50 protein-coding genes and 1 tRNA gene (1 of these 51 running past the window's edge) are annotated in these 57,671 nt (G+C 52.9%); 31 read left to right on the top strand and 20 right to left on the bottom strand.

What is annotated here, in order from left to right; translation table 11 throughout:
• Together rcsB and rcsD are read right to left on the bottom strand one after the other, a co-directional pair.
• On the bottom strand, window positions 1-613 hold the 5' portion of the coding sequence (gene rcsB / locus OGV94_RS01905) for a response regulator transcription factor RcsB (RefSeq protein ID WP_003027592.1). The gene continues 38 nt to the left of window position 1, outside the view; only the first 613 of its 651 coding nucleotides appear in the window; it begins with the start codon at window positions 611-613; its stop codon lies beyond the left edge, outside the window.
• A gap of 16 nt (window positions 614-629) precedes the next feature.
• Window positions 630-3,299: a phosphotransferase RcsD gene (gene rcsD / locus OGV94_RS01900; RefSeq protein WP_043017014.1), complete on the bottom strand. Its 2,670-nt coding sequence runs from the start codon at window positions 3,297-3,299 to the stop codon at window positions 630-632.
• 739 nt (window positions 3,300-4,038) lie between these two features.
• On the opposite strand from rcsD, the gene OGV94_RS01895 reads away from it, so the two are divergent.
• The 6 genes from OGV94_RS01895 to mgtE all read left to right on the top strand — a co-directional run bounded on the left by OGV94_RS01895 (window position 4,039) and on the right by mgtE (window position 11,386).
• A complete protein-coding gene (locus OGV94_RS01895) occupies window positions 4,039-5,163 on the top strand; it encodes a porin OmpC (RefSeq protein WP_043017013.1) in 1,125 nt (374 codons plus the stop codon).
• A gap of 115 nt (window positions 5,164-5,278) precedes the next feature.
• Complete coding sequence (gene apbE / locus OGV94_RS01890) at window positions 5,279-6,331, top strand: FAD:protein FMN transferase ApbE (RefSeq protein ID WP_043017012.1); 1,053 nt, start codon at window positions 5,279-5,281, stop codon at window positions 6,329-6,331.
• A 79-nt stretch (window positions 6,332-6,410) separates the two neighbouring features.
• On the top strand, window positions 6,411-7,475 hold the full coding sequence (gene ada / locus OGV94_RS01885; RefSeq protein WP_075145896.1) for a bifunctional DNA-binding transcriptional regulator/O6-methylguanine-DNA methyltransferase Ada: 1,065 nt from the start codon (window positions 6,411-6,413) through the stop codon (window positions 7,473-7,475).
• Window positions 7,475-8,125 carry a DNA oxidative demethylase AlkB gene (gene alkB, locus OGV94_RS01880; RefSeq protein ID WP_502874118.1) on the top strand — a complete coding sequence of 217 codons (651 nt, stop codon included), beginning with the start codon at window positions 7,475-7,477 and terminating at the stop codon, window positions 8,123-8,125. Before ada ends, alkB begins: the two co-directional genes overlap by 1 nt.
• Window positions 8,126-8,200: 75 nt before the next feature.
• Complete coding sequence (locus tag OGV94_RS01875) at window positions 8,201-9,844, top strand: multidrug ABC transporter permease/ATP-binding protein (protein WP_047409874.1); 1,644 nt, start codon at window positions 8,201-8,203, stop codon at window positions 9,842-9,844.
• A 105-nt stretch (window positions 9,845-9,949) separates the two neighbouring features.
• Entirely contained in the window at window positions 9,950-11,386 is a 1,437-nt protein-coding gene (gene mgtE / locus OGV94_RS01870) for a magnesium transporter (protein ID WP_043017008.1), read from the top strand.
• On the opposite strand, the gene OGV94_RS01865 is transcribed toward mgtE, so the two are convergent.
• Window positions 11,349-12,596 carry a SulP family inorganic anion transporter gene (locus OGV94_RS01865; protein WP_286522484.1) on the bottom strand — a complete coding sequence of 416 codons (1,248 nt, stop codon included), beginning with the start codon at window positions 12,594-12,596 and terminating at the stop codon, window positions 11,349-11,351. The two genes, mgtE and OGV94_RS01865, sit on opposite strands and share 38 nt — an antisense overlap.
• A gap of 278 nt (window positions 12,597-12,874) precedes the next feature.
• Between OGV94_RS01865 and mqo the strand changes: the two genes are divergently transcribed.
• Window positions 12,875-14,536, top strand: a complete 1,662-nt coding sequence (mqo, locus tag OGV94_RS01860; RefSeq protein ID WP_043017007.1) for a malate dehydrogenase (quinone) — start codon at window positions 12,875-12,877, stop codon at window positions 14,534-14,536.
• Between the two features lie 95 nt (window positions 14,537-14,631).
• Here mqo and eco read toward each other — a convergent pair whose 3' ends face one another.
• Window positions 14,632-15,129, bottom strand: a complete 498-nt coding sequence (gene eco, locus OGV94_RS01855) for a serine protease inhibitor ecotin (protein ID WP_286522591.1) — start codon at window positions 15,127-15,129, stop codon at window positions 14,632-14,634.
• 413 nt (window positions 15,130-15,542) lie between these two features.
• Between eco and napF the strand changes: the two genes are divergently transcribed.
• The 15 genes from napF to OGV94_RS01780 all read left to right on the top strand — a co-directional run bounded on the left by napF (window position 15,543) and on the right by OGV94_RS01780 (window position 27,727).
• A complete protein-coding gene (napF, locus tag OGV94_RS01850; RefSeq protein ID WP_181231238.1) occupies window positions 15,543-16,034 on the top strand; it encodes a ferredoxin-type protein NapF in 492 nt (163 codons plus the stop codon).
• The gene (gene napD, locus OGV94_RS01845; RefSeq protein WP_080626296.1) at window positions 16,024-16,287 is read left to right on the top strand and encodes a chaperone NapD; all 264 of its coding nucleotides are present in this window, start codon (window positions 16,024-16,026) and stop codon (window positions 16,285-16,287) included. The genes napF and napD overlap by 11 nt, the downstream gene beginning before the upstream one ends.
• A complete protein-coding gene (gene napA / locus OGV94_RS01840) occupies window positions 16,284-18,770 on the top strand; it encodes a nitrate reductase catalytic subunit NapA (RefSeq protein ID WP_043017005.1) in 2,487 nt (828 codons plus the stop codon). The genes napD and napA overlap by 4 nt, the downstream gene beginning before the upstream one ends.
• A 6-nt stretch (window positions 18,771-18,776) precedes the next feature.
• On the top strand, window positions 18,777-19,472 hold the full coding sequence (napG, locus tag OGV94_RS01835; RefSeq protein WP_043017004.1) for a ferredoxin-type protein NapG: 696 nt from the start codon (window positions 18,777-18,779) through the stop codon (window positions 19,470-19,472).
• Complete coding sequence (napH, locus tag OGV94_RS01830; RefSeq protein ID WP_043017003.1) at window positions 19,459-20,322, top strand: quinol dehydrogenase ferredoxin subunit NapH; 864 nt, start codon at window positions 19,459-19,461, stop codon at window positions 20,320-20,322. The genes napG and napH overlap by 14 nt, the downstream gene beginning before the upstream one ends.
• A complete protein-coding gene (gene napB / locus OGV94_RS01825; protein WP_016153772.1) occupies window positions 20,319-20,768 on the top strand; it encodes a nitrate reductase cytochrome c-type subunit in 450 nt (149 codons plus the stop codon). The genes napH and napB overlap by 4 nt, the downstream gene beginning before the upstream one ends.
• A gap of 9 nt (window positions 20,769-20,777) precedes the next feature.
• Window positions 20,778-21,380 (top strand): cytochrome c-type protein NapC, encoded by a 603-nt coding sequence (gene napC, locus OGV94_RS01820; protein WP_006683729.1) that lies wholly within the window; start codon window positions 20,778-20,780, stop codon window positions 21,378-21,380.
• 20 nt (window positions 21,381-21,400) lie between these two features.
• Window positions 21,401-22,021, top strand: coding sequence for a cytochrome c biogenesis heme-transporting ATPase CcmA (ccmA, locus tag OGV94_RS01815; RefSeq protein ID WP_043017002.1), 621 nt, complete (start codon window positions 21,401-21,403; stop codon window positions 22,019-22,021).
• Entirely contained in the window at window positions 22,018-22,677 is a 660-nt protein-coding gene (gene ccmB, locus OGV94_RS01810; RefSeq protein WP_003027542.1) for a heme exporter protein CcmB, read from the top strand. The genes ccmA and ccmB overlap by 4 nt, the downstream gene beginning before the upstream one ends.
• Before the next feature lie 75 nt (window positions 22,678-22,752).
• Window positions 22,753-23,490 carry a heme ABC transporter permease gene (locus OGV94_RS01805; protein WP_043017001.1) on the top strand — a complete coding sequence of 246 codons (738 nt, stop codon included), beginning with the start codon at window positions 22,753-22,755 and terminating at the stop codon, window positions 23,488-23,490.
• Window positions 23,487-23,699, top strand: coding sequence for a heme exporter protein CcmD (gene ccmD / locus OGV94_RS01800; RefSeq protein WP_016157004.1), 213 nt, complete (start codon window positions 23,487-23,489; stop codon window positions 23,697-23,699). Before OGV94_RS01805 ends, ccmD begins: the two co-directional genes overlap by 4 nt.
• Window positions 23,696-24,175: a cytochrome c maturation protein CcmE gene (ccmE, locus tag OGV94_RS01795; protein ID WP_080626297.1), complete on the top strand. Its 480-nt coding sequence runs from the start codon at window positions 23,696-23,698 to the stop codon at window positions 24,173-24,175. The genes ccmD and ccmE overlap by 4 nt, the downstream gene beginning before the upstream one ends.
• Window positions 24,172-26,127 (top strand): heme lyase CcmF/NrfE family subunit, encoded by a 1,956-nt coding sequence (locus OGV94_RS01790; protein WP_047409894.1) that lies wholly within the window; start codon window positions 24,172-24,174, stop codon window positions 26,125-26,127. Before ccmE ends, OGV94_RS01790 begins: the two co-directional genes overlap by 4 nt.
• Complete coding sequence (gene dsbE / locus OGV94_RS01785) at window positions 26,124-26,681, top strand: thiol:disulfide interchange protein DsbE (RefSeq protein ID WP_080626298.1); 558 nt, start codon at window positions 26,124-26,126, stop codon at window positions 26,679-26,681. The genes OGV94_RS01790 and dsbE overlap by 4 nt, the downstream gene beginning before the upstream one ends.
• On the top strand, window positions 26,678-27,727 hold the full coding sequence (locus tag OGV94_RS01780) for a cytochrome c-type biogenesis protein CcmH (RefSeq protein ID WP_043016997.1): 1,050 nt from the start codon (window positions 26,678-26,680) through the stop codon (window positions 27,725-27,727). Before dsbE ends, OGV94_RS01780 begins: the two co-directional genes overlap by 4 nt.
• A 96-nt stretch (window positions 27,728-27,823) precedes the next feature.
• Here the strand turns inward: OGV94_RS01780 and narP are convergent, their stop codons facing one another.
• The 4 genes from narP to OGV94_RS01760 all read right to left on the bottom strand — a co-directional run bounded on the left by narP (window position 27,824) and on the right by OGV94_RS01760 (window position 30,849).
• On the bottom strand, window positions 27,824-28,471 hold the full coding sequence (gene narP, locus OGV94_RS01775) for a nitrate/nitrite response regulator protein NarP (RefSeq protein ID WP_016153764.1): 648 nt from the start codon (window positions 28,469-28,471) through the stop codon (window positions 27,824-27,826).
• A gap of 207 nt (window positions 28,472-28,678) precedes the next feature.
• Window positions 28,679-28,755, bottom strand: a tRNA-Pro gene (locus tag OGV94_RS01770).
• Window positions 28,756-28,829: 74 nt separating this feature from the next.
• Window positions 28,830-30,590: an LPS biosynthesis-modulating metalloenzyme YejM gene (gene yejM / locus OGV94_RS01765; protein WP_043016996.1), complete on the bottom strand. Its 1,761-nt coding sequence runs from the start codon at window positions 30,588-30,590 to the stop codon at window positions 28,830-28,832.
• A gap of 31 nt (window positions 30,591-30,621) precedes the next feature.
• Window positions 30,622-30,849, bottom strand: coding sequence for a YejL family protein (locus OGV94_RS01760; RefSeq protein WP_003027506.1), 228 nt, complete (start codon window positions 30,847-30,849; stop codon window positions 30,622-30,624).
• Window positions 30,850-30,983: 134 nt separating this feature from the next.
• Here OGV94_RS01760 and yejK point away from each other — a divergent pair, with 134 nt between their 5' ends.
• Window positions 30,984-31,991 (top strand): nucleoid-associated protein YejK, encoded by a 1,008-nt coding sequence (yejK, locus tag OGV94_RS01755; RefSeq protein WP_042307249.1) that lies wholly within the window; start codon window positions 30,984-30,986, stop codon window positions 31,989-31,991.
• A gap of 119 nt (window positions 31,992-32,110) precedes the next feature.
• Here the strand turns inward: yejK and rplY are convergent, their stop codons facing one another.
• Window positions 32,111-32,395 carry a 50S ribosomal protein L25 gene (gene rplY, locus OGV94_RS01750; RefSeq protein ID WP_043016994.1) on the bottom strand — a complete coding sequence of 95 codons (285 nt, stop codon included), beginning with the start codon at window positions 32,393-32,395 and terminating at the stop codon, window positions 32,111-32,113.
• A 124-nt stretch (window positions 32,396-32,519) separates the two neighbouring features.
• Complete coding sequence (radD, locus tag OGV94_RS01745; protein WP_043017953.1) at window positions 32,520-34,280, bottom strand: DNA repair helicase RadD; 1,761 nt, start codon at window positions 34,278-34,280, stop codon at window positions 32,520-32,522.
• Between the two features lie 151 nt (window positions 34,281-34,431).
• On the opposite strand from radD, the gene rsuA reads away from it, so the two are divergent.
• From rsuA to OGV94_RS01730, 3 genes are all read left to right on the top strand, one after another.
• Window positions 34,432-35,139 carry a 16S rRNA pseudouridine(516) synthase RsuA gene (gene rsuA / locus OGV94_RS01740; RefSeq protein ID WP_286522480.1) on the top strand — a complete coding sequence of 236 codons (708 nt, stop codon included), beginning with the start codon at window positions 34,432-34,434 and terminating at the stop codon, window positions 35,137-35,139.
• 15 nt (window positions 35,140-35,154) lie between these two features.
• Window positions 35,155-36,345, top strand: a complete 1,191-nt coding sequence (locus tag OGV94_RS01735; protein ID WP_043016992.1) for a Bcr/CflA family multidrug efflux MFS transporter — start codon at window positions 35,155-35,157, stop codon at window positions 36,343-36,345.
• 333 nt (window positions 36,346-36,678) lie between these two features.
• Window positions 36,679-37,023, top strand: coding sequence for a YejG family protein (locus OGV94_RS01730; RefSeq protein ID WP_029139605.1), 345 nt, complete (start codon window positions 36,679-36,681; stop codon window positions 37,021-37,023).
• Window positions 37,024-37,026: 3 nt separating this feature from the next.
• Here OGV94_RS01730 and yejF read toward each other — a convergent pair whose 3' ends face one another.
• The 9 genes from yejF to OGV94_RS01685 form a co-directional block, all read right to left on the bottom strand.
• Window positions 37,027-38,616, bottom strand: coding sequence for a microcin C ABC transporter ATP-binding protein YejF (gene yejF, locus OGV94_RS01725; RefSeq protein WP_286522478.1), 1,590 nt, complete (start codon window positions 38,614-38,616; stop codon window positions 37,027-37,029).
• A 1-nt stretch (window position 38,617) separates the two neighbouring features.
• On the bottom strand, window positions 38,618-39,643 hold the full coding sequence (locus tag OGV94_RS01720; RefSeq protein ID WP_043016990.1) for an ABC transporter permease: 1,026 nt from the start codon (window positions 39,641-39,643) through the stop codon (window positions 38,618-38,620).
• Window positions 39,643-40,737, bottom strand: coding sequence for a microcin C ABC transporter permease YejB (locus OGV94_RS01715; protein ID WP_043016989.1), 1,095 nt, complete (start codon window positions 40,735-40,737; stop codon window positions 39,643-39,645). The genes OGV94_RS01720 and OGV94_RS01715 overlap by 1 nt, the downstream gene beginning before the upstream one ends.
• Complete coding sequence (locus OGV94_RS01710; protein ID WP_087052511.1) at window positions 40,738-42,552, bottom strand: extracellular solute-binding protein; 1,815 nt, start codon at window positions 42,550-42,552, stop codon at window positions 40,738-40,740.
• 99 nt (window positions 42,553-42,651) lie between these two features.
• Complete coding sequence (locus OGV94_RS01705; RefSeq protein ID WP_043016987.1) at window positions 42,652-44,211, bottom strand: cyclic di-GMP phosphodiesterase; 1,560 nt, start codon at window positions 44,209-44,211, stop codon at window positions 42,652-42,654.
• A gap of 172 nt (window positions 44,212-44,383) precedes the next feature.
• Entirely contained in the window at window positions 44,384-44,953 is a 570-nt protein-coding gene (gene mepS / locus OGV94_RS01700; protein ID WP_003027474.1) for a bifunctional murein DD-endopeptidase/murein LD-carboxypeptidase, read from the bottom strand.
• 413 nt (window positions 44,954-45,366) lie between these two features.
• Window positions 45,367-46,086 (bottom strand): phosphatase PAP2 family protein, encoded by a 720-nt coding sequence (locus tag OGV94_RS01695; RefSeq protein WP_087052512.1) that lies wholly within the window; start codon window positions 46,084-46,086, stop codon window positions 45,367-45,369.
• Window positions 46,087-46,114: 28 nt separating this feature from the next.
• Window positions 46,115-47,101, bottom strand: a complete 987-nt coding sequence (locus tag OGV94_RS01690) for a CobW family GTP-binding protein (RefSeq protein ID WP_043016985.1) — start codon at window positions 47,099-47,101, stop codon at window positions 46,115-46,117.
• Between the two features lie 119 nt (window positions 47,102-47,220).
• A complete protein-coding gene (locus OGV94_RS01685) occupies window positions 47,221-48,687 on the bottom strand; it encodes a mannitol dehydrogenase family protein (RefSeq protein WP_286522474.1) in 1,467 nt (488 codons plus the stop codon).
• A 202-nt stretch (window positions 48,688-48,889) separates the two neighbouring features.
• On the opposite strand from OGV94_RS01685, the gene uxuA reads away from it, so the two are divergent.
• Window positions 48,890-50,080 carry a mannonate dehydratase gene (uxuA, locus tag OGV94_RS01680; RefSeq protein WP_043016983.1) on the top strand — a complete coding sequence of 397 codons (1,191 nt, stop codon included), beginning with the start codon at window positions 48,890-48,892 and terminating at the stop codon, window positions 50,078-50,080.
• 42 nt (window positions 50,081-50,122) lie between these two features.
• Here the strand turns inward: uxuA and pdxR are convergent, their stop codons facing one another.
• A complete protein-coding gene (gene pdxR / locus OGV94_RS01675) occupies window positions 50,123-51,598 on the bottom strand; it encodes a MocR-like pyridoxine biosynthesis transcription factor PdxR (RefSeq protein ID WP_286522472.1) in 1,476 nt (491 codons plus the stop codon).
• A 165-nt stretch (window positions 51,599-51,763) separates the two neighbouring features.
• Here pdxR and torC point away from each other — a divergent pair, with 165 nt between their 5' ends.
• The 4 genes from torC (at window position 51,764) to OGV94_RS01655 (ending at window position 57,379) form a co-directional block, all read left to right on the top strand.
• A complete protein-coding gene (gene torC, locus OGV94_RS01670) occupies window positions 51,764-52,897 on the top strand; it encodes a pentaheme c-type cytochrome TorC (RefSeq protein WP_080624911.1) in 1,134 nt (377 codons plus the stop codon).
• Between the two features lie 9 nt (window positions 52,898-52,906).
• The gene (torA, locus tag OGV94_RS01665) at window positions 52,907-55,405 is read left to right on the top strand and encodes a trimethylamine-N-oxide reductase TorA (protein ID WP_286522470.1); all 2,499 of its coding nucleotides are present in this window, start codon (window positions 52,907-52,909) and stop codon (window positions 55,403-55,405) included.
• Complete coding sequence (gene torD / locus OGV94_RS01660) at window positions 55,395-56,027, top strand: molecular chaperone TorD (RefSeq protein ID WP_286522468.1); 633 nt, start codon at window positions 55,395-55,397, stop codon at window positions 56,025-56,027. The genes torA and torD overlap by 11 nt, the downstream gene beginning before the upstream one ends.
• A 326-nt stretch (window positions 56,028-56,353) precedes the next feature.
• Window positions 56,354-57,379: an IS110 family RNA-guided transposase gene (locus tag OGV94_RS01655; protein WP_286522466.1), complete on the top strand. Its 1,026-nt coding sequence runs from the start codon at window positions 56,354-56,356 to the stop codon at window positions 57,377-57,379.
• Window positions 57,380-57,671 lie beyond the last annotated feature (292 nt).

Below are 57,671 nucleotides of genomic sequence, written 5' to 3'. Positions count from 1 at the left end.
GGTAATTCAACAGGGCGATATCGTTTTCCACACCGAGTTTCATCATTGCCGACTTTTTCTGGCTGCTGATGGTTTTAATACTGCGGTTGAGTTTTTTCGCGATTTCAGTAACCAGGAAACCTTCAGCAAACAGACGCAGAACTTCACTCTCTTTCGGAGACAGACGTTTGTCACCGTAGCCGCTGGCGCTGATTTTTTCCAGCAGACGAGAAACGCTTTCCGGGGTGAATTTCTTACCTTTCTGCAGAGCGGCAAGCGCTTTCGGCAGATCGGTTGGCGCACCTTGCTTCAGGACAATCCCTTCAATATCAAGATCCAGTACCGCGCTCAGGATTGCCGGGTTATTGTTCATAGTCAGAACGATAATCGACAGGCTCGGGAAATGGCGCTTGATATACTTAATTAACGTGATCCCGTCACCGTATTTATCTCCCGGCATTGAGAGGTCGGTAATCAACACATGAGCATCTAACTTAGGCAAATTGTTGATCAGTGCAGTGGAGTCTTCAAATTCGCCGACAACGTTTACCCACTCGATTTGCTCAAGTGATTTACGAATACCGAACAGTACAATCGGGTGGTCATCGGCAATAATTACGTTCATAGTGTTCATGTATTGGGCTACCTTGCTACAGCAAGCTCTTGACGTAATCGTCAATGTCGCTGATGTATTTTTCTATACCTGGAGCATCTTTCTCTTGAATAAGATGTTCCAGCGCTTCACATAACTGCTTGCCGGGTACCAGATTAAGCATGGCAAACACGCCTTTCAGGCGATGGGCCGTTTGGGCTAACGCAGCGAAATCGCTGGTTGCTGCCTCAGTATACAACCTCTTAACATCATCCGGTACTGTGTCTACAAAGAGTGCATAGTAACCACTGGCATGAAGTTCGGCGTTTTCATCTCCGCCGAGGGGGAGTTCCTGGATCTCTTCTTGTGCCAGCTGCTCTTCTATCAGCTCGAGGACAGCTTCCTGCATAGCATTGCTCATATTAAAGTTGACGCGCAGCTGGCCAGGGCCAATTTTCCGCACGCCAGACTCATCATCGCTTAAAAGAAGGCCTGAGGCAGTAAGATTAGACGGATTATCTGTTAAAAAGAGATCATATTCTTGACTATTCAACCGTTCATCTGGCGTGATGCAGGTTGCGCCCCAGTTCTCCAGCTGACGTAATACAATGCTGCGTACGTCATTAGAGGTGACATCAACCATTATGCAGACGTCATCTAACAAACGTTCTTCACTTTCAGCATGTTGATCGTGCAGCGGCATTTTAACATGGACTATATAACGTGTTCCAAGTTCTTCCCGCGCTTTAATGTTCAGGTGTCCACCCAGCTTGCGGGCGAGCTGATCGCATAACCAGAACGCCAGCGGGTTGGCCTTGCCATATCGATCGCCCTGCGTGTCATTGATGAACGGGAAATGCAGGTTATCGACTTCATTCAACGTGACGCCTTCTCCGGTATCCAGAATGCGGAAGGTCAGGCGTTCAGCCTCCGACTCATCCTGGTCGACTTCCAGCGTGATTTTGCCGATTTGCGTGGTGGTTACCGCATATTGGATTAACAGCAGCAAAATACGGCGCAGGGCATCACGGTCGCCGCGGCGTTCATCATGGGCGCTCAGGTGATTTTTAATCAGCAGTTGCAGCCCTTTACGTTTGATAGCGGGCAGAACCTCAGGAACCACGTCATCAATTAACGCCTGCACGGAAAATAGCGTCGATTCCCCTTTCCAGGCGTCGCTTTCCAGCAGGTTGGCCAACTGGATTTCATCTACCATACGCACCAGAACGTCTGCCTGATTTGCCAGTTTCTGGCTGTCAGGGCTATTAAGGGCGGCGGCATTAGCGGCCAGGGTTTTAGCCGGGTCTTTCAGTGCGCTGCCGATATTCTGCATAAAGGCGGCGCGGGCCTGCTGGTTTTTCTCATACAGTCGCTGCGCTTGCTTCAGCTTTTTATTCACCAGCACTTCTCGATCCTGGTCACGAATAATAAAGATCTGCGTTCTTGATGAGATCTGACTGCGAAATAGCCTGATTTCATACAGTTCATTATTGATGGTGGCCTGAATCACCCCCTGATGCTGCTCCGCCATGCTGGTAATGTTTTGCAGATTTAAATGCGGCAGCAGGTGGTCGGCAATTTTATTGCTGATAACCGTGCGGTTTGCTTCTTGATCGTGCACCAGCAAGCCCAGCGGCAGCAGAGAGACAATCTCTTCGTTGATCGCGCGCAGAACGCGCAATTCATTATTGGCCGCAAGGTTTGGCGCCACTTCGGTGGAACGGGCAGGGAGGTGGCGAAAGGTGGTATAGCCAAACAGCGCCAGGGCCAGCAACGCAATGTTAAGCAACAGCGGTAGCAAAATGCTTTGCAATGTATCGAGCAGCAATGAACCAAACGGAACCTGCCACACCAGGCGCATATCCGTTGAATTTAGTGCCGAAGAGATCTCAATTTTACTGTTGTTGAAATTAATGCTGACGCTGTCAGGCGACTCTTTTTCATTCAGGTGCTCGGTCGTGGACGTGGCGTCAGGTTCGAGATGGAAGCTATCCAGCGGCATGCCGGGCGGGATCAAGTCATTAATCGGCAGGTCAAAGGCGACAACCGTTGCCAGATGTCCTGGTTGATTAAAGGTCGTGCGTAGCGTGAAGTAATGCCCGTTCTGCCAGGCCAGCCGGCGCAGTGAAGAGAAGCTTTCGCGTTCATCCAGCGCATTGGCCTGCTGTAGCATTTCCGCGCGCCGTGAATCGACAATATTACCAATCGTCGATTCTTTAAATCCAGAAGTCAGATCTTTTAGCGGCAACGTTGAGATAAGGATCAGGCTATTGTCCTGGCCATTCAGGTAATACATAGACCACGGAACATTTTCCGCGCCCCATAGCGTATCCAGATAGCTTGAGATGCGTTGGGTCATCTCCAGCGTCGAACTATCATGCGAGCCGAAAATCAGCGCCTCGGTCTTTCTACGCGGCTTCTCAAGATAGTAGACGTCTTGTTTCAGACGCGTTTCCTGTAGTCCTTCAGCACCCGACGAACTGGCTGAGGCGGCAATATTGTCATAGATTTGCCAGGTCACGTATCGCCAGGTATCGACCCTTTTATGAATGGCGTGGGTGATATCAACAATCTGATAGCTCTTATCCTTTAACCAGGTGTTGACGGCGCTTTGGACCATAACGCCCATCATCACCAACAGCACAACGATCAGTAATAAGAAGAAACGGGTAATACTTCCCGGTAGCAGGGAGAATCGGGTAGAAGCCGTTGTGTCAGACTGACTCATTCGTGTTTATGACCTGTTAAACGACGCCAAAGATGAAGGGGCAGTATAAAGGGTAATGTATGAATTGCCACACTTACACCACGCCGCATGGCCCGCATTTTTCCGCCCCTCATTTTGTTGCAGCCATCATGATGCAAAGGTGTACAGTGGATAAAAGCGAGTACAAATATTTGTACGGAATGTATACATTTAGCATTAAATAACAAGAAATTATTAATCAGATTTATATCTGGATACGACTCTATGAGATAGTTAATAGTCGTTATGGTTTTTCATCGGTAGCACAGAACGGTAAGTTTTGTGTAAAGAAGAGTAAAAAAAAACCGAACGCGAAGCATTCGGTTGAAATAGGGGTAAACAGACATTCATGAATGAATGACGGTAATAAATAAAGTTAATGATGATAGCGAGTCTATTTTAGTTGCGAGTGAAGATTTTGTTTTGTCATTCAGTGCTATAACTAATTGCATTGCAACTTTCTGATTTTTAATTAAATTTCAATAATTCTTGATTATTTGTGCTTATTTTTCCTGTTTTTTGAATTTTAAAAAGTTCCCTCTTATTAACATTTAGAAACACCTATGTGGATAAATGAAACACCTTAAAAGTTTTAGTATCATATTCGTGTTGGATTATTCTGTGTTTTTGCGGAGAATGAAGTTGCCGACTGGTTAATGACCTTAATCAGTATGCAGTGGCATAAAAAAGCAATAAAGGCATATAACAGAGGGTTAATAACATGAAAGTTAAAGTACTGTCCCTCCTGGTACCAGCACTGCTGGTAGCAGGCGCAGCAAATGCGGCTGAAATTTATAACAAAGACGGCAACAAATTAGACCTGTACGGCAAAGTCGACGGTCTGCACTATTTCTCCGACAACAAAGGTGATGATGGTGACAAGACTTACATGCGTATCGGCTTCAAAGGCGAAACCCAGGTTAACGACCAACTGACCGGTTACGGCCAGTGGGAATACCAGATTCAAGGCAATCAGAGTGAATCCAGCAACGACGCCTGGACGCGTGTGGCATTCGCAGGTCTGAAATTCGCTGATGCAGGTTCTTTCGACTACGGTCGTAACTACGGTGTAACTTATGATGTAACGTCCTGGACCGACGTCCTGCCAGAATTCGGCGGTGATACCTACGGTGCGGACAACTTCATGCAGCAGCGTGGTAACGGTTATGCGACCTACCGTAACACAGATTTCTTTGGCCTGGTTGATGGTCTGAACTTTGCCCTGCAGTACCAGGGTAAAAATGGCAGCGTAAGCGGTGAAAACGAAGCTGGTCGTAGCCTGCTGACCCAGAATGGCGATGGTTACGGCGGCTCCCTGACTTACGATCTCGGCTCTGGCTTTGGTATTGGTGGTGCGATCACTACCTCTAAACGTACCGCTGATCAGAATGCTCTTGGCGTGTACGGTAACGGTGACCGTGCAACGGTTTATACCGGTGGTCTGAAATACGACGCTAACAACGTTTACCTGGCCGCACAGTACTCCCAGTCCTATAACGCAACCCGTTTCGGTACCTCTAACGGTAGCAACCGCACTGCTGCATATGGCTTCGCAGATAAAGCTCAGAACTTTGAAGTTGTGGCACAGTACCAGTTCGATTTCGGTCTGCGTCCTTCCGTGGCTTACCTGCAGTCAAAAGGCAAAGACATCAGCAATGGCTTCACCAACTACGGTGACCAGGATATCGTGAAATACGTTGATGTTGGCGCGACTTACTACTTCAACAAAAACATGTCTACCTATGTTGATTACAAAATCAACCTGCTGGATGACAATGCGTTTACCCAGGCAGCAGGTATTGCTACCGATGATATCGTAGCACTGGGTCTGGTTTACCAGTTCTAATCTGCGCTCATGTCGTTAAAAGGCCCTGCGGGGCCTTTTTTAATGCCGTTTTTTCGTCGTACAAACAACGATTTTTGGTGTACTCTTGCGCCCGTTCGCATGAGGATAATTACGTATGGAAGTGAATTTTTATCGCGCAGCGTTACTGGCTGTGACGATCTTTTTAGTCGGGTGCGATGAGGCCCCGAAACCCGCTCAGACCACGACACCTGCCACCGTTCTGGAAGGTAAAACGATGGGCACTTTCTGGCGGGTCAGTGCGGTGGGCGTAGATGCCAAACGCGTCGGGGAACTGCAGGCGAAGATCCAGACTCAGTTGGATGCCGACGATCAACTTCTCTCTACCTATAAAAATGATTCTGCGTTGATGCGCTTTAACCTGTCGACAAGCCTGTCGCCATGGCCGGTTAATGATGCCATGGCAGATATCGTGACTTCGGCGCTGCGCATTGGCGCAAAAACCGATGGGGCCATGGATATTACCGTGGGACCGTTGGTCAATCTGTGGGGATTTGGCCCGGATAAGCAACCGGTGCATATTCCCACTCAGGCGCAAATTGACGCAGCCAAAGCGCAAACCGGGCTTTCACATCTGAAGGTTGTTAATGAGGCTCATCGGAACTATCTGCAAAAAGATTTGCCCGAGTTGTATGTGGATCTCTCGACCGTTGGTGAAGGTTATGCCGCCGATCATCTGGCACGATTAATGGAGCAGGAAGGGATCGCCCGTTATCTGGTTTCCGTTGGCGGCGCGCTGAACAGCCGCGGTATGAATGCAGAAGGGAATCCGTGGCGAGTCGCGATTCAGAAGCCTACCGATCGTGAAAACGCGGTGCAGGCGATTGTCGACATTAACGGGCATGGCATTAGTACCTCCGGCAGCTACCGTAACTATTATGAGCTGGATGGTAAGCGCCTTTCCCATGTTATCGATCCTCAAACCGGTCGTCCGATTGAACACAACCTGGTGTCCGTGACGGTGATTGCCCCAACGGCGCTGGAGGCTGACGGCTGGGATACCGGATTGATGGTCCTCGGCCCGCAAAAGGCCAAAGAGGTGGTACGTCGTGAAGGTCTGGCGGTCTATATGATTATGAAAGAGGGTGAGGGGTTTAAAACCTGGATGTCGCCGCAGTTCAAAAGCTTTCTGGTCAGCGAGAAAAATTAAAAAGCAAGATTGCGGGTTTTTGTATCCGCCTATGGGGACACACTGAGGCTAAGCGCTATGCTTAACAAAGGAGTCCATAATGAAAAATCGTTTACGCGTAACTGATGATGACCGCTGGCAGTCCGTTTTGGCTCGTGACGCCGACGCTGACGGCCAGTTTGTTTTCGCCGTCCAGACTACCGGCATTTTCTGCCGTCCGTCCTGTCGGGCGAAACATGCGCTACGCAAAAATGTCAGTTTCTTTGCCGATGCCAGGCAGGCGCTGGCCGCCGGTTTTCGTCCCTGTAAACGTTGCCAGCCAGATAAAGACAGCGCACAGCAGCATCGGCTGGAGAAAATAGCCCGCGCCTGCCAGTTGCTGGAGCAGGAACCCCCCCTTACGCTGGACGAACTGGCGCGGCAGGTGGCAATGAGCCCCTATCACTTACATCGCTTGTTCAAAGCTACGACAGGCATGACCCCGAAAGCGTGGCAGCAGTCCTGGCGTGCCCGCCGTCTGCGCGATGCCCTGGCAAAAGGCGATCCGGTAACGCAGGCGATTCTCAACGCCGGATTCCCCGACAGCAGCAGCTACTACCGACAAGCGGATCAGGCGCTAGGCATGACCGCAAAACAATTTCGTAAAGGCGGCGACAACGTTTCTGTACGCTATACCCTTGCAAATTGCTCCCTGGGTCGTTGTCTGGTGGCGGAAAGCGAGCGGGGTATCTGTGCGATCTTACTTGGTGATGATGATACGGCGTTGGTTGCGGATCTGCATGAGCTGTTTCCCGCTGCGCAGGATGTTCCTGCAGATGCCGATTTTCAGCAGCGCGTGCGCGAAGTGATCGCCGCGATCAATTCGCGTGACGCGTCGCTATCGCTGCCCCTGGATATCCGGGGCACCGCATTTCAGCAGCAGGTGTGGCAGGCGCTGCGCACAATTCCATGCGGCGAAACGATGGGCTACCAGCAACTGGCCAGCGCTATCGGTAAACCGAAGGCAGTACGCGCGGTGGCCAGTGCCTGTGGGGCCAACAAACTGGCGATTGTTATCCCGTGTCACCGGGTTATTCGCGGCGACGGGGCGCTTTCGGGCTACCGGTGGGGCATTGCGCGCAAAGCGCAGTTACTGCAACGTGAAACTACTGGCGAGGAAACATAATGCTCGATCTCTTTGCGGATGCTAAACCCTGGCAGGAGCCGCTGGCTTCAGGTGCGGTTATTCTGCGACGTTTCGCTTTTGATTCCGCGCCCCCTTTGCTGCAGGCGATAGCGGCTGTCGCCAGACAGTCGCCTTTTCGCCAGATGGTGACGCCCGGCGGTTACACGATGTCGGTGGCGATGACCAACTGTGGTCGTCTGGGGTGGACGACGGATCAGCATGGCTATCTTTATTCTCCGTTTGATCCACTCACCGGCGCGCACTGGCCGCCGCTGCCGGACGCATTTGCTGACCTGTGCCAACAGGCGGCGACGGCGGCGGGCTATGCTGATTTTCAACCCGATGCCTGCCTGATTAACCGCTACACGCCGGGGGCAAAATTGTCTTTACATCAGGATAAAGACGAGCCTGACCTGCGGGCGCCGATTGTCTCGGTGTCGCAGGGGCTGCCGGCCATCTTTCAATTTGGCGGATTGCGCCGTAATGATCCCTTAAAGCGTTTGCTGCTGGAACATGGCGATGTCGTGGTGTGGGGCGGTAATTCGCGGTTGTTTTATCATGGGATCCAGCCGCTTAAAACGGGGTATCATCCGTTGACCGGAGACTGTCGCTACAATCTGACGTTTCGCCAGGCGGGTAAAAAAGAATAAAAATAAGAATTATTATTGCTGTCAGCGAAGAGATGTTTAAACTGCGGGCTGTTATTACTTGTCCGGGTTGTGTGCATGGAACTTTTACTTCTTGTCTGGCGGCAGTATCGCTGGCCATTTATCAGCGTTATGGCGCTCAGCCTCGCCAGCGCCGCGTTGGGAATTGGGCTGATTGCGTTTATCAACCAGCGCCTGATTGAAACGGTCGACACCACGCTGATGGTGCTGCCGGAGTTTCTTGGCCTGCTGCTGCTATTGATGGTTGTCACTCTCGGCTCTCAGCTGGCGTTGACCACGCTTGGCCACCACTTTGTCTACCGACTGCGTAGCGAATTTATCAAACGTATTCTGGATACCCACGTCGAGCGTATAGAACAGCTTGGTAGTGCCTCGTTACTGGCCGGTTTAACCAGCGATATTCGCAATATCACCATCGCCTTTGTTCGTCTGCCTGAACTGGTGCAGGGAATTATCCTGACCGTCGGGTCGGCGGCGTATCTGGCGATGCTGTCGACCAAAATGCTGCTGGTGACGGCAATCTGGATGGCAATCACTATCTGGGGCGGATTTGTACTGGTGGCGCGAGTGTATAAACACATGGCCACCCTGCGTGAAACAGAAGACAAGTTGTACAACGATTATCAGACGGTGCTGGAAGGGCGCAAAGAGCTGACGCTCAACCGCGAGCGCGCCGAGCATATCTTTAATCAGATGTACGTCCCGGATGCCAAAGAGTACCGTCATCATATTATCCGTGCCGATACTTTCCACCTGAGCGCGGTTAACTGGTCGAACATCATGATGCTGGGCGCCATTGGCCTGGTGTTCTGGATGGCCAACAGTCTGGGCTGGGCGGATACCGCCGTGGCGGCGACCTATTCTCTGACACTGTTATTCCTGCGTACGCCGCTGCTCTCTGCCGTTGGCGCACTGCCGACGCTGCTCACCGCGCAGGTGGCGTTCAACAAGCTGAATAAATTCGCACTGGCACCTTTTAAAGCAGAGTTCCCGCGTCCAACCGCATTTCCTAATTGGCAAACGCTGGAGCTGCGTAACGTGGTTTTCCATTATCAGGACAACGCATTTTCCGTAGGGCCGGTGAATCTGACTATTCATCGTGGTGAACTGATCTTTCTGATTGGCGGTAACGGTAGTGGGAAATCTACGCTGGCGATGTTACTGACCGGACTATACCAGCCGCAGTCAGGTAAGATTTTGCTTGATGGTAAGGCCGTTGCCGTTGAAAAGCCGGAGGATTATCGCAAGCTGTTCTCCGCCGTGTTTACCGACGTCTGGCTGTTCGACAAACTGCTGGGGCCGGAAGGTAAAGAGGCTAATCCGCAGCTGGTTGCGAAGTGGCTGGAACATCTGAAGATGGGTCACAAGCTGGAGCTGAGCGATGGCCGTATCCTCAATCTGAAGTTGTCGAAAGGGCAGAAGAAACGCGTGGCGCTGCTGCTGGCCCTGGCGGAGGAGCGCGACATCATTCTGCTGGACGAATGGGCTGCCGATCAGGATCCTCATTTCCGCCGGGAGTTTTATCAGGTCCTGTTACCGCTGATGCAGGAAATGGGTAAAACCATCTTCGCCATTAGTCATGACGATCACTACTTTATTCATGCCGATCGCCTGCTGGAAATGCGCAACGGACAGTTGAGTGAACTGCTGGGCGATGAGCGTGATGCTGCCTCTCGTGACGCGGTGGCGCGCACGGCATGATCCCACATGCCGCTGGTTTTTTATCCACCCGGCGGCACTGTTTATTGTTATTTACATAAATCGGCATCATGATTAATGATATTTCATATCATGGATTTATGATTAATGTCCGTTACAAACAAAAACAGCGCCAGGCTGCGTGATGAAGAGCGTGCGCGTCTAATCTGGCTGCTGACCACAGATAAAGCCATTATTTCAACCCTGTTGGGCAAGCTTACCCTGGCTGAGCAATATGACGTCGGTACGTTAGCCGACGATATTGCTGAGGTAGGAGCGCTGGTAGCTCACCTGCCGCCGCCCGATTTGGCCGATACCCTGGAAGCCTTACCCTCTGAAGAGCGCCACGCCCTGTGGCGACTGGTCGAAAGTGAAAAGCGCGGTAACGTACTGCTTGAGGCGTCAGAGAACGTCTGGGACGATCTGATCGATGAGATGAGCGACCGCGAGCTGCTGGATGCGTTGCAATATCTTGATATCGACGAGCAGATTTATCTGGTCCAGCATCTCCCTCGTAACCTTACGGGACGACTGCTGGCAACGTTACCGGCCGAGGAGCGGGCGCGCGTCCGTCAGGTGCTGCACTACGAGAAGAACCGCGTCGGTGCGATCATGGAGTTCGAGGTCATCACCGTGCGTCCGGACGTGACGCTGGAAGTGGTGCAACGCTACCTGCGACGGCTGGGGAAAATGCCGGAGAACACCGATAAACTCTTCGTGACCGATCGTAATAAAGTGCTGGTCGGTGAACTGACGCTAACCTGTATTCTGCTCAATGATGTGCAGCGAAAAGTCAGCGAGGTGATGGAAGATGACCCGCTCACCTTTTCTCCGGAGGATATCGCCGAAAACGCTGCGCGTACCTTCGAACGTGACAACCTTGTCAGTGCCGCGGTAGTTGACCCTTCAGGTAAACTGATGGGGCGCTTAACCATTGATGAGATCGTTGATGTGGTTTATGAAGAAACCGATACCGATCTGCGTCGAATGGGGGGCTTAAGCGCCGAAGAAGATGTGTTTGCTCCCGTTACCAAAGCGGTAAAAACCCGCTGGGCATGGTTGGCCGTTAACCTCTGTACTGCCTTTATCGCTTCGCGAGTGATCGACGGCTTTGAACATACTATTTCGCAATTGGTGGCGCTGGCCTCGCTGATGCCGATTGTGGCGGGGATCGGCGGCAACACCGGGAATCAAACCATCACCATGATCGTTCGCGCGCTGGCGCTACAAAATATTCAGCCGGGAAACCTGACGTTTTTGATCCTGCGCGAAATGGGCGTAGCGTTGATTAATGGCCTCGTGTGGGGCGGAATCATGGGCGGCATTACCTGGTGGCTGTACGATGACATGGCGCTCGGCGCCGTGATGACTTTGGCGATGATGCTCAATCTGCTGATGGCGGCGTTGATGGGCGTTATTATTCCGATGACGATGGTGAAGCTCGGGCGCGACCCGGCGGTCGGCTCGAGCGTCATGATTACGGCAATCACCGATACCGGCGGTTTCTTTATTTTTCTCGGTCTGGCGACGCTGTTTCTGATGTAGCCGCACGTTGGCGTCTGACGATACGCGGCAAAATGAGCATCGTCATTACCCCGGCAACCACCCCAATCGCCAGGTTGCCGGTCGACACCGTGGCCGCGACGGTCACCAGCATCACCAGGGTTTCAGTGACGGGGAGTTTCGTCAGCGTGGTGGGCTGGATGCTGTGCCAACTGAAGGTTTTCACCGCCACAATCACCATAATCCCCGCCAGCACCGACATGGGGATTTTCGCCATCACTTCGCTTAAGGCGGTGACCAGCAGTAACAATACCAGCCCTGCGGCAAACGTTGAGACGCGGCTGCGTCCTTTACCCATCTCAACGTTAACGATGGTTTGACCAATCATCGCGCACCCGGCAATACCGCCATAAAATCCGGCCAGAATATTGGCTATCCCCAGCCCGGCGCTCTCGCGATTCTTATTCGACGGCGTAACCGTCAGATCATCCACCAGACGGGCGGTTAACAATGACTCCATCAAACCAACAAAAGCGATGCTCAACGCGCAGGGCCAGATAATCGCCAGCGTGTGCAGGTTGAGTGGGACGAGTAGCTGCGTTAATCCCGGCAGGCCGCCGCTCATTGAACCTTCGTCACCGACGGTCGGTAACAGTTGCCCGCTGGTGACAGTGAACAGGGTCAGCAGCACGATGGCGATAAGCGGTGCGGGGATTGCTTTAATAAAACGCGGAACCCAAAGCACAATCAACAGCGTCAGGACAAACAGCCCCCAGATTAGCGGGCTTTTACTCCAGAAATGCGGGACCTGGGCAAAGAAAATTAAAATACCCAGCGCGTTCACAAAGCCGGTCATGACGGCCGTAGGGATGAATCGCATCAGACGCGCCATTCCTAATACGCCAAACAGGATCTGAATCATCCCGGCCAGCACCACCGCAGGCAGAATATATTGCACACCGAATTGATGCACCATCGGGCCTATTACCAACGCAACCGATCCTGCAGCGGCGGTTACCATTGCCGGACGTCCGCCTAAAAATGACATCGCCAGGCACAGTACGACCGAGGCTATCAGGCTGACTTTAGGATCGACGCCGGCGATAACGGAAAAAGAGATCACTTCCGGGATCAGCGCCAGGGCGGTTACCACACCGGCCAGCGTTTCGCGAACCAGCAGACGGGGTTGGCGCAGGACGGCGCGGGTCGCGTGATCCGCGACAGCGACAGAGGAAGGATGATTTGCAGACATAGTTACACTCAGGTCAAAAATGGCCTGATACAGCAGACCGACAGGCATCCGTGCGGTGAATAGCAAAGCGCAGCATAGTACCTGTCTGACGGACTGGTTTCCAGAAATGATTGTCAATAACCGTATAAACTATCAACGTATTAATAACATTTTTAAAAATTAAATATAATTTATAAACAATATTTAATTATTTTTACTTAAGTGTTACCGTTGATGCCGCTCGATTTTCACCTGCATTAAAAGCAAAAAAGCGATACTAAAAGTAAGGCATTAACATTATGAAAAAAGTGACTGCCATGCTCTTCACCATGGCTGTAGGGCTGAACGTTGTCTCGATGGCAGCAAAAGCGAAAGCGGCGCAAGAGCAGGAAACGGATGTACTGTTGATTGGCGGCGGCATCATGAGCGCCACGCTGGGAACCTATTTACAGGAGCTGGAGCCGCAATGGTCAATGACCATGGTAGAGCGACTGGATGGTGTAGCGCAGGAAAGCTCAAACGGCTGGAATAACGCCGGAACCGGCCACTCCGCACTGATGGAGCTGAACTACACGCCTAAAAAGGCCGACGGTAGCATCAGCATTGAAAAGGCAGTCGAAATCAACGAAGCCTTCCAGATTTCCCGCCAGTTCTGGGCCTATCAGGTCAATAATGGCGTGATGCATGAACCACACTCATTTATCACCACGGTCCCACACATGAGTTTTGTCTGGGGTGACGAGAACGTGAACTTCCTGCGCGCACGTTACGCCGCACTGCAGCAGAGCACGTTATTCCGCGGTATGCGTTATTCCGAAGATCATGCGCAGATTAAAGAGTGGGCGCCGCTGGTCATGGAAGGCCGCGATCCGCAGCAGAAAGTCGCGGCAACGCGTACCGAGATTGGTACTGACGTAAACTACGGCGAAATCACGCGCCAGCTGATTGCTTCGTTGCAGAAAAAGCCCAACTTTGCGCTGCAACTGAGTACCGAAGTGCGTGGCTTTAAGCGTAATGCCGATAATAGCTGGACGGTTACGGTCGCCGATCTGAAAAATAACGAAACGGAACACGATATCAAGGCGAAGTTTGTCTTTATCGGTGCCGGTGGCGCTGCGCTGAAGCTGTTGCAGGAAACCGACATTCCGGAAGCGAAAGGCTATGCCGGATTCCCGGTGGGCGGGCAGTTCCTGGTTGCGGACAATCCGGACGTGGTCAATCGCCACCTGGCGAAAGTGTACGGTCAGGCCTCCGTTGGCGCGCCCCCGATGTCCGTACCGCACATCGATACGCGTATCCTTGATGGCAAACGCGTCGTGCTGTTTGGGCCATTTGCAACTTTCTCCACCAAATTCCTGAAAAACGGTTCATTGTGGGACCTGCTCAGCTCGACCACCACCTCGAACTTTATGCCGATGGTCAACGTGGGTCTGGATAACTTCGATCTGGTCAAATATCTGGTAAGCCAGGTGATGCTCAGCGATGACGACCGTTTCGCCGCGCTGCAAGAGTACTATCCGCAGGCGAAAAAAGAAGACTGGCGTTTATGGCAAGCGGGTCAGCGTGTGCAGATCATCAAAAGTGATGCGGAGAAGGGCGGTGTGCTGCGTCTGGGAACCGAAGTTGTTAGCGATAAAGAGGGCACGATTGCTGCGCTGCTGGGGGCTTCTCCGGGTGCGTCAACCGCGGCACCGATTATGCTGCATCTGATGGAAAAAGTGTTTAAAGATAAAGTGGCTAGCCCCGAGTGGCAGGCGAAACTGAAAACCATTATTCCGTCTTATGGTACCAGGCTGAACGGTAACGTTGCGGCTACGGAACAAGAACTGCAATACACCAGTGAAGTACTGGGGCTGAAATATGACAAGCCGCAGGTTGCTGATGAAGCGCCGAAACCACAGCTGAAACCTCAGGCACAGCCGCAGCCTGAGCAGAAAGCCGTCGCGGATATTGCACTGTAAATAAAATGCCGGATGGCGCTGTTGCGCTTATCCGGCATGGTTTATGCGTCTGTAGGCCGGATAAGGCGGTACGCCGCCATCCGGCACATTCACACTTAGCGCGCCACAGCGTCCTGAATCTTCTCTTCCGTTTTCCAGATACGGTATTTAACTTCCACGTTTTCCGGGGTGTAGACCACAATCGGCAACTTGCTGTTGTAACGCAGCATGCCGTCATCACCCAGATGCGCAGTAATGAATTTCTTCTCTTTCTTACCGTCCGGGCAGGCCATCATGGTTGAAACCGGAGAGGTAACTTTGTCAAAAACATAGTAATCATATCCCCAACCTTCCAGCGTTTTGCTATCCAGTTCACCGCCCAGACGGTGTTGATTACAGTCAACTTCCAGCGTTTGTCCGATCAGCAGTTCTACTTTCAGAGTAGATTCATCTTTCTCAGGGGTAAGCTGGATAACCTGGCGCTTCATACCCTTTTCCGCCTTGGGATAAGGGGCGACTTTTTCCAGCGGCTGAGCGGCGGTATCGTTACTGGCAGCCCATGCAGAGGTGCTGGCAAAGGCGGCGAAAAGTACGGCAGGGACAATTGTCTTCATCTTATTGTTCACAGTGTTTCCTTTCTTCTGTCTTATGAACGAGTCTGTAGCAGGTTAACATATTTGTATAATCTATTAATCTGGATTTACTTATATTTAAAGTGTATTGGGTAGTGGTTTACTATCAAAGTAGCGATATATTCCAGGAATTATCCTAATATTGAGATCTTTATCTTTTTGAGTTAACCGTTATATAAGTTGTTATATAACTCATTGAAATGTGAGCAAAAGCGCATTTTTTTCCGCCAACTCAACACTCCTTTGATCCGGCAACAGCATTTACCCCGATTGGGGTATGCACCTCTAACACATCCTGAAATATCTTACGGCTAAAAATAACTACTCATAAATAGTGCAGTTTTTTATGTCGTTCAACCCGCCGAGGGAGGGCGTCATTATGGAAGGACAATGTCATGGTTGATTTATCCCGTCGAGGCATGTTGACAGGTAGCTGGCGAAACGCCAGCGCGGGGATCCGTCCGCCGTGGAGCAAGGAAGACTCTTACTTTCTCGCCCATTGCCTCCGTTGTGACGCCTGCATCCAGGCGTGTGAAACCGACATCCTGCAGCGAGGCCAGGGTGGTTACCCGAGCGTAAATTTCAAACACGGCGAGTGCAGCTTTTGCTATGCCTGCGCAGAAACCTGTCCCGAATCACTTTTTCTTCCGCGCCACACCAGGGCATGGGATCTGAATTTTACGATTGGGGAAAACTGTCTCGCACATCAGTCCGTTGAATGTCATCGCTGTCAGGATAGCTGTGAACCCATGGCCATAACCTTTCGTCCCACGCTGTCCGGCATTTATCAGCCGCAGCTCGACAATCAGGCCTGTAACGGATGTGGCGCATGTGTCGCTATCTGCCCGGTATCAGCCATTAACGCGGAGTACAACCATGGACAATAACTGGCAGGTCTGCAGCCTGGTCGTTCAGGCCAAAAGTCAGCATATCAATGATATCGCCACCCAGTTGCGTTTGTTTCCGGGTTGCGAAGTTGCACTCAGCGATGTCGAAAGCGGTCAGTTGATCGTGGTGGTGGAAGCTGAGCACAGCGAAACGTTAATGAAAACTATTGAGTCAGTACGCAACGTTGCGGGCGTACTGGCGGTGTCGCTGGTTTATCACCAGCAGGATGAGCAAGGTGAGGAAACACCATGAAACTCAGTCGTCGTAGCTTTATGAAAGCTAACGCCGTTGCGGCCGCTGCGGCGGCTGCCGGGTTAAGCGTGCCGGGCGTAGCCCGCGCGGTAGTCGGTCAGCAAGAAGCCATCAAATGGGACAAAGCCCCGTGCCGTTTTTGCGGGACGGGCTGTGGCGTATTGGTCGGGACGCAGCAAGGGCGTGTTGTGGCATGCCAGGGCGATCCGGATGCGCCGGTTAACCGTGGGCTTAACTGCATCAAAGGTTACTTCCTGCCGAAAATCATGTACGGAAAAGACCGTTTAACGCAGCCGATGCTGCGCATGAAGGACGGTAAGTATCACAAAGAAGGCGAGTTTACCCCGATTAGCTGGGACCAGGCCTTTGACGTGATGGAAGAGAAATTCAAAACGTCGATGAAAGAGAAAGGCCCAGAGTCTATCGGTATGTTCGGCTCTGGCCAGTGGACGATTTGGGAAGGTTATGCCGCTGCCAAATTGTTTAAAGCGGGTTTCCGTTCCAATAACATCGATCCGAACGCGCGTCACTGCATGGCCTCAGCGGTAGTCGGCTTTATGCGTACCTTTGGTATGGATGAGCCGATGGGCTGTTACGACGATATCGAGCATGCAGACGCTTTTGTCCTGTGGGGCGCGAATATGGCGGAGATGCACCCGATCCTGTGGTCGCGCATCACCAACCGTCGTCTGTCCGATCCTAACGTGAACGTCGCGGTTCTCTCCACCTTCCAGCACCGCAGCTTTGAGCTGGCGGATAACGGTATGGTGTTCACGCCGCAAACCGATCTGGTGATCCTCAACTACATCGCTAACTACATCATTCAAAACAATGCGATAAACCAGGATTTCTTTAGCAAGCACGTTAACCTGCGTAAAGGCGTGACGGACATCGGCTACGGTCTGCGTCCAACCCATCCGCTGGAAAAAGCGGCGAAGAACCCGGGATCTGATGCCTCTGAACCGATGAGCTTTGAGGATTACAAAGCCTTCGTTGCTGAGTACACGCTGGATAAAACCGCCGAAATGACCGGCGTACCAAAAGATCAACTGGAACAGCTGGCGCAGCTGTATGCCGATCCGAAGAAAAAAGTCATCTCCTACTGGACGATGGGCTTCAACCAGCACACACGCGGCGTGTGGGCCAACAACCTGGTCTATAACCTGCACCTGTTGACCGGCAAAATTTCCCAGCCAGGCTGCGGCCCGTTCTCTTTGACCGGTCAGCCTTCCGCATGCGGTACCGCGCGTGAAGTCGGGACGTTCTCCCACCGTCTGCCTGCGGATATGGTGGTAACGAACGAAAAACACCGCGATATCTGCGAGAAGCACTGGAATATTCCGTCAGGGACCATTCCGGCAAAAATTGGTCTGCACGCCGTAGCACAGGACCGTGCGCTGAAAGATGGCAAGCTCAATGTCTACTGGGCGATGTGTACCAACAATATGCAGGCCGGTCCAAACATCAACGAAGAGCGTATGCCAGGCTGGCGCGATCCGCGCAACTTCATCATTGTCTCCGATCCGTACCCAACGGTCAGCGCCCTGTCAGCTGACCTGATCTTGCCGACCGCGATGTGGGTAGAGAAAGAAGGCGCCTACGGGAATGCGGAACGTCGTACACAGTTCTGGCGTCAGCAGATTAAAGCGCCGGGCGAATCGAAATCGGATCTGTGGCAACTGGTGCAGTTTTCCCGTCGCTTCAAAACCGAAGAAGTGTGGCCGGAAGAGCTGCTGGCGCAGAAACCAGAGCTGCGCGGCAAAACGTTGTATGACGTGCTGTTTGCTACGCCTGCAGTGACGAAATTCCCGGTGGCTGAACTGGCTGAAGATCAACTTAACGATGAATCCCGCGAGCTGGGCTTCTATCTGCAGAAAGGGTTGTTCGAAGAGTACGCCTGGTTCGGTCGTGGCCACGGACACGATCTCGCACCGTTTGACGATTATCACAAAGCGCGCGGTTTACGCTGGCCGGTTGTTGAGGGCAAAGAGACCCAGTGGCGTTACAGCGAAGGTAACGATCCTTATGTGAAAGCGGGTGAAAGCTACAAGTTCTACGGTAAGCCGGACGGCAAAGCAGTTATCTTCGCGCTGCCATTTGAGCCTGCCGCAGAAGCCCCGGATAAAGAGTACGACCTGTGGCTGTCTACCGGACGTGTGCTGGAGCACTGGCATACCGGCAGCATGACGCGTCGCGTGCCTGAACTGCACCGTGCTTTCCCGGAAGCCGTGCTGTTTATCCATCCGCTGGATGCAAAAGCACGCGATCTGCGCCGTGGCGATAAAGTCAAAGTGGTTTCCCGTCGTGGCGAAGTTATCTCGATTGTTGAAACGCGCGGGCGTAACCGTCCGCCACAGGGGCTGGTGTACATGCCGTTCTTCGACGCCGCACAGCTGGTGAACAACCTGACGCTGGATGCGACGGATCCGCTCTCCAAAGAGACGGATTTCAAGAAGTGCGCCGTGAAACTGGCGAAGGTGTAACGCGTTATGTCCCGGTCAGCAAAACCCCAAAATGGCCGCCGCCGCTTTCTGCGCGACATGGTTCGTGCAGCGGGCGGGCTGGCCGTCGTTGGCGTGGCGCTGGGGTTGCAACAACAAACCGCTCGTGCAAGCGGCGTGCGGTTGCGTCCGCCAGGCGCACTGAGCGAGGAAGCATTCGCCAGCGCCTGCGTGCGCTGCGGTCAGTGCGTTCAGGCATGTCCATATGACACGCTGAAACTGGCGACGCTTGCCTCCGGGCTGGCAGCCGGTACGCCGTATTTTGTCGCCCGCGATATTCCCTGCGAAATGTGTGAGGACATTCCGTGCGCCAAAGTCTGCCCCAGCGGCGCGTTGGACAGGGAAATTGAATCCATCGACGACTCGCGTATGGGACTGGCGGTGCTGCTGGATCACGAAAACTGCCTCAACTATCAAGGGTTGCGCTGCGATGTTTGCTATCGCGAGTGTCCGAAAATTGATGAGGCGATCACCCTGGAGCTGGACCGCAACATGCGTACCGGCAAGCATGCGCGGTTTATTCCAACCGTACACAGCGATGCCTGTACCGGCTGTGGGAAATGCGAAAAAGTCTGCGTACTGGAACAGCCGGCAATAAAAGTGCTGCCGCTGTCGCTGGCGAAAGGGGAGTTAGGACACCATTACCGCTTCGGTTGGCTGGAGGGGAACAATGGCAAATCGTAAACGTGATGCCGGGCGTGAGGCGCAGGCAAAAAAAGGATGGTGGAAGAGCCATCGCTGGCTGCTACTGCGTCGTCTGAGTCAGTTTCTGATACTGGCGATGTTCCTGAGCGGCCCGTGGCTTGGCGTGTGGATCCTGCATGGTAACTACAGCAGTAGTTTGTTGCTGGACGCCATTCCGTTCACCGATCCGCTGATTACCCTGCAAAGCCTGGCCAGCGGACACCTGCCGGCGACGGTGGCAATCACGGGGGCGGCCATCATCACGGTGCTGTATGCCCTGGCCGGTAAGCGACTGTTTTGCAGTTGGGTTTGTCCCATGAACCCGGTCACCGATTTAGCCAGCTGGTTGCGCAGAAGGTTTGACCTGAATCAGTCCGCAACCCTGCCGCGCCATATACGGTACGTCCTGCTGGTGGTTATCCTGGTCGGTTCTGCGCTGACCGGTACGCTGCTGTGGGAGTGGATAAATCCAGTCTCGCTGCTCGGACGTAGCCTGGTAATGGGATTTGGCAGCGGAGCGCTGCTGATCCTCGCGCTGTTTTTATTTGATCTACTGGTCGTTGAGCATGGCTGGTGCGGGCATCTTTGCCCACTGGGTGCGCTGTATAGCGTGGTGGGGAGTAAGGGTGCATTAACCGTTTCGGCAAAAGAACGTAACAGATGTAACCGCTGTATGGATTGTTTTCATGTTTGCCCGGAACCGCATGTGCTACGTGCGCCGGTGCTGGATGAGCAAAGTCCGGTGCAGGTAACCAGCCGCGATTGCATGGCCTGCGGTCGCTGCGTGGATGTCTGTTCTGAGGATGTTTTTACAATAACAACACGATGGAGTTCGGGAGCGAAATCATGAAAAGCCATGACCTGATTAAAGCGCTGAGTCAATGGACGGCTGCGCTGGCCCTGGTAGTCAGTGGGGCCGTTTGGGCTGCAAACGGAGTGGATCTGAGCCAGTCACCGGAAGTCTCAGGGACACAGGAAGGGGCGATTCGCATGCCGAAAGAGCAAGTGCGTATGCCGCTGAACTATGTGAATCAGCCGCCGATGGTTCCGCACAGCGTTGAAGGGTATCAGGTGACGACGAACACTAACCGCTGCCTGCAATGCCACGGTGTGGAAAGCTATCGCACCACCGGTGCGCCGCGCATTAGTCCGACGCACTTTATGGATAGCGACGGCAAGGTATTGGCTGAAGTCGCGCCGCGTCGTTATTTCTGCCTGCAATGTCACGTTCCGCAGGCTGACGCCGCGCCGATTGTTGAAAATACCTTCACCCCCTCGAAAGGTTACGGGAAATAAGAGGTCATTATGGAAAATTCTAACCGTAAACCAGGCTGGATTAAGCGCGTCTGGCAATGGTGGCGTCGCCCCAGCCGTCTGGCGCTCGGCACGCTGTTGTTAATCGGCTTTGTGGGCGGCATTATTTTCTGGGGCGGCTTTAATACCGGTATGGAAAAGGCCAATACAGAAGAGTTCTGCATTAGCTGTCACGAAATGCGCAATACGGTATACCAGGAATACATGGAAACCGTACACTACAACAACCGCAGTGGTGTGCGAGCAACTTGCCCTGATTGCCACGTCCCACATGAGTGGGCTCCGAAAATGATCCGTAAGATCAAGGCCAGTAAAGAGCTGTACGCGAAAGCACTGGGGTTAATAGATACACCGCAAAAATTTGAAGACCATCGTCTGACGATGGCGCAAAATGAGTGGCGGCGTATGAAAGATAATAATTCGCAAGAGTGTCGCAATTGTCACAACTTCGAGTTTATGGATTTAACCGCCCAGAAAGGCGTTGCGGCCAAAATGCACGACCAGGCCGTGAAAGACGGGCAAACCTGTATTGACTGTCATAAAGGGATAGCGCACAAACTGCCTGATATGCGCGAAGTCAAACCGGGCTTTTAACAGGATGTAGATAACCAGGTATGCTTGAAGCCAGAGAATTACTTTGCGAGCGGGATGACAGAATACTGTTCAGCGATTTGTCATTTCGCGTTAACGCAGGGGAATGGGTACAAATTACCGGCAGCAACGGCGCAGGAAAAACCACTCTGCTGCGGTTGCTTACCGGGCTGGCGCGTCCCGATGCAGGGGAGGTTTGCTGGCAAGAGCAACCGCTGCATCACGTACGGGACAGCTACCATCAGCAATTGCTGTGGATCGGACATCAGCCGGGGATAAAAACCCGGCTTTCGGCGTTGGAGAACCTGCGTTTCTTCCACCATGATGGCGACATCGCACAGTGCCTGGCTGCGCTGGCGCAGGCGGGACTTGCCGGATATGAAGATATCCCGGTGAACCAACTTTCCGCCGGGCAACAGCGGCGCGTGGCGCTGGCTCGTTTGTGGCTGACCCGCGCCCGGCTGTGGATCCTCGATGAACCTTTTACCGCCATTGATGTGAACGGCGTTGAGCGACTGACTCAGCGTATGGCGCAGCATACTGAGCAGGGCGGTATTGTTATTCTCACCACTCATCAACCGCTCAATGTCGAGACCGATAAAGTGCGACGTATTGCGCTGACCAGCGAGAGGGCAACGCAATGATGTGGCGAATCTTCCGTTTAGAACTGCGAGTTGCGTTTCGTCATAGTGCGGAAATCGCTAATCCTTTATGGTTCTTCCTGATTGTTATCACACTGTTCCCACTGAGCATTGGGCCGGAGCCGCAGCTACTGGCACGTATTGCGCCGGGCATCATCTGGGTTGCGGCGCTGCTGGCGTCGTTGCTGGCGCTGGAACGCCTGTTTCGTGATGATCTACAGGACGGCAGCCTTGAGCAACTGATGCTGCTGCCGCTGCCGCTACCGGCCGTGGTGCTGGCGAAAGTGATGGCGCACTGGGTCGTGACCGGCCTGCCGCTGTTAATCCTCTCGCCGCTGGTGGCGCTGCTGCTGGGCATGGATATGTACGGCTGGAAAATTATGGCGCTGACCTTGTTACTCGGAACACCGACGCTGGGCTTTCTCGGCGCGCCGGGTGTGGGGTTGACGGTGGGCTTAAAGCGCGGCGGCGTGCTGTTAAGCGTGTTGGTACTCCCGCTTACCATACCCTTACTGATTTTTGCGACCGCCGCGATGGATGCGGCTTCCATGCACCTACCGGTCGAAGGGTACATGGCGATTCTGGGCGCGTTGCTGGTAGGCAGCGCTACGTTAAGCCCGTTTGCCACAGCCGCGGCGTTACGGATAAGCGTGCAGTAGTGCAGTTAGATGTGCAGGCCGGGCAAGGCGCTCCGGCAAAACGGATATTAATTTATGGAGTCTGGTGACTGAACTATGTGGAAAACACTTCATCAATTGGCGATGCCTCCTCGGCTCTATCAGATCTGTGGCTGGTTTATCCCGTGGCTGGCAATTGCCAGCGCGGTGGTACTGATAACAGGATGGATCTGGGGCTTTGGCTTCGCGCCGGCGGATTATCAGCAGGGGCAAAGCTATCGCATTATTTATCTGCACGTTCCGGCGGCGATTTGGTCGATGGGTATTTACGCCTCGATGGCCGTTGCCGCGTTTATCGGCCTGGTCTGGCAGATGAAAATGGCTAATCTGGCGCTGGCTGCGATGGCGCCGATTGGTGCAGTGTTTACCTTTATTGCGCTGGTTACGGGGTCCGCATGGGGCAAACCGATGTGGGGAACCTGGTGGGTTTGGGATGCCCGACTCACCTCGGAACTGGTGCTGCTGTTTCTCTACGTTGGCGCCATTGCGCTGTGGCATGCCTTTGACGACCGTCGTCTGGCAGGTCGCGCTGCCGGTATTCTGGTGCTGATTGGCGTGGTCAACTTACCGATCATTCATTACTCGGTCGAGTGGTGGAATACGCTGCATCAGGGGTCAACCCGTATGCAGCAGAGTATCGATCCGGCAATGCGCGCGCCGCTGCGTCTGGCGATCGTCGGCTACCTGTTACTGTTTGTCACGCTGGCGCTAATGCGCATGCGTAACCTGATTTTGATGATGGAAAAACGCCGCCCGTGGGTGAGCGAACTGATCTTAAAAAGAGGCCGCCAATGACCCCTGCATTTGCATCATGGAGTGATTTTTTCGCGATGGGCGGTTACGCCTTGTATGTCTGGCTGGCTGTAGCCATGAGCGTTATCCCACTGGTGGCGCTGGTGCTGCATTCTGCGTTACAGCATCGCGCAATCTTACGCGGTGTGGCGCAGCAGCGGGCGAGAGAAGCGCGCATGCGTGCGGCGCAAGTGCAACGGGAGGCGGCGTGAATATTCGACGTAAAAATCGGCTATGGATTGCCTGCGCGGTCCTGGCGGGTCTGGCTTTGACCATTACGCTGGTGCTCTACGCGCTGCGTTCCAATATCGATCTATTTTATACGCCGGGAGAGATACTCTACGGTAAGCGCGAGACGCAGCAGATGCCCGAAGTCGGTCAGCGCCTGCGCGTGGGGGGCATGGTCATGCCCGGTAGCGTGAAGCGCGATCCGCAGTCGTTGAAGGTGAATTTCAGCATCTACGACGCCGAAGGTGTGGTGGATGTAACTTATGAAGGCATTCTGCCGGATCTGTTCCGCGAAGGGCAGGGCGTCGTCGTTCAGGGCGAGCTGGACAATGGAAATCATGTGCAGGCCAAAGAAGTGCTCGCCAAACATGATGAAAATTACACTCCGCCGGAAGTCGAAAAGGCGATGCAGGAAAACCACCGTCGTCCGGAAAGCGTGTATAAGGATAAAACGTCATGATGCCTGAAATTGGCAATGCGCTGTTGTGCCTTGCGCTTGGCGTTGCATTACTGCTGTCGGTCTATCCGCTGTGGGGCGTAGCGCGCGGTGATGTGCGGATGATGGCCTCCGCGCGGCCCTTTGCCTGGATTCTGTTTATCTGCGTGATGGGGGCGTTCCTGATTCTGGTCAACGCTTTCGTGGTTAATGACTTTACCGTCACCTATGTAGCCAGTAACTCCAATACCCAGCTTCCGGTCTGGTATCGGGTGGCGGCGACGTGGGGCGCGCATGAAGGTTCACTGCTGCTATGGGTGCTGCTGATGAGCGGCTGGACGTTCGCCGTTGCGGCGTTCAGTCAGCGTATGCCGCTGGATATCGTCGCCCGCGTACTGGCGGTGATGGGGATGGTGAGCGTTGGCTTCCTGCTGTTTATTCTGTTTACCTCTAACCCGTTTGCGCGCACGTTACCTGACTTCCCTATTGAAGGGCGCGATCTGAACCCGCTATTGCAGGATCCGGGGCTGATTTTCCATCCGCCGTTGCTGTACATGGGGTATGTCGGTTTCTCTGTAGCCTTTGCGTTTGCGATTGCCGCGCTGATGAGCGGACGACTGGACAGTACCTTCGCCCGTTTTTCTCGTCCATGGACGCTGGCGGCTTGGGTGTTTCTGACGCTGGGCATTGTGCTCGGTTCGGCCTGGGCCTATTACGAGCTGGGCTGGGGCGGCTGGTGGTTCTGGGATCCGGTTGAGAACGCCTCATTTATGCCATGGCTGGTGGGGACGGCGCTGATGCACTCGTTGTCGGTAACTGAACAGCGCGCCAGTTTTAAAGCCTGGACGCTGCTGCTGTCAATCTGTGCGTTCTCGCTGTGCCTGTTAGGTACTTTCCTGGTGCGTTCCGGCGTGCTGGTGTCGGTGCATGCTTTCGCCTCCGATCCGTCGCGCGGAATGTTTATTCTGGCCTTTATGGTGCTGGTCATTGGCGGTTCCCTGCTGCTGTTTGCGGTGCGCGGTCACAAGGTTCGCTCACGGGTAAACAACGCGCTGTGGTCGCGTGAATCGCTACTACTGGGCAACAACGTCCTGCTGATTGCCGCCATGCTGGTCGTGCTATTGGGCACGCTGTTGCCACTGGTGCACAAACAGTTGGGGCTGGGCAGCATTTCGATTGGCGAACCGTTCTTCAATACTATGTTCACCTGGCTGATGGCGCCGTTCGCACTGCTGCTGGGGATTGGGCCATTAGTGCGCTGGGGCCGGGACCGACCGCGTAAACTGAAGACGTTACTGATTATCGCGTTTGTCACCACGCTTGTTCTGTCGCTGCTGCTGCCGTGGCTATTTGAAGATCGCATTGCCGCTATGACGGTGGTGGGGCTGGCGATGGCGTGCTGGATATTCGTGCTGGCGATGTCCGAAGCGTACCTGCGTGTTTCCCGCGGGACAAAACTGACGGCCAGCTACTGGGGCATGGTATCGGGTCACGTTGGGCTGGCGGTTACCATTGTCGGTATCGCCTTTAGCCAGAACTACAGCGTAGAACGCGATGTGCGCATGAAAGCAGGTGATAGCGTCAGTATCCATGACTATCAGTTTACTTTCCGCGAAGTGAAAGACATTACCGGACCAAACTACCGGGGTGGCGTTGCCATTATCGGCGTTACCCGTGATGGCAAACCGGAAGCCACGCTGCATGCGGAAAAACGCTTCTATAACAGCACCAGCTCGATGATGACCGAAGCAGCAATTGACGGCGGATTCACACGCGATCTGTACGCTGCGCTGGGGGAAGAACTGGATAACGGCGCATGGGCTGTGCGTCTGTACTACAAACCGTTTATTCGCTGGATTTGGGCCGGAGGATTGCTGATGGCGCTGGGCGGGTTGTTCTGCCTGTTTGATCCACGCTATCGCCAGCGCACACGTCCTCGCGCTGCGGTGCAAAAAAATGCGTCGGAGGCTGTATGAAGCGCAACGCACTGTTAATTCCGTTTATTATTTTTCTCATTATTGCAGCGGCGTTGCTGTGGCAGTTAGCGCGTAACGCTCAGGGGGACGATCCCACGAATCTGGAATCGGCGCTGATCGGCAAACCTGTTCCGACATTCCGCCTGGAGTCGCTGGAAAATCCGGGTCAGCACTATCAGGCCGATGTGCTGACGCAGGGCAAGCCAGTATTGCTGAACGTCTGGGCGACGTGGTGCCCGACCTGTCGCGCCGAGCATCAGTATCTGAATCAGCTGTCTGCGCAAGGTGTGCGGGTAGTGGGCCTGAACTATAAAGACGATCGTCAGAAAGCTATTGTCTGGCTGAAAGAGCTGGGCAATCCATACGCATTAAGTCTGTTTGACGGCGACGGTATGCTCGGTTTGGATCTGGGCGTGTACGGCGCGCCGGAGACGTTTCTGATCGACGGCAAAGGCATTATTCGCTATCGCCATGCCGGTGATCTGAATGCCCGGGTGTGGGAGAGCGAGATCAAACCGTTGTGGGATAAGTACAGTAAGGAGGCTAAGCAATGAGATTTTTACTGGGCCTGCTGATGCTGGTTATCTCGGGATCTGCGCTTGCGACTATCGACGTGATGCAGTTTAAGGATGAAGCGCAGGAGCAGCAGTTCCGTCAGCTTACCGAACAATTGCGCTGTCCTAAATGCCAGAACAACAGTATCGCCGATTCTAACTCGATGATTGCCACTGACCTGCGCCAGAAAGTGTATGAACTGATGCAGGAAGGGAAAAGTCAGAAAGAAATTGTTGATTATATGGTGGCGCGCTACGGCAACTTCGTCACTTACGATCCACCCTTAACACCGCTTACCGTGCTGCTGTGGGTGATGCCGGTGGTAGCGATTGGTCTGGGCGGCTGGATTATTTTCGCCCGTACTCGCCGACGTGTCCGGGTGAAACAGGAAGCGTTTCCTGACGACGTTATTCCGGAAGGCAAGCGCGGTGGATTTGGGCTGTTTGTGCCTGGTATCGTGGTAGCGCTGGTGGTTGGCGCAGTGAGCTATTATGAAATCGGCAGCTATAAGCAGGTTCAGGTCTGGCAGCAGGCCACCGCTCAGGCTCCGGCCCTGCTGGAACGCGCGTTGGATCCGAAAGCTGACCCGCTCAATGAAGAGGATATGACACGTCTGGCGCTGGGACTGCGCACGCGTTTACAAGCCGATCCCGCAAATGTTGAAGGCTGGATCATGCTTGGGCGTATTGGCATGGTACTCGGTAACGCCAGTACAGCCACTGAAGCCTATGCCAATGCCTATCGACTGGATCCTAAAAATAGCGATGCGGCGCTGGGCTACGCGGAAGCGCTGACCCGTTCATCCGATCCTGATGATAACCGTCGGGGAGGGGAGCTGTTACGTCAACTGGTGCGTGGCGAGCATGCTAACGTGCGGGTTCTCAGCATGTACGCGTTTAACGCTTTTGAACAGCAGCGCTTCGGCGAGGCGGTTGCGGCGTGGGAGATGATGCTGAAATTATTACCCGCCAACGATACCCGTCGGGCGGTAATAGAACGCAGTATTAAGCAGGCGATGGAGCAGCTAACGCCGCAGGAGAAGTAAGAGTCCAGATTGCCCGAAGGCGTGTTGCTTTCGGGCCTGTGCGGGCTTTGTAGGCCGGATAAGACGCTGCTGCGTCGCCATCCGGCATCTCATTGATTACTGCATGCCGCGCGTTTGCAAAAACAGGATGGTGGCAGCAACGCGAGAGCGCACGTTCAGTTTGCGCAGCAGGTTGCGAATATGCACCTTCACCGTCTGTTCGGAAATATTCAGCACTGACGCAATCTGTTTATTCGACAGCCCCTGAGCCAGTTCATGCAACACATCCAGTTCACGTTCGGTGAGAATGCTGAACGGATCTTCTTGAGCGCCGAACAGGTCGCGTTCGCGCAGATATTCACTGACGCGTGTGCTAAAAGCTTTACCGCCTTTGGCTCCGCTGCGAATGGCCTCCAGCAGGACTTCAGGATCGCTGTCTTTAAGCAAATAACCATCTGCGCCGGCATCAATTAGGGCGTACACATCGCTGGCGGCATCCGAAACGGTAAGAATAATAATCTGCGCGGTGACGCCATCCCGGCGCAGCGCATTCAGGGTATCCAGTCCGCTCATCCCTTTCATATTGAGATCTAACAGGATCACATCAAGGTCCAGGCGGTTTGCCAGATCGATAGCGCTGGCGCCATCACCCGCTTCCGCGACTACGTTAAATGCGGGATCCAGTTGCAATAATTGACTAATTCCTCGCCGCATTAGTGGGTGGTCGTCAACAATCAGCACCCGAAAAGGCGTTGCTTCAGGCATACTATTCTCCTGAGTTTTTATTAGTATCATTATTGTTTTCAGCGCATCAATCGTCCAGATTCATCACGCTGATGAGAGGATAAATTTTACCCCAATTTGTGCATGGGTAAGTAGTAAAACCTGTGCTGAAGGTAGTGGTAATACTCAGGAAGACGGAATCGCAGACATAAAAAAACCAACCACAAGGGTTGGTTTTTCCGGGATTTTTGGTCGGCACGAGAGGATTTGAACCTCCGACCCCCGACACCCCATGACGGTGCGCTACCAGGCTGCGCTACGTGCCGACGCTATGGCTGCTAATACTACTGCTTTCCGCTGCGAATGCAAGAGGATGCTTCGCTAACTGATTTATAATTAATCAGTTAGCGATAAATCGTTTCTCGTCCGTCAGAACCTGTAGCAGCAGGCTTAGCTGTGGTTTCTGATCTTTTATTTTCTCGCCGCGTAAATCATAGGTTTGATAATTACCGTTGTTATTCAGCACCAGCGTCATTTCTGGCGTGGTAACGGCCATCGTGCTGCCGTCGGCGGCGGTAACCCAGTAATGACGGCGGGTTGCATTGAACAGATCCTGCCCCTGCGAGTACTCGTTAGCTGGCGTGCTGACGTGCAACAGGCGCTGCATAAGCGTTGTCATCAGGTCTGTATGATCGGTCAGGCTATTGATGCGCTGGGCAGGCGTTCCCGGCCAGTGAATAACCAGAGGCACCTGCAGATGACCGCGTGACCAGGCAAAATTGTTCTCTTCCTGCGTCAGCGGCACACCGCGGCCTGCGGTAATAATCACCACCGTGTTGTTCAGTTTGCCGGAGTCTCGCAGGGCGCTAAGCACGCGGTTGATGTTGGCATCCACATCCTGAGCGGCGTTGGCATAGCGTCTGGCAAAGTTCTTCTGGTTGCTGTCATCAAGGTTCGTGCCGTTAAAGGAGACCCACGAGAACCAGCGGTTATCTTCCTGCGCGTAGCGTCCCAGCCAATTAATCCACTGGCTTGCAGTTTGTTCATCAGATTGTGTTTGCACGCTCGGCATGGAGAAATCTGACAGCAGCGCCTGGCGATAAAGCGGGCTGGTAAAGCCATCCGAGGAGAACAGCCCTAACTGATAACCCTGCTGATTCAGTGCAGAAATCAGCGCCGCAGGCGTTCGGGTCGACAAAATGCCGTCCATGTAGCTTGGTGAGACACCGTAGAACAGGCCGAAGATCCCGTTATCCGTGGTGTTGCCGGAACTCATGTGACGCGTAAAGGAGATATTTTGCCCGGCGAATTCAGCCAGCGCAGGCATCTGCTTTTCAAAGCGTGAGTAGTTCAGGCCGTCGACGGTGATCAGCAGGACGTTCTGACCAGTGCCCATATCACGATAGCGCAGTTCGCTAAGCGGGTATTGCACGGAAACCGCTTCCGGATTGCCCTGTTCGATCAGGCGACGCTGATACTCTTGCGCGTCCAGCAGGCCATGTTTTTCCAGGAACTTACGTGCCGTCATCGGGTAGGAGAGCGGCAGGTTCGCGCGCTGCATAGTAATCGGGCGATAGAAATTGGCATCTGCCCAGATATACACCACGTGCGAGGCGATAAAGGAAACGAAGAAGAATGCGGCTAACGGTTTAGCAAAATGTCGACGACGCGTCAGGCTGCGCAGCTTTTGCCAGCTCCAGGTCGCAAACAGCATTTCAATTAACAGGATAACCGGCACGCTGATAAACATCAGCTGCCAGTCACGCGCCGCTTCGTTCTGGTCAGGGTTGATGACCAGTTCCCAGACAATCGGATTGAGGTGCAGGTGGAAGCGGGTGAAAACTTCGCTGTCGATGAGCAACAGCGTCATGCCTGCCGTCGCCAGAATAGCTGATAAGAATCGCATCAGTCTCTGGGACATGACGATAAACGTCAGGGGAAACAGGATCAGCAGATAGGTGGCGAACACCAGAAAGCTAAAATGCCCGACAACGCTCAGATAGGAATATACACGACCTGCAAGGGTTGTCGGCCAGTCGGCGACAAACAGGTAACGGCTACCGAGCACCATGGCCAACAGAATGTTGAACAAGGCAAACCAGTGCCCCCAGCTAACCATCTGGGAGACTTTCTCACGGTAGCGCTGACGATGAGTTACCATAAACTGTTGTTCGTTTCCCCGGAGCAGGCTCTTAATGCGCTTGGTCGTCGTTTACCGAAGACTGCAATGCGCGGGCAAAAGAGTTGGCAATCGCCTGGCGCTGGGCCGGTGCGATGCTTGTATTGATAAGGTTAGTCACCATATTTCCCAGTACCATCAGGGAAAGGTCGGTCGGCGCCTTATGTTTTTCCAGTACGTTGAGCATCTCATTCAGCAGTTGTTCAACGTGTTCGTCACTATAGCGGGAAATTTGTGGCATAAATCGAAATCAGTCTGTTCATGAAAGGGCAACATATTACCGTACGGACAGTTTTTTTTCTGCTTTTTTATCTTCTATTGCGTCACTGCCCGGCAGGTGGTTGAATACCGCCCGGTCTAAAAGGAGAGTTTATCATGAGTCTGGATATCAACCAGATTGCCCTGCACCAGCTTATCAAACGCGACGAGCAGAACCTTGAGCTGGTCTTGCGCGATTCATTACTGGAACCGACAGCGACCGTTGTCGATATGATGGCTGAGCTGCATCGGGTATATAGCGCCAAGAATAAAGCTTATGGCCTGTTTAGCGAAGAGAGTGAACTGGCGCAAACGCTGCGTTTACAGCGTCAGGGTGAAGAGGATTTTTTGGCCTTTAGTCGTGCAGCGACAGGGCGTTTGCGGGACGAACTGGCGAAATATCCTTTTGCCGACGGCGGTATTGTTCTGTTCTGCCATTACCGCTATCTGGCGGTAGAGTATCTGCTGGTTGCCGTGCTGAACAATTTAAGCAGCATGCGCGTCAATGAAAATCTGGATATCAACCCGACTCACTATCTGGATATCAATCATGCGGACATCGTGGCGCGTATTGATTTAACCGAGTGGGAAACCAACCCGGAGTCCACGCGCTATCTGACGTTCCTGAAAGGGCGGGTAGGGCGCAAAGTCGCCGATTTCTTTATGGACTTCCTCGGTGCCAGCGAAGGTCTTAATGCCAAAGCGCAAAACCGTGGGCTGCTGCAGGCGGTCGATGACTTTACCAATGAGGCGCAACTCGACAAAGCCGAACGCCAGAACGTGCGTCAGCAGGTGTACAGCTACTGCAACGAGCAGTTGCAGGCTGGTGAAGAGATTGAGCTGGAATCACTGTCCAAAGAGCTTTCCGGCGTCAGTGAAGTCAGCTTCAGCGAATTTACCGCTGATAAAGGCTACGAGCTGGAAGAGAGCTTCCCGGCGGATCGCAGCACGTTGCGTCAGTTAACCAAATTTGCCGGCAGCGGCGGTGGGTTAACCATTAACTTCGACGCCATGTTACTGGGCGAACGTATTTTCTGGGATCCGGCGACGGACACCTTGACCATCAAAGGTACGCCGCCGAACCTGCGCGATCAGCTCCAGCGTCGCACGTCTGGCGGGAAATAAAGCCGTTTGCCGGATGGGCGAGTTAACGCCTTTCCGGCCTGCGAGATACACCTTTACCGCCAGCAAAATCCCATAAAAAAACCCCGCCGAGGCGGGGTTCTTCTTCAACTTCCAGGCGATTACGCGCGAACGAAGTCGATGTGAGTCAGCTTCGGCTTGAACGGGTGACGCTGTACAGCCTGAGCTTTAACTTTAACTTCTTTACCGTCAACAACGATGGTCAGAACTTCGCTGTAGAATTCAGCTTTAGCTTGCATGTTCATAACTGCATCGTGATCCAGTTCGATAGCAATCGGGGCTTCTGCGCCACCGTAGATGATTGCCGGGAACTTGTTAGCGGCACGCAGGCGGCGGCTCGCACCCTTACCCTGCTCTTTACGTACTTCAGCGTTGATAGTAAACATTTAAATCTCTCTTTAATAATTCCTGCTACAGGCGACCCAGCAACAGGTAAGTGATCTGCTTTGCGTATGCAAAAGCGGGCGAGATTCTATACTCAAACGGCTGGTACATCAATCAAAAGTACGATTAACCGCGTAATTCATGTGCCCGGCGAAAGCGACCTTCATAATCGAAGACCTTTTCACGCACCTGCCAGTACTGACCTTTCATACGCGCCACCACGAAATCAGGATGACGTAACAGCGCCTGCTGGGCGAGGATATCGGCGGCGGTTATCCAGCGTAAGGGAATGCCAGGCGTTCGGGTGTGCGGGCGAATAAACAGTTGTTCGAAGGCCGTTCGCTGCGCGGGAGTGTGCAGGCGAAAGCGTTCGCTGACGTCGGCGCCATCCTCATCGTAATAGGTGATTTTCAGCCATTCGCCTTTTTCATCCAGGCCATTTTGTAACACCATACCGCTACAGCGCAGAACCAGCGCATCTTTGAGTCTGAGCGCGGCTTTCAGCATGTCATCCGGGTCGACCAGCACCGTGTCGCACTCCCGACAACGGCGGGCGGCGATATCATTTTCCGCATTGCACTGTGGGCAGTTTTTAAAACGGAAACGAAAATCACACTGTTCGCGATGGCCGTCATCATCTTCAAACCATCCCTGGCAGCGGCGGCCAAAATGTTCAATCAGCGTGCCGTCAGCCGTTGTTTTGCCCCAGAAGGTGTTTGCAAACCCGCAGGCAGGACAGAATACCTGTACCGGAACGTTGTCGCTTTTTCCTTTCGGCGCTCCCACTTCCGGCGCGTACAGATCGTGTGGGTTGCCGGCGTAATCGAGGATCAGACAGTCGGTTTTACCCGGTGCAAGGCGCAGCCCACGACCGACAATTTGTTGGTAAAGGCTAACTGACTCTGTTGGGCGCAGAATAGCGATAAGGTCGACGTGCGGGGCATCGAAGCCGGTGGTCAGGACCGACACATTAACCAGATAGCGAAAGCGCTGAGCTTTGAACTCTTCAATCAGCACGTCGCGCTCAGCGCCTGGCGTATCTCCGGTGATTAGCGCGGCGTCGTCAGCGGGCAGCAGGCCCAGAATCTCTTTAGCATGCTCAACGGTGGCGGCGAAAATCATCACCCCTTTGCGCGTCTGGGCAAACTCGACAATCTGGCTGATGATATGCGGCGTTATTCGCTGCTGTTTTTTCAATTCCTGATTCAGGTCCGCTTCGCTAAACAGGCCGTTACTCTGCGCCTGCAGGCGGCTGAAGTCATATTGTACTACCGGCATGTCGAGGCGTTCTGGCGGCGTCAGGTAGCCGTGTTTAATCATGTAACGCAGCGGTAATTCATAAATGCAGTCGCGAAACAGCGCTTTTTCATCGCCGCGCACCATACCGTGATAATGAAAATGATAAATCCAGCCTTTACCCAAACGAAAAGGCGTGGCGGTAAGCCCGAGCAGGCGTAAGTGGGGATTTACTTTAGTCAGGTGAGTGAGGATTTGCTGATACTGACTCTCTTCATCATCGCCAATGCGATGGCATTCATCGACGATAAGCAGCGAGAACTCTCCCTGAAAGGCGTCCAGATTACGCGCCACCGACTGTACGCTGCCAAACACCACTTTCCCGTGGCTCTCTTTACGCTTCAGGCCTGCGGCAAAAATATCGGCTTCCAGCCCCAGTGCGCAATATTTGGCGTGGTTTTGTGCAACCAACTCTTTGACGTGCGCCAGTACCAGTACGCGGCCACGCGCCACGCGGGCCAGTTCGGCAATCACCAGACTTTTGCCCGCGCCGGTTGGCAGGACGATAACCGCCGGCGTGCGATGGTGGCGAAAATAGTTGAGCGTGGCATCCACGGCTTCTTTTTGGTACGGGCGAAGAGTAAAAATCATGGGCTCATTAAGGTAAACAGCAACAATGTATAGTATGCCATGAATCATTTCCCTTGAGGGATGGTGTAACGCCGCTATACTGGGCGGATAATAGTCCAACTTGTCGGGCGCAAACCCGCTTCTCGTATTTTTACAGGCAAAAATCACACTCATGCGACTTGATAAATTTATCGCTCAGCAACTCGGCGTCAGCCGCGCTATTGCCGGGCGTGAGATCCGTGCTAACCACGTTACCGTAGACGGTGAAATCGTCAGAAATAGCGCTTTTAAGCTGCTGCCAGAACACGACGTAGAATATGACGGTAATTCCCTGGCTCAGCAAAATGGCCCGCGCTATTTTATGCTGAATAAGCCTCAGGGTTATGTTTGCTCAACGGATGACCCCGATCACCCGACGGTCCTCTATTTCCTTGATGAACCGGTTGCCTACAAACTGCATGCGGCAGGGCGTCTGGATATCGACACTACCGGACTGGTGCTGATGACCGATGACGGACAGTGGTCGCATCGCATCACGTCGCCACGTCACCATTGTGAGAAAACCTATCTGGTGACGCTGGAGTCGCCAGTGGCAGACGATACCGCCGAACAGTTTGCCCGTGGCGTACAGTTGCATAACGAAAAAGACCTGACCAAACCGGCCGTGCTGGAAGTCATTACGCCAACTCAGGTGCGATTGACCATCAGTGAAGGGCGCTATCATCAGGTTAAACGTATGTTTGCCGCCGTGGGTAACCACGTTGTGGAACTGCACCGTGAACGGATTGGTGACATCAGGCTTGATGATGATCTGGAGCCGGGTCAATACCGTCCGTTGACTGAAGAAGAAATCGCCAGCGTTAACTTAACCCCGCGTTAATTTCAGGAGCTAAATGTGACCACCCGGCAGAACTCGTCAATTGCCATTGTCTTTATCCTTGGCTTATTAGCCATGCTGATGCCGTTGTCGATTGATATGTATCTTCCGGCGCTGCCTGTTATCTCTGAACAGTTTGGTGTGCCTGCAGGTAGCGCGCAGATGACCCTCAGCACCTATATTCTTGGGTTCGCGGTGGGGCAGTTGCTGTATGGTCCAATGGCTGACAGCATTGGGCGCAAGCCGGTTATTCTGGGCGGGACGCTGGTATTTGCGGCGGCGGCAGTTGCCTGTGCGCTGGCGCAAACTATCGATCAACTGATCGTCATGCGTTTCTTCCATGGTCTGGCGGCTGCGGCGGCGAGCGTGGTTATCAACGCCCTGATGCGCGATATCTATCCGAAGGAAGAGTTTTCACGCATGATGTCATTTGTCATGCTGGTCACGACAATTGCGCCGCTGTTAGCGCCCATCGTAGGCGGTTGGGTGCTGGTATGGCTGAGCTGGCACTACATCTTTTGGATCCTCGCCGTGGCGGCTATTCTGGCATCGGTGATGATCTTTACGCTGATTAAAGAGACCTTACCGGTAGAGCGTCGTCAGCCGTTTCGCCTGCGTACTACTCTTGGCAATTTTGCCTCGCTGTTTCGCCATAAACGCGTACTGAGCTATATGCTGGCCAGTGGGTTCAGCTTTGCCGGGATGTTCTCGTTCCTGAGCGCGGGACCTTTTGTCTATATTGAGATCAACCACGTTTCGCCGCAGCATTTCGGTTATTACTTCGCGCTGAATATTGTTTTCCTGTTCGTGATGACCATCATCAACAGCCGCTTTGTTCGTCGGGTTGGCGCATTGAATATGTTCCGTACCGGCCTGTGGATCCAGTTCGTGATGGCGGGCTGGATGGTCTTTAGCGCACTGTTCGGGGTTGGTTTCTGGGCGCTGGTGGTGGGTGTTGCGGCGTTCGTTGGCTGTGTGTCGATGGTGTCATCCAACGCCATGGCGGTTATTCTGGATGAATTTCCGCATATGGCGGGAACGGCGTCATCGTTGGCTGGGACATTCCGCTTCGGCATTGGCGCCATCGTTGGGGCGCTGTTATCTCTGGCAACCTTTAACTCGGCCTGGCCAATGATATGGTCGATAGCGTTTTGCGCTACCAGTTCAATTCTCTTCTATCTCTACGCCAGTCGCGCCAAAAAACGGTGATCTATTACACAACCTGGGGGGCATAAGGCCTCCAGAGTTGATGTACATCAACCGCAAATCTATCATTTCCCCTGCTTATGTTTATTTTATGTAAAATCAATTTATGTAAAAAGTCACATCATTGTAGTTAAAAAGGTTGAGTTAGATCGCAGAAACGAGTACATATAGCGCGGAAATATGCCAGAACCGTTGAATAAATTTAAATAGTGGGTTCGGAAAACGGCATAACGACAGGGTGTAAACGTTTACCAACTGTTTAAAGACGTATTGTCAATGATGTGTTAATATTGATGTAAAATAATTGTGAAGTAATTGTACTTCCAGGGAAAGAAAGTGATGACATTACAACTCTCAATCGTTCATCGTCTGCCGCAGTGCTATCGTTGGTCGGTGGGTTTCGCAGGTTCAAAAGTTGAACCGATTCCGCAAAACGGTCAGAGCAATGAGAACAGCCTGGTGGCGCTCAAATTGCTTAGCCCTGATGGTGACAGCGCGTGGTCAGTCATGCATAAACTCAGCCAGGCCCTCAGCGACATTGAGGTACCTTGTTCTGTACTGGAATGCGAAGGAGAGCCGTGCCTGTTTGTGAATCGTCAGGATGAATTTGCCGCGACCTGCAGGCTGAAAAATTTCGGCGTGGCTATCGCAGAGCCGTTTTCAAATAACAATCCGTTTTGAGCGTCAGCTTAGCGCAAGCAGCTGACGCGTATATGCCTGTTGTGGCGCGTTAAATACGTGCTCGCATTGTCCTTGTTCCACGACCTCTCCCTGCCTTAGTACAATAACCTGATGGCATAACGCGCGTACTACGTGCAAATCATGGCTGATAAAGATATAAGCCAGGCGATGCTTTTCCTGTAACGACTTTAACAACGTCAGGATTTGCGCCTGTACGGTTCTGTCGAGCGACGATGTTGGTTCATCCAGAATGATCAGGGAAGGCTTGAGAATCAACGCTCTGGCAATGGCTATACGTTGACGTTGGCCGCCGGAAAACTCCGCCGGATAACGATGCCGCGTTTCGCTATCCAGACCCACTTCCGCCATTACCGCTTTCACCTGCGCTTCGCGCTGTTCGGCTGACAGGGTTGGCTGATGAACGCGTAACCCCTCCTCAATAATCTGTAGCACGCTCAGGCGCGGGTTCAGCGAGGAATTGGGATCCTGAAAAACCACCTGAATGCGGTGACGGACCGGCAACAGCTGGCGACGATTTAACGTATGTAGCGCCAGACCATCGAACACAATGCTACCATGTGAGGTGATAAGTCTCAGCAGCGCCAGTCCGGTAGTACTTTTCCCCGATCCAGATTCCCCAACCAGCCCCAGCGTTTCACCGGGCCGGAGGGAAAAACTGACGTTATTAACGACGACGTTATGGTCCACCACGCGCTTCAGAATACCTTTGCGGATGGGAAAGGCGACGCGCAGTTTCTCGACTTCCAGCAGCGGAGCTTGCCCAGCAGGTACAGGCACCGGATCGCCGGAAGGCTCGCTGTTTAACAATTTCTGCGTGTAGGGATGCGTTGGCGCAGCCAACAGCTGTGCTGCTCGATTTTGCTCAACGCACTGGCCGTTTTGCATGACCGCAACGGTATCGGCCAGCTTTTTCACAATGCTCAGGTTGTGGGTGATGAACAGTAATCCCATGTTCAGCTCACGCTGCAACTCTCGCAGCAACTGCAGGATCTGCGCCTGTACCGAAACGTCCAGCGCGGTGGTCGGTTCATCGGCAATAAGCAGCTCCGGTCGTGTTAGCAGCGCCATGGCGATCATCACACGCTGGCGTTCACCGCCGGACAGCTGGTGCGGGTAGTCTGCAAGACGTTTGGCCGCCTGACGGATGCCAACGCGATCCAGACAGGTCAGAATCTCGGCCCGTGCAGCCTCGCGACGCATCCCCCGATGCAGCGACAGCACTTCATAAAGCTGTTTTTCCAGGTTGTGGAGCGGGTTCAGTGACACCATCGGCTCCTGGAAAATCATGGCGATTTTATTCCCCCGTACGCCGCGAAGCGTCTGCTCGTTGGCGTGAAGTAATGATTCACCATGAAAACGAATGTCGCCGGAAAGGTAGACTACCGGAGGGGAGGGTAATAACCGTAAAATAGAAAGCGCGGTCACGCTTTTACCCGAGCCAGATTCACCCACCAGCGCCAGAGTTTGCCCGGCATCAACTCGCAGTGAGAGGGCGTTGACGACGGTGCGCACGGTCTCTTGTTGGCGAAAACCTACCGATAAATTCTCAATAGCTAACAGCGGTTGTGTCATCTTAAATCGCCTTATTGGGATCGAACGCGTCGCGTACTGCTTCACCGATGAAGATCAGTAGCGATAATAGCAGAGCGACGGAGATGAACGCGGTAATCCCAAGCCACGGTGCCTGCAGGTTGTTTTTACCCTGCAACAGGAGTTCTCCGAGCGATGGCGAGCCAAGCGGTAAACCGAACCCAAGAAAATCCAGCGAGGTCAGGGTGGTTATCGAGGCGCATAATATAAACGGTAAAAATGTCAGGGCGGCGACCATCGCGTTGGGTAGCATATGACGCAGAATAATACTGCTATCGCTTACGCCAAGCGCCTGAGCGGCACGAATGTAATCAAAGTTTCGGGTACGTAAAAACTCCGCGCGCACCACGCCAACCAGGCTCATCCAGCCAAACAGCACGGTAATGCCCAGCAGCCACCAGAAGTTAGGCTGGACCACGCTCGACAGCAGAATGATCAGAAACAGCGTTGGCATTCCTGACCAAACTTCAATGAATCGTTGCCCCCACAGATCCACCTTGCCGCCATAGTAGCCCTGGATTGCGCCAGCCATGATCCCCATCACGCTGGAGCACAGGGTTAGCATTAATCCAAACAGGACAGAAATACGTGTGCCGTAGAGGATCCGCGCCAGCACGTCACCGCCATTGGCGTCTGTGCCCAGCCAGTTTTGTGCCGAAGGCGGGGAAGGGAAGGGCTTATCGGTGGCAAAGTTAATGCTGGTGGCCCCAAAGCGGATTGGTGCCCACAGGATCCAGCCCTGGTTTTCCAGGCGTTGCTGTAGCCACGGATCCTGATAATCAGCCTGGGTCGCCAGCGGTCCGCCGAAATCGCTTTCGCTGTAGTTTTTGAACAGCGGGAAATACCAGCTATTGTCGTAGCGCACCAGCAGCGGCTTATCATTGGCAATCAGTTCTGAACACAGGCTAAGGCCGAACAGCACCAGAAAAATCCACAGCGACCAGTAGCCGCGACGGTTGTGGCGAAAGCGCGCCCAGCGAGCCTGATTAACGGGGCTTAATCGCGACATTAGCGTCCCTCAAAATCAATACGGGGATCGACCAGCGTATAGCTGATGTCGCTGAGGATATTCAGCAGCAGACCGATCAGGGTGAAAATATAGAGCGTGCCGAACATCACCGGATAGTCGCGTGATACGGTGGATTCATAACCCAGAAGTCCCAGACCGTTAAGCGAGAACATCACTTCAATCAGCAGTGAGCCGGTAAAAAACATGCTGATAAACGTCGCCGGAAAGCCAGCGATCACCAGCAACATGGCATTGCGAAACACATGTTTCCACAGAATATTTTTCTCGCTGACACCTTTGGCGCGCGCGGTGACGACATACTGCTTGCGTACCTCATCCAGAAATGAGTTTTTGGTCAACATGGTCAGCGCGGCAAACCCGCCAACCACCGTCGCCAGCACCGGTAGGGTAATATGCCAAAGGTAGTCGGTCACTTTCTGATACCAGGGCAGGGAGTCAAAATTGGCGGAAACCAGCCCGCGAAGCGGGAACAGGTCGTAGTAGCTTCCCCCGGCAAAAAAGACAATCAGCAAAATGGCAAACAGAAAGGCCGGTATGGCATAGCCGATAATAATAAATGCGCTGCTCCAGACATCAAATCGACTGCCATTGTGTACCGCTTTGCGGATCCCAAGCGGGATCGACACCAGATAAATGATGAGCGTACTCCACAGCCCAAGCGTAACGGAAACAGGCAGGCTGTCTTTGATAAGCGTCAGCACTGAGGCGCTACGAAACAGGCTATCGCCGAAATCGAAACGAACATAGTCCCAGAGCATTTTGAAATAACGCTCATGAATAGGCTTATCGAACCCGTAGCGGCGAGTGATTTCGGCGATAACCTCCGGATCCAGACCCCGTCCGCCTCTATAATTACTGTCGCTGATGTTTCCAACGCCGGTTTGCGCGTGGCTGGCGCGAACGCCTTCGCTGCCCGCGCCGGGTAATGCCCCGCTTTGCCCGAACTCAATAGCGGCGACGGCCTGCTCAACCGGGCCGCCGGGGGCGATTTGCACGATAAAAAAGTTGATGGTGATGATGGCCCAAAGCGTTGGGATCACCAGCAGCAGACGTCGAATCAGATAAGCGCCCATTTATTCTCCCTGCCGCCTGGCTGCGGGCAGCTTCTCCGCTTTATTGACGTCATACCACCAGTTGTCGAGGCCAATAGTATAAATTGGGCGAATAGCAGGATGCGAAAATTTATCCCACCATGCAATGCGATCCTCTGCCATGAACCACATCGGCAACATGTAGTAGTTCCAGGTTAATACCCGGTCCAGTGCGCGGCCCAGCGGGATCAGCTTGGCTTTATCACCTTGTGCCGCGATGATCTGACCGATCAGTTTATCAATCACCGGGCTTTGCACTCCTGGAGCGTTATAGCTGGAGTCAATATAGTCAGAGGCCCAAAGAATTTGCAGGTCGGAGCTCGGCCACGGCATTGCGCGATACAACCTTGGCATCATGTCATAGTCGCGACTGCGCAGGCGGTTTGTTATTTGTGAGTTATCCACCTGGCGGATATTCATTGTAATGCCCAGGCGCTGCAGGTTGTGCTGGAACGGCAGCACCCACTGACTGTTGCTGCCCGCCGGGAGCAACAGTTCAAAGCTCAGAGGTTTACCGCTGGTGCTGTTTACGCGCTGCTGTCCCTGTAAGACCCATCCGGCCTGTTCCAGTAAGGTATCGGCTTTCAACAGGTTGTCACGATCGTAGCCATCGCCTTTTGATTTTGGCGGCTGGTATATTTGGCTAAAGACCTCAGGGGGGAGATCTTTTTTCAAAGGCGCGAGTATCACCAGTTCATCCGCATCGGGGTATTTTGTCGCGGCATATTCGGTATTCTGAAAATAGCTGTTGGTCCGGCTCCAGGCGTTATAGAACAGCGCTTTATTCATCCATTCAAAATCAAAGGCCAGCGTGATGGCTTCCCGCACCCGCCGGTCGCTGAACACCGGTCGCTGAATATTAAATGCCAGCCAGCGGGTATCCTGGGCGGATTCGTTTTTTTGCTCATCTTTGATGATGTAATGATTGGCGAAATTTTTCCCGGTATAACGCGTTGCCCAGTTTTTGGCATCGTTTTCAAGACGCAGGTCAAACGCCCCAGCCTTAAACGCTTCAAAGGCGACGTTGTCATCCAGATAGTAGTCGTAGCGAATGGTATCAAAGTTCCAGCGCCCGCGGTTAACTGGCAGGTTCGCGGCCCAATAATCTTTGACGCGTGAATAGACTATATACTGACCCATCTTCCATTTCGCGATGCGATAAGGGCCGCTGGCGAGCGGAGGCGATGATAAGGGATCGCTGAGCTTATGATCTTTCCAGTACTTCTCTGGCATCACGGGTAATGAAAACAGGCTGAGCATGTCCTCTTTACCCGGCTTGGCTAATTCAATGCGTACGGTTAATGGCGCGATCGCTTTTACCGTTGTTCCCTTATAGACCAGACGAAACTGCGGCACGCCTTCAGTCATAAATTTGTGGAAGGTGAATGCGACATCGCTGGCGGTAATGGGGGAGCCATCGTGAAAACGCGCCCGCGGATTGATGGCGATTTCTACCCAGGAATAGTCGTCAGCATAGCGTGCGCTGTCGGCGATGAGCGGATAGTAGCTGCCAGGTTCGTCGTCGGAGGTGGTAAACAGCGTGTCGTAAAGCGTTTCGGTACGTGCACCGGGGTTACCGCGCATCGCATAGCGGTTGAAGTTATCGAAGGTGCCGATGGCGGAGAGGGTGATTTGCCCGCCTTTGGGGGCAGCAGGGTTCACGTAATCAAAGTGATTAAAGTTAAACGCGTACTTCGGTTCGCCCAGTACGGCAAAAGCATAGCTTTCTTTGATGGACTGCGCCTCGGCGCTAAACCCGATGAGGGCGATGAACAGAAGCAATACGCGAGGGATCATTAAAAGCGATTTCCTTTTCCTGCTACAACCCGACGGGCATCATGCCTGAAAGATAAGGGATGTAGCGGCGAGTGAGAGTTTATGATTCGCATACTGCGATCACCACGTCGGCTTATTGGGCTGTGCCATCCAACGCACGAAATCAGCAAGCTTTAATGGTCGGCTAATCCAGTATCCCTGGAAAAAATGCACCCCACGATCGCGCAGCCAACGGGCTTGCTCAGGCGTTTCAACCCCTTCAGCAACCGTCAGCATATTAAGACGCTTAGAGAGTGTCAACACAGCGTCCAGAACCGGAGAGGTCAGGGTCTCTGTTCCGATGGCGTTAATAAAGCCGCGATCGATTTTCAGATAGTCAACGGTAAAGCGTTCCAGATAAATCAGTGCGCTATGACCGGTGCCAAAATCGTCAATGGCAATTTCAAAACCTGCTGAATGAAGCCATTCAAATAGCTTCGTGGCCTCGTGTTGATTGAGCATATCCCGTTCGGTGATTTCCAGCACCATCTGGAAATGGTTTGCGGGAAGCGAAGCCTGCAGGCGATGAATGTCGTCTTTAAACGTTTCGCCGTGCAGATGCGTTGGCGCGATGTTGATCCCCAATTTTGCGCCAGCGGGTAAGACTTTTTGCAGCATCGGCGCGTCCTGAGCAATCAACTTAAAGAGATGCTGGGTCAGCGGGACAATCATTTTCTGTGATTCGGCGTAGTGAATGAAGGCATCCGGCGGGATTTCACCCGTTGTCGGATGATTCCAGCGTAATAACACCTCGGCACCTTTCACCTCGAGCGTTTGCACCTCTACAACGGGCTGGTACACCACATAAAATTGGTTATGTTTGATAGCGTTGAGGATATCTTTGCCCGGGCGTAAACGGATGGTGTAGATGTAATACCAGAGAAGAAGAGCGGCAATAATCCCCGCCATACACCCCAACATAATCGAATACCAGACGTCGGTGTAGGTCCACTCATCGGCATATAAACGAATCTGTAGCGGGATACCTTCCAGACTCGCCTGCCGCCAGCGAGATTTAGGCAGGGCGGAGACATCAATAATCCGTGATGAAAATGTCGAAATTGCGTTATCACCGACGACGATGGCAATGCCGTCAAAATCATCCTGTCGGGCGGTATAAAGCAGGTAAGGAGCCAGATTAATATTCAGTGAGGTAAACACGCCGCTGTCAGTAAACGATGGGTTGCGGTGCCAAATCATTATCGCCGGCTTGTTCGGCATCATGGGCGTGCCGGGGAGTAATTCCACGTCAATAGTTCTGCTGATATCAAGGCTTGGGACCAGATCTAAAATCGGGGTGAACATTGAACCCGTTGCGGAGGAGCAGAAAGCAATGCCGTTTTTGACCAGTAAAAATGCGCGGACGTTGAGGCTAAAGGCCGCGCTGGAGGTCAGTTTAGCGCCGACTTGTTGGCAACTGTTGGCGACCAGTGGCTGAAGGGCATCTGTGGTGGTTTGGAGATCGGCAAAGTAGCTACTGACATAATTCTGGATATCGGTAAGGAGCGTGTCGTACTTAACGTCTCGTTTATGCCAGGTCACGAAAAATTGCAGGGTACTCACAAGGAGCGCGACGATAAGCCCCGTTAACATACAGGAAAGCAGGATTTTCCGACCGGATGAAGAGGAGCGTCTGAACATAGTTCCTTATGTTTACCTGAGTTAAGCGCTTATTCTGTATGAATATAACCTGAAATGACTCACCTTGTGAGATTTTTCTTAGTCACGAGGCGAAGCCAAAAAAAAGCACCGCCGAAGCAGTGCTTTTCAATATGTCTCATCAGGATAGCCAAGGGATAGCTGCCAAACGAAATTAACTGCGGCTCAGGACCCGGCGAGCTTCGTTGTAACGTTTTTTCCAGTAAGGTTCGTTCATGCTGGAAATGATAACGCCACTGCTGGTCGAGGCATGTACGAACTGGTTGTTGCCGATATAAATACCGACGTGACGGCCGGTGGAACCAGCACGGAACAGAACCAGATCGCCTGTGCGCAGGTTAGTGCGCGAAACGGATTTACCCGTTTCCTGTTGTTCGTAGGTTGAGCGAGGAAGCTCTAAACCAAATTGCTCACGGAACGTACGTTGTACGAAGCTTGAACAATCAATACCTTTTTTGGTGCTGCCGCCAAGGCGGTAACGCACGCCTTTCCAGTCAGCATACTGGTCCATAATACGTGATTTAACATCGATATTACGCACCATATTTTCAAATTCATCCTGAGAGGCTTGCAGTGAAGAGTTATCTCCATTGCCCACAGCATGCGTCTCAGAATGCATATTCCTGGCGGTGTTCGTTGTGCTACATGCAGAAAGCAGAACCGCAACTGCTATCGCGGGTATGCCCCGCAAGATATATCTCAAAATCGGTTGAGATTTGACCATTTTGTTTGTTTTCCCTTGAAGTCCTTAACGATAAATATCGTTATAAAAAATGCCAAACGTGACGAGACTAATTACCCTCGCACGATGAGACAATTCTTTAAGGTCAAATCTGTGGCAGAACGCACAAATTTATTCATAAAGAGAATAATTATCCCGCGAGGCAAAACGAGTTCGAGATTACCCGATCGTTCCGGTCATTGCGAGTGATTTTACGTGATTTCTTATAAGAAAAATTGATACAGAAAGTGAATAATCGGTATTGTATAAATTAAGAACAATTGGGATAAAAAAGACGCAACTAACTCATTTTTAACGTGAATAAGATGACAGGAGAATGACAGCCACAATGATGAAATATAAGTAAGCATCATCAGGGAATCAGAAGTATCCCTGATGATGTTAATTACTCTGCGTTATTTGTTTAAAAATTGTTTGTTTTTGCCCGGCAGGTAATTCGCAAACAGAGTCACTAATCGGTCGCTTAAAGGCGTCATTAGCCACCAGGGCAGACCAATCAGGACGACCGTCATGGAACCGATCACGATATCGGTGAGCCAATGAGCACCAATCATTACGCGCGGGAAGGCAAAAACCACAGCAATAATAAGGCCGATTATTCCGGCGGTTTTTCCGAAATAACGCAGCATAAATGCGGAAAAAATAAGCAGCATCATACCGTGATCGCCGGGGAAACTGTCTCTGGACGCATCTTTGGTCGGAATATGCAGCAGTTCGCTGACGCGGTAAATATTATCCAGCATCAGAGTGGGGCTGGCGCGTTTAACCGGAATAAGCGCCTGACCTAACTGATTTAATACCACTGCGGTGAGCAGCATAACCAGACCAATAGCGACAATGCGTCGGCGACCTTCCGACGTCTCTTTCAGCCAAAAATGCAGCATCAATGCGCCCATTGCCAGCAATGAGCAGCCATCAAATGCCCGGTTATTGGTAATAGCAACAATCCATAAGAATAGCGGGCTTTCCACCAGCTTCTGATTAAAGAAGCGGAAAACGCCCGTATCTATTGAAGACCAGATCCCATGCCCGGCAGGAAGATACCAGGAAAGAAACAGCGCCAGGCCCGCGATATTAAGCAGGAGGATAAGAGGGTATCGGGTTTTCATCGTCATTTACCATTGCTATAAAACGAAGGCAACCTTACGCGCTGGCGTCTAAACGAAGTCTCAACAATGCGCTCTGTAACGCATTCCAGTCGATCTCGGTATCGGAGATGAGTTCAATACGACTATCCGGCGGCGCGACGTTTTGCGTCTCAATGTGCCAGTCGTCTCCCTGGCGGTTAATGCGCACCAGTCCCTCTTTTATACGCATAACACCTTTCACGCGCCCAACGGGGGCAAGACGCGACCACTCCAGCAGACCGATGGTATCGAATACCGTATCGGCGTCAAAAATCCAGCCGCAGGCCTGATGGCCCTGACCGCTGTTCAGGCTGCGCCGCCAGCGCTGCTGCGCCGGAAGACTCAACGCCGCCAGCCCCTTTTTGTCGGCATGACGATGATTATGCTCCGCGCTTGTCGGAAGCTCCGCAAGGTTGAGTCGGGGTAAATCCAGTAGCTGCCCGTCAATTTTCCCATGGTCGGCATGAACCAACTGGCGATTGCCGCCGTAGTGTTGCCACCAGCTTTGCAGGGCATTTTCGCTTTCCATCGTGGCCCGGTCGGCTTTGTTGGCAACAATGATATCTGCGGCGGCCAGCTGATCGCGGAAATTGTCATTGGCGACGCTTTTTTCATCCAGCAACAGGCGGGGGTCAAGGATACAGAGAGTTGCGCGCAAGTCGATCCACGGCTCGTAAACCGGCGCGGTGAGTAAATCCAGAATCTGTTTGGGATGTCCGAGGCCGGTGGGTTCAATCAGCAGACGGTCGGGTTTTCCCTGACGCAGCAGCGTATTAAGGCCTACCTGCATTGGCAGACCGTTAACGCAGCACATACAGCCGCCGGGGATCTCTTTTAGCAGTGCGCCGCTGTCGGCCAGCAGTGCGCCATCGATGCCTACTTCGCCAAACTCATTGACCAGCACGGCCCACTTCTCTGCGGGATCTTTGTTCGCCAATAGATGAAGAATAGAGGTGGTTTTGCCACTGCCAAGAAAACCAGTGATGAGATTGGTTTTAGTCACATTTACTCCAGAATCATAAATTACCGTAATGGCATTTAACAATCCTGGCGAAAAACGGGGAAAAAGAGAAGGGGTGGGAGGACGAAGACGTGCTTCGTCCTGCTTAATGGCAGAAATCGTTAATTTTTTAACGTTTCAATGACAGCCTGATGCGCGCCGTATTGGGCAATACGCTGCCAGGCCTGCTGAATGGCCGCGACAAACTGCGGATTCTGTACGAGATCGGCGGCGAAAATCTCATGCAGTGAAAGCAGGGCGCTGACGCGTTCTGATTCAGTGCACTGTTTAACCAGAGCGGCAATTTTCTCACTTAACGGGTCACGAATATCAATCGCAGTGCCTGAATCATCCACGCCGCTCACGTAGCGCATCCAGCCTGCGACGCCGAGCGCCAGCAGCGGCCACTCGCTTTGACGTGCTAAATGTACGCGGATCCCTTCCAGCATGCGCTGGGGTAATTTCTGGCTACCATCCATCGCTATTTGCCAGGTTTTGTGTTTCAGCGCCGGGTTGGCAAAGCGTTCCAGCAGGCTTAAAGCATACTGGTCTAAATCCACATCGGTAATTTGCAGCGTGGGGGCCTGTTCATTGAGCATCAGCCGGTAAGCGGCTTCACGAAATGCGCTGTCCTGCATACAGTCGCTGATGTGCTGGAATCCGGCCAGATAGCCGAGATAAGCAAGGAACGAATGGCTACCGTTCAGCATCCGCAGTTTCATTTGCTCCCACGGCAACACGTTTTCGACCATCTGGACACCCGCGGTTTCCCATTGCGGACGACCACACACAAAGTTGTCTTCAATCACCCATTGGATAAACGGTTCGCAACTGATTGCGCAAGGATCGGCAACACCCAACTCGTGGGCGATTTCAGCCAGCGACTCTTCGGTGGCGGCGGGAACAATCCTGTCCACCATGGTTCCCGGAAAACTGACGTGCTCCTGGATCCAGTGCGCCAGCTCAGGTGAGCGTTTGTCCGCCATTCCCAGTACGGCATTTTTTACCACATGGCCATTGTCCGGGATGTTATCGCAGGAGAGGACGGTAAATGGTTGCAGCCCGCGTTCACGTCGGCGGTGCAGCGCTTCTACAATGATTCCGGGCGCGGAGTGCGGTTCAGCCGGCGTCTGCATATCGTGAATAATTCGCGGATTAGAGAGATCCAACGATCCCGTCGCCGGATCGATACAGTAGCCTTTTTCGGTGATAGTTAACGAGACAATCGCCACCTGAGGCTCGCAGAATTTTTCAATAATGGCCGCCAGCGAATCCAGTGTGGCGTTCAGACACTCGTTAACGGCGCCGATGACGATGGGCTGATTGCCGTTTGCTCCTTTTTCTAACACGGTAAATAAATGGTCCTGTTCGCGAAGCTGACGCATCAGCCGATCGCCGCTGAACAGGCTGATCTCGCAAATTCCCCAGTCTCCGCCCTGCGCGTTCAGCACCCTGTCGGTTAATAACGCCTGATGGGCGCGATGAAAAGCACCGAAACCAAAATGCACAATCCGCGTTTTTAATTGCTGGCGGTCGTACTGCGGCATCATGACATTTTCCGCCAGTGGCGCTGAGGCAATAGTTTTCATTTAATACACCTGATTAACCATTAATTAACAATGGCAGTATAAAGTTATATGACAGCAAATTGAATTGGTGTGCCTCATTTATCAGGGGAATGTGAGCTGGATCAATCAATGACCGGCCATCTGTTGATCATCCATGGGATGCCTGTATGGTAGTCATCATTCAGGTAGTTTAATTTGGTATAACAACTTGTGAGGTGAAGCAATGGAACAAACCTGGCGTTGGTACGGACCTAACGATCCGGTATCGCTTGATGATGTGCGTCAGGCTGGCGCAACGGGTGTTGTGACTGCCTTGCACCATATTCCTAACGGTGAAGTGTGGCCGGTAGAAGAGATTCAACAGCGTCAGGCCATTCTGGCTGAAAAAGGGCTGACCTGGTCGGTGGTGGAAAGTATTCCTGTTCACGAAGATATCAAAACGCGTTCAGGCCAGTACCAAACATGGATTGCCAACTATCAGCAGAGTATCCGTAATCTGGCGACCTGCGGCATTGATACTGTGTGCTATAACTTCATGCCGATCCTCGACTGGACGCGTACTGATCTGGAATATCAGTTGCCAGACGGCTCCAAAGCGCTACGTTTTGACCAGATTGCTTTTGCGGCCTTCGAACTGCATATTTTGCAACGCCCGGGAGCTGAAGCGGATTACACCGCAGAAGAACAACGTCAGGCGCTGGACTACTTCAATGCCATGAGCGATGCCGCAATTGAAAAGCTAACCCGCAATATCATTGCCGGACTGCCCGGCGCGGAAGAGGGCTATACGCTGGATCAATTCCGTGCGCGCCTCGCTGAATATGACGGCATCAGTAAAGACGATCTGCGCGATAATATGGCGGTATTCCTGCGGGCGATCGTGCCAGTGGCAGAAGAAGTGGGCGTGCGCCTGGCTGTGCATCCTGACGATCCGCCGCGTCCGATCCTTGGCCTGCCGCGCATTGTTTCGACTATCGAAGATATGCAGTGGCTGAAAGAAACCGTCGACAGCATCAATAATGGTTTCACCATGTGCACCGGCTCTTACGGCGTGCGTGCTGATAACGATCTGGTGAAAATGATCGAAACCTTTGGCGATCGAATCCACTTCACGCATCTGCGCTCCACCTGCCGTGAAGATAACCCGAAAACCTTCCACGAAGGTGCGCACCTGCAGGGCGATGTGGATATGGTATCGGTGGTCGCTGCCATCCTGAGTGAAGAACAGCGGCGTAAAAAGGCGGGTGATTTGCGTCCTATCCCGATGCGTCCGGATCACGGACACCAGATGCTTGACGATCTGCACAAGAAAACCAACCCCGGCTACTCCGCAATTGGTCGTCTGAAAGGGCTGGCGGAAGTTCGCGGCGTAGAGCTGGCGCTGAAACAAACTCAGTTCCGCGATCTGCTGTAAGACTTACCACAGGGATTGCGTCACCGGCGCGATCCCTGTTATTCAGCAAGGCTGCGTGAGCGCCTGCTCCAGTACCGACAGTACCCTATTAATCTGCTGTATCTGCAACCCGCCAAAGCCAAAAAACATCACCACGTCGCTGTTCTCCTTACGCCATGCGGTTTCTGATCCATTTTCTATATCCGCCAGAGTGTCAAACCGGATCCCAGCCTGCAGGCAGCGTTGTTGCAGCCTGGCTATCGTATCGGGGTGTCTTTCAACGCGTAACGAGAGATGCAGACCCGCCGTTGCGCCAGCGATTTTCCCTGTGGGAAACAGCGCGGAAAGGCCATCGCGTAACTGGTTGAGGCGCGCCAGATAGCTGCTGGCCAGCTTGCTGATATGCGTATAAAACACCTGGTTTTGCATTAATTCGGCTAAAAATTGCTGCAACAACCACTGACTGCCGTTGTTATTGAGCGCTTTCATATTCTGTACCGCCGGGAGCAATTCATCAGGGCAAATGAGGTAGCCAAGACGCGCCCCCGGTCCCAGCGTTTTAGAAAATGTCCCCATGTAGATAACCCGGTTGTGATAATCCATGGCTTTCAGCGCAGGAAGGTGATTCTCGCCATAGGTAAAAACAGCGTCGTAGTCGTCTTCTATGATATAAGCGCCGACGCGCTGTGCCCACGTTAATAATGCCTGACGGCGCTCCAGCGAAAGTACGCTCCCCATCGGATACTGGTGGGCCGCCGTCACATAGCAAAGCTGAGTTTCATATTCAGGTAAATTATCTGTTTGCAGTCCGTGGTTATCTACGGCAATTGACGTAATGTTTGCGCCGTAATAATTAAACAGATGCCATGCGCCAGAATAACAAGGGGATTCGGTCACAACGTGGCATTTTTTTTGCTGGCTGACGGCATGATGAATAATAAATATCTGACTCAACAGCGACAATCCTTCCTGGATCCCGTTGGTAATAATGATGTTCTCTGCCCGCGTATTAATGCCACGAGATAAATTAAGGTATCTGACCAGTTGCTCACGCAGTGAAAATAATCCGTTTGGTGAATGATACCGGGTAAGCAATTGTTCTTTAAGTACGCTTGGCGCGTTATTCCATTTTCGCCAACTGGCCCAGGGAAAAGCATTGGGATCGGGGACGCCCATCCGGCAGTAACACTCCCGCCCAGGCTCTGCGTAAACATCGGTAGAGACCCCGGCTGCTTTGGGTGTTACTGGCGGAGAGCCCTGGGACATGGGAACATGCGCAGGCGGGATACGAACAGGCGTGGTGAATATCACCTCATAGCCAATGCCGTGTCGGCTCTTAATTAACCCAGCCGCCATAAGCTTATCATAGGCCATCACGACCGTTATTTTGGCTACATTCAATACCTGAGCCTGCTCGCGAATAGAAGGGAGTTTATCTCCACGCAACAAATCTCCCTGCTGAATAGCCTGTAAATAAAATTGAAATATCTGCAACTGTAGCGGAGTACGGCTTTCTCTATTGAGAGTCAGTGTGAGCATGAGAAAATCCTTATTTATAGATGGTCACTATATTACGAATTTCTGCTCTTTACTATTTGACGAATCTCATAGAGTGATTGCTGTTCCTATACTCTGCCTGCGCTGTCTCTATTTTTGATTTTTATTATCACTTAGCGTGTCGCTATTAAAAAAATGGAGGCTAGCATGTCGTGGATAAGAAAAAATGCACTGTGGTGCGCATTCGTCGGAGCGGTAGTCATGGCCCTGGCGATTTGGGGAACGTGGCAAGGCGTTCATTACACCAGTACTACCGGGTTTTGTTTATCGTGTCACTCGATGCGCACGGCTGGAGAGGAATATAAAACCAGCGTGCATTTTCGCAATGCTTCTGGCGTGCGTGCGGAGTGTAAGGATTGTCATATTCCGCCGGGCATCGTGCCAACGTTGGTTCGTAAAACGCAAGCCTTAAACGATCTCTACCACACCTTTATTTCTCCTTCGATCGATACCCCCGAAAAATTTGCCGCAAAACGGGCGGAGCTGGCCCAGCGGGAATGGGCGCGCATGAGCGCGAATAATTCAGCGGCGTGTAAATCCTGCCACAGCTATGAGGCGATGGATCACGGCAAACAATCGGCAAATGCGGCGGCACAAATGACTGCGGCGGCGGCAAAAGACAGCAACTGCATTGATTGCCACAAAGGAATTGCCCATCACAAACCCGATATGAGCAGCGGTTTTCGCGATCGCTTTAAGCAGCTACAGCGTCAGGATGCGTCGTCATCGCAGGCGAGCACGCTGTTCTCGTTAAGTGAAAAAGCACTGACGGCAACGGCAGGAAGCCCCGCAGGCAAAGCGCTGTTATTTCCCGCCACCGAGGTCAAGGTGCTGCAAAAAGGAGGCAGTAACGTGCAGGTCGAAATCACGGGCTGGCGTGAAACCAAAGGACGCGGGCGGGTGATCACCCAGTATATGGGTAAGCGCGTGTTTTCCGCCGTTCTCGATGACTCCCTGATGGCTAACGTAAAAGTGCTACAAACCCAGGTCGATCCTGACTCACATCAGGCCTGGCAGCAGGTGAGCGTCACCGCCTGGACCTCCGGGCAGGATCTTATCAGCACGCTTGAGCCCATCTGGGAATACTCAGATCAAATGCTGCAATCCACCTGTAGTGCCTGCCATAGCACTCCTCCTCCCACCCGTTATACCGCTAACGGCTGGATCGCCGGATTGAAAGCGATGTCGACCTATTACCGTCTTAACCCGGTGGAGGAGCGTACGTTGCTGAAATACCTCCAGACCCATGCCAGCGATGTGTCTCAACCCATTAAAAAGTAAGGATAATGTATGGATATTCATGACTTTAATCCGTCTCGCCGCCGTTTTCTGAGCGGTATGCTGGCAGTGGGCGCTGCCAGCGCCCTGGCGCCCAATCCGTTGATATCAAAAGTGTGGGCGGCGGGAGAAAACCCCGAACAGTGGATCCAGTCCGGCTCGCATTATGGCGCTTTTGAAGCCAAAGTGGTCAACGGCGAGTGGACAGAGACCCGCCCATTCAAACATGACAAATATCCCTGCGATATGCTGAACGCGGTGCGGGAAGTGGTCTACAACCCTTCGCGGGTACGCTACCCGATGGTACGTCTGGACTGGCTGCGTAAGCGTGAGAAATCGGATCGCAACCAGCGCGGAGATAACCGTTTTGTGCGGGTAAGCTGGGATCGGGCGCTGGATCTGTTTTACGAAGAGCTGGAGCGGGTGCAAAAAACCTATGGCTCATCAGGCGTATTTACCGGGCTCGCCGACTGGCAAATGGTGGGCAAATACCATAAAGCGGGCGGGGCGATGGACCGGGCACTGGGCTTGCATGGCAGCTATGTGACGACCGTTGGTGACTACTCTGCGGCAGCGGCGCAGGTCATTTTGCCGCATGTCATCGGTTCGCTGGAAGTTTATGAGCAACAAACGTCACTGCCGCTGGTTATCGAGAACAGTAATACCATTGTGCTGTGGGGATGTGATCCGATCAAGAATCTGCAGATCGAGTTTTTGGTTCCCGATCACGATGCGTTTGGCTACTGGCAGCAAATTAAAGAGGCGGTAGCGCTGGGGAAGATGCGCGTTATCAGCGTTGATCCGGTGCGCAGCAAATCGCAAAACTATCTTGGCTGTGAACAACTGGCGTTGCGACCGCAAACGGATGTCGCGTTAATGCTGGCGCTGGCGCATACCCTGTACGAAGAAAAACTGCACGACACGGCGTTTATTACCGATTACACCGTCGGCTTTGAACAGTTTTTGCCGTACCTGCTGGGTGAGAGCGATAAACAGCCGAAAAACGCCGAATGGGCGGCGGAAATCTGCGGTCTGACGGCCGGGCAGATCCGTGACTTTGCCCGCCTGCTGGTCAAAGGCCGGACACAGTTTATGGGCGGCTGGTGCGTACAGCGCATGCACCATGGTGAGCAGTATCCGTGGATGCTGGTGGTGCTGGCCAGCATGGTTGGACAAATTGGCTTGCCAGGCGGCGGCGTAGGGTTTGGCTGGCACTATAACGGCGGGGGGACGGTGACATCCGCCGGCCCCGTACTCTCTGGGTTGGGGAGTATTGCTAATCCTCCACCGGCGAAATATAAAGCGGATTTTCGCGGCGCGTCTGAGCATATCCCCACCTCGCGCATCGTGGACTGTCTGCTTGAGCCGGGCAAAAAAATAGCCTTCAACGGCGCAACGTTAACCTGGCCTGACATCAAAATGGCGATCTACAGCGCAGCCAATCCGTTCCATGCGCAGCAGGACAGAAACCGCATGATCGACGCGTGGAAGAAGCTGGAAACCGTGGTGGTGTTGGATCATCAATGGACCGCGTCGTGCCGTTTTGCCGATATCGTCCTGCCCGTTACCACTCGCTTTGAACGTAACGATATTGAGCAGTTCGGTACGCATTCGAATAAAGGGCTGATGGCGCTGCATCAAATAGTCAAACCGCAATATGAAGCGCGGCATGATTTCGACGTATTTGCCGGGCTGTGTAAGCGCTTTGACAAGGAGGCTGTGTACCGTGAGAACCGAGATGAAATGCAGTGGATACAGGCGCTTTATGACGAAGGAGTGAAGATGGGCACATCACTCAGCGTCTCCTTACCGGACTTTACAACGTTCTGGCAGGGGGAAGGATATATTGAATATCCGCCAGGGCAGCCGTGGGTGCGTCACGGTGAGTTTCGCGACCAGCCAGACCTTAATCCGCTGGGAACGCCGTCAGGTCTGATTGAAATCTACAGTAAAACCATCGCGGGCTTCGCCTACGAGGACTGTCCTGGGCATCCGGTGTGGATGGAGCCATTTGAGCGTAGCCATGGCGACAAAACAGATAAATTCCCGCTGCATCTGCAATCCTGCCATCCGGATAAACGTCTGCATTCCCAGTTGTGCTCAAGCGAGGCGTTTCGCAATACCTATGCGGTTGCCGGGAGAGAGCCGCTTTATATCAGCGAACAGGATGCCATCGCGCGTGGCTTGAAAGCCGGTGATATTGCCCGCGTCTTTAACGCGCGTGGCCAGGTGCTGGCAGGCGTGGTTGTCAGTCCGGATTTTCCACCCGGCGTGGTCCGCATTCATGAAGGGGCGTGGTACTCCCCGCAGGAAGGAGGAAAAGCCGGGACGTTATGCACCTATGGCGATCCGAATGTGCTGAGCGCGGATATCGGTACTTCACAGCTGGCGCAGGGCCCTTCAGCGCATACCGTGCTGGTGGAGGTCGAGCGTTATCAGCAGAAAGCCCCGCAGGTAACGGCATTCGGTGGTCCGCAGACAGTGAAAGAGGAGGGGACAAGTGCAGCATAATCAAATTCATCAGCAACGGACGGCGATCTACCAGTGGTTTTCACAGTTGCTATTTCGTGAGCTGGACGAAAAGCAACTCGCCAGCCTGGAAAATGGCGATAACCGGGCGTGGATTGCCTCACTGGCGGCAATTCCCGGATTGTCTGTCGAGGTTAAACATTTTGTGCGTAGCCTGGAGTGGGTTCTGCGGCGTGACTCCCGGCAGTTGGAGCTGGCGGCAGATTTTGCCTCGCTGTTTATGCTGTCTCCGCCTGCCAGTGTTTCTCCCTATGCAGGGCACTATCCACATACGACAGCTGCGGCAGAACGTCGGCAAATGAATGTGCTGTTGGTTGAGCAGGGGCTGGCGGCGCGGGAAAATGAATCCTCCGATCATATTGCTGTACAGCTGGCATTGATGGCGAGGATGGTTGCTAAAGAGGAGAAGCTCTCCACGCAATATTACTTTTTGCATCATCATATTATGTGCTGGGCGTCGTTGCTGCGCGATAGCTGCCTGGCGCGTGATGAAGAGGGGTTTTATCCTCAGGCGGTTAACCTGGTCGTGCGTTTTATGCGCAAGGATGAACAGTATCTGGAATCACTGCTGATGGATGATTTTTATCTCAGCAGCCAGCAGTGAATATAAAAAAAGGGACAACCTGTGCTGGCGGAGTTAAAGAACAGGCTATCTCGGAGAAAGAGTTCCGTTCATCTCATGCTCATCGCTTCAACGCTCTGACTTCCAGTTAACACTTTTTTGCTGTTTAAACAAAAAACGCAGATGGTCAGGTGTGGGTTGGTCCGGCTGAAAATTGCCGACGTGTTTTCGTAAGGCCGGGAGAACCCGCTGGGATGCGGGTTCAGGGCGCGCTTTGCAGGGATAATGAGATGGACGCTCCAGATTTTGCGGCATCAAAGTACCAGACTGGATCGTTGCAATACGTCCTGAAAATGAGGAGCGTCCACATGAAAGTATCAACTCTTGGTATCGACCTGGCAAAGAACGTTTTCCAGCTTCATGGTGTCGATCACGAAGGTCATACTGTTTTGCGTAAGAAGCTGACCCGGGCTAAGTTCGTTCAGTTTGTCATTCAACTGGAACCTTGCCTGATGGGCATGGAAGCCTGTTCATCCAGCCATCATTTTGCACGGTTATTCAGTCGCCACGGCCATGAGGTAAAACTCATTCCTCCGCAATATGTGAAGCCCTATGTCAAAACGAACAAGACGGATGCAGCAGATGCTGAAGCTATCTGCGAAGCGGTAACCCGCCCGAATATGCGTTTTGTACAGATAAAAACCGAAGAGCAGCAGGCCGTTTTAGCGTTACACACTGAACGGGGAATACTTATCCGTGAGCGGATCGCCTGTTCCAATAGTTTAAGAGCCACACTTGCTGAGTTTGGTATTACGATTGCAGCCGGACAAAGCCATTTAACCCGTGAGCTGCCAGCCATTCTGGAAGACGGCGAAAATGGTTTATCTCCCTTTGTCAGAACCAGCATCTACAGACAGGCTCACCATATCCGGGAACTTGAGGAGCAGGTTAAACAGGTAGAAGAATCTCTGGCCTCCTGGTACAGAACGCAGGAAGCCTGCAAGAGAATGGCCAAAATCCCGGGGGTTGGCATGCTAACGGCCACTTATGTGGTGGCAGCAGTGGGTAATGCCCGACAATTCAGCACCGCAAAGCAGTTTGCTTCATGGCTGGGGCTGACACCAAAGGAGCATTCCAGCGGCGGGAAACAGCAACTGGGAGGGATCAGCAAACGTGGCGATGGCTATTTCCGATACCTCCTGGTTCACGGCGCACGCGCACTTACCGCCTGGGTCAACCGGAAAGGCTCAGTTGAGGAGAACACCTGGCTTCAGGGATTGCTTGAGCGAAAGCACTACAATGTAGCTGTTGTCGCCATGGCGGCAAAAACATCAAGAATTATGTGGTCAATGTTGACACGTAACACGGAATATCAGCCTCGCCAGCCCGCCTGACACAAGGTCAGACAGTCTGACGAGGTGCTGAAAAAGAGTTAACGTCCTGGTAGGTGCAGGTGACTTCAGAAGATGGCAAAACAGGTAAGACCGCAGGCAGGATACACCGAGAGGTAGCAAGGGCAAGTCAGCCCGCAGAGGATGATTGGTACCTGCCTGGCGGATTTCATCATGGTTCGGGATAAATAAATCCCATCAGAAACCGGATATATGGCTGCATCTACCCGTTTTATCACTTAACTGAAAAATAAATTGCATCCCGGGAGCGTCCATATATGCTACCTCGCGCCCG

Origin of the sequence: Citrobacter sp. Ce006, from assembly GCF_030336535.1 — a bacterium.
GTDB classification, from domain to species: domain Bacteria; phylum Pseudomonadota; class Gammaproteobacteria; order Enterobacterales; family Enterobacteriaceae; genus Citrobacter; species Citrobacter europaeus.
This window is presented reverse-complemented; position numbering and strand designations above follow the sequence as displayed.

Bases quoted from the DNA above. Each gene is read 5' to 3' on its own strand.
- mqo (WP_043017007.1), top strand. From the start codon at position 12,875: ATGAAAAAAGTGACTGCCATGCTCTTCACCATGGCTGTAGGGCTGAAC.
- eco (WP_286522591.1), bottom strand. From the start codon at position 15,129: ATGAAGACAATTGTCCCTGCCGTACTTTTCGCCGCCTTTGCCAGCACC.
- OGV94_RS01685 (WP_286522474.1), bottom strand. From the start codon at position 48,687: ATGAAAACTATTGCCTCAGCGCCACTGGCGGAAAATGTCATGATGCCG.
- rsuA (WP_286522480.1), top strand. From the start codon at position 34,432: ATGCGACTTGATAAATTTATCGCTCAGCAACTCGGCGTCAGCCGCGCT.
- OGV94_RS01865 (WP_286522484.1), bottom strand. From the start codon at position 12,596: ATGTCTGCAAATCATCCTTCCTCTGTCGCTGTCGCGGATCACGCGACC.
- napF (WP_181231238.1), top strand. From the start codon at position 15,543: ATGGTTGATTTATCCCGTCGAGGCATGTTGACAGGTAGCTGGCGAAAC.
- napA (WP_043017005.1), top strand. From the start codon at position 16,284: ATGAAACTCAGTCGTCGTAGCTTTATGAAAGCTAACGCCGTTGCGGCC.
- napD (WP_080626296.1), top strand. From the start codon at position 16,024: ATGGACAATAACTGGCAGGTCTGCAGCCTGGTCGTTCAGGCCAAAAGT.
- pdxR (WP_286522472.1), bottom strand. From the start codon at position 51,598: ATGCTCACACTGACTCTCAATAGAGAAAGCCGTACTCCGCTACAGTTG.
- mepS (WP_003027474.1), bottom strand. From the start codon at position 44,953: ATGGTCAAATCTCAACCGATTTTGAGATATATCTTGCGGGGCATACCC.
- ccmD (WP_016157004.1), top strand. From the start codon at position 23,487: ATGACCCCTGCATTTGCATCATGGAGTGATTTTTTCGCGATGGGCGGT.
- OGV94_RS01695 (WP_087052512.1), bottom strand. From the start codon at position 46,086: ATGACGATGAAAACCCGATACCCTCTTATCCTCCTGCTTAATATCGCG.
- napC (WP_006683729.1), top strand. From the start codon at position 20,778: ATGGAAAATTCTAACCGTAAACCAGGCTGGATTAAGCGCGTCTGGCAA.
- OGV94_RS01715 (WP_043016989.1), bottom strand. From the start codon at position 40,737: ATGGGCGCTTATCTGATTCGACGTCTGCTGCTGGTGATCCCAACGCTT.
- OGV94_RS01805 (WP_043017001.1), top strand. From the start codon at position 22,753: ATGTGGAAAACACTTCATCAATTGGCGATGCCTCCTCGGCTCTATCAG.
- OGV94_RS01720 (WP_043016990.1), bottom strand. From the start codon at position 39,643: ATGTCGCGATTAAGCCCCGTTAATCAGGCTCGCTGGGCGCGCTTTCGC.
- napB (WP_016153772.1), top strand. From the start codon at position 20,319: ATGAAAAGCCATGACCTGATTAAAGCGCTGAGTCAATGGACGGCTGCG.
- ccmB (WP_003027542.1), top strand. From the start codon at position 22,018: ATGATGTGGCGAATCTTCCGTTTAGAACTGCGAGTTGCGTTTCGTCAT.
- OGV94_RS01780 (WP_043016997.1), top strand. From the start codon at position 26,678: ATGAGATTTTTACTGGGCCTGCTGATGCTGGTTATCTCGGGATCTGCG.
- yejK (WP_042307249.1), top strand. From the start codon at position 30,984: ATGAGTCTGGATATCAACCAGATTGCCCTGCACCAGCTTATCAAACGC.
- napG (WP_043017004.1), top strand. From the start codon at position 18,777: ATGTCCCGGTCAGCAAAACCCCAAAATGGCCGCCGCCGCTTTCTGCGC.
- OGV94_RS01655 (WP_286522466.1), top strand. From the start codon at position 56,354: ATGAAAGTATCAACTCTTGGTATCGACCTGGCAAAGAACGTTTTCCAG.
- OGV94_RS01760 (WP_003027506.1), bottom strand. From the start codon at position 30,849: ATGCCACAAATTTCCCGCTATAGTGACGAACACGTTGAACAACTGCTG.
- OGV94_RS01705 (WP_043016987.1), bottom strand. From the start codon at position 44,211: ATGTTCAGACGCTCCTCTTCATCCGGTCGGAAAATCCTGCTTTCCTGT.
- rcsD (WP_043017014.1), bottom strand. From the start codon at position 3,299: ATGAGTCAGTCTGACACAACGGCTTCTACCCGATTCTCCCTGCTACCG.
- narP (WP_016153764.1), bottom strand. From the start codon at position 28,471: ATGCCTGAAGCAACGCCTTTTCGGGTGCTGATTGTTGACGACCACCCA.
- ada (WP_075145896.1), top strand. From the start codon at position 6,411: ATGAAAAATCGTTTACGCGTAACTGATGATGACCGCTGGCAGTCCGTT.
- yejM (WP_043016996.1), bottom strand. From the start codon at position 30,590: ATGGTAACTCATCGTCAGCGCTACCGTGAGAAAGTCTCCCAGATGGTT.
- ccmA (WP_043017002.1), top strand. From the start codon at position 21,401: ATGCTTGAAGCCAGAGAATTACTTTGCGAGCGGGATGACAGAATACTG.
- torA (WP_286522470.1), top strand. From the start codon at position 52,907: ATGGATATTCATGACTTTAATCCGTCTCGCCGCCGTTTTCTGAGCGGT.
- torC (WP_080624911.1), top strand. From the start codon at position 51,764: ATGTCGTGGATAAGAAAAAATGCACTGTGGTGCGCATTCGTCGGAGCG.
- OGV94_RS01895 (WP_043017013.1), top strand. From the start codon at position 4,039: ATGAAAGTTAAAGTACTGTCCCTCCTGGTACCAGCACTGCTGGTAGCA.
- mgtE (WP_043017008.1), top strand. From the start codon at position 9,950: ATGTCCGTTACAAACAAAAACAGCGCCAGGCTGCGTGATGAAGAGCGT.
- yejF (WP_286522478.1), bottom strand. From the start codon at position 38,616: ATGACACAACCGCTGTTAGCTATTGAGAATTTATCGGTAGGTTTTCGC.
- napH (WP_043017003.1), top strand. From the start codon at position 19,459: ATGGCAAATCGTAAACGTGATGCCGGGCGTGAGGCGCAGGCAAAAAAA.
- alkB (WP_502874118.1), top strand. From the start codon at position 7,475: ATGCTCGATCTCTTTGCGGATGCTAAACCCTGGCAGGAGCCGCTGGCT.
- OGV94_RS01710 (WP_087052511.1), bottom strand. From the start codon at position 42,552: ATGATCCCTCGCGTATTGCTTCTGTTCATCGCCCTCATCGGGTTTAGC.
- apbE (WP_043017012.1), top strand. From the start codon at position 5,279: ATGGAAGTGAATTTTTATCGCGCAGCGTTACTGGCTGTGACGATCTTT.
- uxuA (WP_043016983.1), top strand. From the start codon at position 48,890: ATGGAACAAACCTGGCGTTGGTACGGACCTAACGATCCGGTATCGCTT.
- OGV94_RS01875 (WP_047409874.1), top strand. From the start codon at position 8,201: ATGGAACTTTTACTTCTTGTCTGGCGGCAGTATCGCTGGCCATTTATC.
- OGV94_RS01790 (WP_047409894.1), top strand. From the start codon at position 24,172: ATGATGCCTGAAATTGGCAATGCGCTGTTGTGCCTTGCGCTTGGCGTT.
- dsbE (WP_080626298.1), top strand. From the start codon at position 26,124: ATGAAGCGCAACGCACTGTTAATTCCGTTTATTATTTTTCTCATTATT.
- rplY (WP_043016994.1), bottom strand. From the start codon at position 32,395: ATGTTTACTATCAACGCTGAAGTACGTAAAGAGCAGGGTAAGGGTGCG.
- radD (WP_043017953.1), bottom strand. From the start codon at position 34,280: ATGATTTTTACTCTTCGCCCGTACCAAAAAGAAGCCGTGGATGCCACG.